This window comes from Vreelandella sp. 21 (genome assembly GCF_050995515.1).
In the GTDB taxonomy this organism is placed as follows: domain Bacteria; phylum Pseudomonadota; class Gammaproteobacteria; order Pseudomonadales; family Halomonadaceae; genus Vreelandella; species Vreelandella alkaliphila.
This window is the reverse complement of the sequence record NZ_CP194673.1, coordinates 2128119-2185789: the sequence shown is the minus strand read 5'-3', so window position 1 is coordinate 2185789 and position 57671 is coordinate 2128119. Positions and strand designations below refer to the sequence as shown.

The window sequence follows — 57671 nt, the reverse complement described above, 5'->3', positions numbered from 1 at the left end:
CAATATGTTCAACCCCCAACGTTACCCGCCGCAAGTGATTTTTATGACGAATTCAAACATGGGTACAACGAAGCATGTACAGCGTTGGAAAAAGCAATAAAAGCCCTGAACGAAGAAATAACGGTCTGGCACACTGTATTGAAGGAAAAGATAGCCAATCCGCTTGAAACTGGTCTTACTGTTGAAGTTATCAGTGAATCATCCGTGAAGTCGTTTAACGATGCTATGTATGCTATTGGAGCGGCTGTTGATAAGCACAATCATAAGTCAGGAAATTTCAAAGAAGAAACTGATAAAGCTAAAAAGAAACTTGAACTTCATTATGCAACTACTGAAGTCAAATCATTCGGGTATCACGATAAGAAAAAAGAAGTCGTTGATCGAATAGCCGCAAATGGAACGCTAAAAACAACAATCAACACTAGAAGCACAGAAATCCGAACGCTTGAAGATTCACTATCAAATGAAGGCGTGGGCGCTGACCAGTTCAATGAATCACTTCATAAGTTCCTTGGACGCAGTGAATTAACCCTTCGGTTCAATCCTGTAAAAAAAGGGTATGAAATACTTAGGAACGATTCAGAACAGGTCGGCGGAAATTTAAGTGAGGGGGAGAAAACGGCTATTGCTTTCGTCTACTTCATAACCAAACTTAAAGAAAATGACAACAAAATTGAAGATACTATTGTTGTTGTGGATGATCCCATTTCAAGTTTCGATTCTAATCACCTTTTTCACGCTTATTCATTTATGAAAGTGAATTGTGAAAAAGCAAATCAACTGTTTGTTCTTACCCACAACTTTACGTTTTTCAAGTTGGTTCGTGATTGGATTTCGCGGAAGAATAAACGAGACAATCAGAATATTGCAAACTTTTATGTTGTTAAGGCAAACAACGAAGTCCCAAGGACTTCAACCTATACAGACGCCGAATCAGCATTAATTTCGTACAATTCAGAGTACCACTATATTTTTTCACGATTGCATTCGTTAAAGAATCAACAGACGCTTGAAACAGACGATCATTTTCTTGCAGCCAACTTGTCCCGAAAGCTACTTGAATCCTTTTTGTCTTTCAAATTTCCAAAGAATCGGGGGAACTTTGCCAACTTGTTTAATACGGCAGTTTCGGCAAGTCAAAATCCTGAAGACGAAGGAAAAGAAAAGATTCGAAAGTTCATTAATGAGTATTCACATAACGACCTTATTGAAACCAATGAAGACTTCGTTGAAAACTTGATTGGTGAAGGTGTTACAGTCATTTCAGATATTTTTGACTGGATAAATGAACTGGACGAAAAGCACTATCAAGAAATGATGGATGTTGTGTCATGAGTAGAGATGCGTATAACACCTATGAGCCTTCTGTCTGTCAATAGGCCGTAGTGTTTTTATTGGCCGCGTAAGCGGTCAATATCAAGTCCCTGAGCCAGTGATCCTACTTCATCTGTCATCGTTGGCTGTGAGTGGCTTACAGCAAACACCTATTGAGGCTCTCTTAACGCGGTGGTTTACCACTGCCAAACCGGGTTGCTCCTTGCAGGTTGATCTGGGGCACTAGACATTCATCGGTTAACCAGCATCTGTCCTATTCAAAAAGCGGGTTACTCTACAGTCCCAGTTAGTTTCAAGTTCAGCGCCGATGTAAGCCCACTCGCTCAGGGTGTTGATGCACGCCAGCAGGATGGATAATCAAAGCGACGGGCTTCGAGTTGGGTGTAGAAGTCGGGTTTCAGATCTCAAGATCAGTCAGCAGACACCCTGTTTCAGCACACTCCATGATGATCCAGTTAGACGTTGATCATCATCCTGCTCCGTGACTAACTCGTTAAAAAGCGTTGTTCATCAAATACCTTTTCGTTCTTTAACATGAAATAGACTGCACGCCCCAACTTGTGGGCCAGGGCCGATAAGGCTTTGGCTTTACTCATGCGTTTCTGGAAGCGTTGCAACAGCTTTTGTGCATCTGGATTACCGCGTAGATAAAGCACCGCAGCCTCAGAAAAAGCCCACTTTAGATGGGCATTACCAATCTTGTTGCCCTGGGTGCCATAGGTCTTACCGGCCGATTCGGCTTTGCACTTGATCAGTCGGGAATAGGAGGCAAACTTCTGAACAGATTCAAAACGTCGAATATCACCCACTTCATATAGAATGGTGAGGGCCAGAATACGGCCAACGCCGGGAATGGTTGTTAATAAGTGGTAGTAGGTCGGCTGATGCTTTTTAGCCTGCTTTTCCAATAGCCATTCCACCTGGCTTAGTTCCCGGTGGTAGCACTCTAAAACGGCTATATCTAGATCGATATTGCGCTGAACAAGCGGGTCATCAAAGGTTCTGCCCAATTGTTCTCTGGCACTGACATTTTTTAAATTGACCTTGTTGGGTGGCAGGTTGTACTGACTCGTTGTGTTGACAACATGAGCTTTGAGATCAGCGCCGTGGCGAACGAGCCCAGTTCGGCGGCGAAGCAGGTCACGGGTAGCTCGCATGTTGCGTGGGTAGACATAAGCGAGGGGGAAGTTGCCACCGCGAATAAGCGCGGCAATTTTGTAAGAATCCACGCGATCATTCTTGGTTTTACCGCCATGAATGGCCTTCATATAAAGGGCATGACCGAGAATGAAAGCAATGCCGTGGTCTTCACAGAAATCAGCGACCCAGTACCAGCAGTGCATGCATTCGACGCCGATCACTAGATCATCCAGGTAGGTGTCGATTAGCCGAAGTAGAGGTTCTGGGCTAGCGGGAATCTCTTTATGCAACAGGGTTTCTCCCTGTTGATTGAGGATACAGACATAAAGGCTTCTGGCGTGTAGATCAATGCCACAGTAGTGACGATGAGTGCTATTGTAAAAGTTCATTGAGTCTTCTCCTGTTAGGTTTGGTCGCCTTTTCAGCTTAGCCAAACGGGCTGAGCTGGGGGAGAAGGCTCAATGAGTATCAAAGTGCTGCTATCGGACAAATTTTCCGCTGCGCTCCAAATTTTCCGCAGAGCGCGGCGTTATATCAGTGTCTCTTCAAAGACCGCTTTTGGCCGATAGCGGCCAAGCCAACTTTGGTGATGCAGAGTTGCATATCCGAGAATCATGGCACTGAATGCATCTGTTGCCAGGGAGAGAATTGCTTAGCCTTTGCTGTTTAGGTGCGTTGTTATTATCTGTATCAACCTGATGGTCGAGAGGAAATTGAACTGACGCCTGATAGCGCCATCGAAGGAAATATCAGATAAAGATCGGCTTTTGCTGACAAGCTATTACTACCCGTTCTTGCAGGATGGGGTCTTCGCGGAGAACTTTATGGACTACGAACATGCAATTGTGAAATTCGAAGACGGGATTGGCACCCTGTTCTGCAACGGCTGCGGCATTATCATCGCTGAGAGTACCCAGCATGAGGATAGAGAGCACTACTGTACCATGTGCATGAGCGGCAATTGTAAAGCAAAATTTAAGGACGGAAACTGACATTTCCAGACCGCCACGCTCCGCGTTTTAGGGAAGGGGGCGTGGAATAGATGTTGTGAACATCATTAATCTGAAAACTCTTTAACATCCGCTCCTGGCCAATTTCAGGCCTTCGATCAATCTGGTGAAGTTCATTATGTGCGTTAATCTTAAAACGTTACGTTTCTAAGCTAGGTGGGCATGATGTTTTACCACCTTCTGAGCCTGGCCAGTCGGCTCTCGTTTTAAAGCTGTTTAGATTGCTAGGGGGGAAGTGTGGTCGAATCATTACGCGAGTTGCTAACCGAGTTAGAGCAATTTGGCCAGGAAAACGATGCTGCCATTGCTGATCGCCCGCATCGTATGCTGAATATCACCCGTGATACGGGGGAGTTTCTTTCAGTACTTACCCAAGCCACGAACGCAACACGAGTACTGGAGATTGGTACCTCTAATGGCTATTCCACCTTGTGGTTTGCCCAGGCAGCTCAGAAGATTTCCGGGCACGTCACGACAGTAGAGCTTTCCGAATACAAGTTCGATCTGGCCGCCACGAATTTTGAGCGCTCGGGGCTTTCTGACTACATTACCCTGCTGCAATGTAATGCTGGCAAGTTGCTGGAAAGCGTAGACGATTCTTCATTCGATCTGCTCTTTCTCGATTCTAACCGTTCTGAGTATGTGCAGTGGTGGCCGAATATTAAGCGGGTCTTGAGAGAAGGTGGGCTTCTTGTGGTGGATAACGCCACTTCTCATGCCGATGAAATGGCTAGTTTTATGGCGCTGGTGTTGGCAGACCCAGAATTCACCACATGTACCGTCCCTGTTGGTAAGGGGGAGTTTCTGGCAACGCGCTGTTTTGGTTTTTCCGCCTGACGAAGTGGTGCTGGCGCTCAATGATCGCAATGAGTGAGAAGTGCCCGCTAGGCGTATTGAGATAATTAGGGCAGTTAATTCAAGTGCTAAATTGGTATGTGTTGAATGGTCGCTCCTAGCCGAACCATGAACTTTCCTTCATATTAACAATGGATCAGTTAAAGACCCGCTAGCGTTCATATGTTAGCCATCATAGTAGCGATAGCCCTTAAGCGAGAGGAATGCACTAATGACAGGGACTACTAAACCATCAACGATTGAACTGTTGAGCGACAACCGTGTAAAGGTGATCTTAGCCATCGCCATTATTGCGGTGGTCTGGGCTATCGTTGCGCACACTATCGCAGGGTCGCGACAAGACAGTAAGGAAGCGCTCGAAGCGCGGTTGGCCGAAACTGAGCGAGAGCATCAGCAGATTCAGGCGCAGATGTCTGAGGTCGAAGCCGCAGAGCTTGATCTAGCAACCTTACAGCAGAGAATGAACGCGCTAGAGGTTGAGCAAGCCGAAGCTGAAGCCGAGCTTGCTTCAACGCGAGCGGATATTGCCAATGCTGAAGACGATTTGACCACTTTACGGGGTGAGCGTGAATCTCGCGAAGAAGAGGTTGCCACCCTAAATGAGCAAGTAGACGAAAAGCAGGGCCGCTTAGAAGAATTGAATAAAACATACGCCGAGGTAGATGCGGATAAAAAAGAGGCTGAAGCAGCCCGCGATGCCGCTCAACAGTCGCAAGAAGATGCAGAAGAGGCTCGGAGGCAGGCTGAAGAAGACCTTGAGACGCTCAACACTGAACTTGAAGAGGCCAATGCCCAGCTTGCCGCGGTCGGTGAGCAGGTAAGTGACTTAGAAAAAACGCGTGATGCGCTTACCATTGAAATCACTTCGCTCAGAGTGATGCGCGACGAAGCGCAAACGCCCTAACAATTAGACGCTATAACAATGCCTCCTCGCCGCGCATCAGTGAAACGATCTCCCCACTTATTAAGCGGGGAGATCGTCGACGGTATCCACCACTGCGGCATACAGATCTCGCGTTGACGCTAACGCCCCCTCATGAACCGCTTTAGCTGACAACGTCTTGCCTTGGTCAGCCTGAAGCGAGCGGGTAGCGGTCGCACTGGCAACTACTGTCACTTCAAACCCAAGGTTGAATGCACCGTGTGCAGTGGAGTTGACACACATATGGGTCATGAAACCAGCTAGCACCAGTTTGTTGCAGCCGGCCTTTTTCAACTGTGCTTCAAGATCGGTCTGAACGAAGGAGTTGGGAAACGATTTAATGATAACTGGCTCGCCGTCTATCGGCTTTACTATATCCGCGATCTGCCCTATGGGTGCTTTGATATCGTAAGGCGATCCTTCACCACTATCATGCTGAATATGAATGATCGGAATGCCTGCTCCGCGCGCTTTTTCGAGGAGCTTTTTGGCTTCTAGCAGGGCTTCTTCTACGCCTTCTAACTGCATGACGCCTTCCCGGTAGGTGTTTTGGCAATCGATAAGGATTAATGCAGACTCAGAAAGTTTGCTAGGGGTGAGCTCAAGCCCTGAAAGTTCGCGTAGTGTGACAGGTGTGGTCATTAATAACTCCTTGATGCTATTGATTGTTGTTTAAAAGAGAGCGGCGTCAGTGTAATAACGACAGGCTTATGGCCACAGTCGATGATACAGATCACAGCGTACATGGGTTCGTTATTCAATATCGGCTAATTTAATTAGCCATTTGTCGATAGGGAGGTTGATCACTTTTTGAGGATGACGTAGATGACTATGACTCAACAAACGTTACTCTTGCTTCTGGCGGATTCGGTACTGGTTCTCCATGTGCTGTTTGTGGCTTTTGTTGTCGTCGGCTTGTTAGCCATCTACGCAGGGTATTTCCTGCAATGGCGGTGGGTGCGACATCGGACATTCCGGATCATTCATCTGTGTGCCATTGGTTATGTGGTCGTGCAGGCGTGGTTTGGCATCGTTTGCCCATTAACTACGTGGGAAATGGCGCTACGGGCCAAGGCTGGGGCGGACACTTATGCGGGCTCTTTTGTTCAATATTGGTTGCAGAGCTTGCTTTATTTCACTTTGCCGGAATGGGTATTTATCGTGGTTTATACCCTGTTTGGTAGTTTGGTGCTGGCCAGTTGGTTTGTAGTGCGGCCAAATGCGCGCTTTCGTTAATACGCATCTGAAGCTCAAATGCTATTATTTTTCCGCTAGCACTTTTCCGCTAACTCTAAGGATGGACCCAAATGCTGACACTCATCATTGTTTTGGTAGTCGTTGCCGTTATCGCGTTTTACGTTATCGGAATCTACAACCGTCTTGTTTCGTTGAAAAATCGCTTTGAGAATGCCTTTGCCCAGATTGAAGTACAACTTAAGCGGCGGCATGACCTAATTCCTAACCTGGTAGAGACCGCCAAAGGCTATCTGAACCATGAGCGGGAAACGCTGCAGTCGGTCATTGAGGCTCGTAACACGGCAGTGGCCGGACTTAAAGCGGCGGCGGCGAACCCTGGTAGCGCCAAAGCGATTGCTGATCTTGGTGGTGCTGAAGGTGCGCTAACTCAAGCGATGGGACGGCTCAATGTCGTCATGGAAGCTTACCCAGACCTAAAAGCTTCGCAAAATATGATGCAGTTGTCAGAAGAGCTCACCAGCACGGAAAACAAGGTGGCTTTTGCGCGTCAGTCATTCAACGATGCGGTAATGCACTACAACACTTATCGGCAGAGCTTCCCTCCAGTGGCGGTGGCTGGCATGTTTGGGCATGGCCAAGATGCCTCATTGCTAGAATTTGAAGACAGCGCCCAGATCCAGGTGGCACCCAAAGTGTCGTTCTAAGCTACTGCGCAGGAGCCAGGATTAGATGGATTTTTTCACTGCTCAGGAACACGCTCGGCGCAAAACTTGGCATCTGGTTGTCTTGCTGGTACTAGCAGTGCTGGCGTTGATTGCCGTGACGACATTGGTGGTTGCCATTGCCTTGCAGCTGATGAGTGGCGCAGAACAAACCAGCCTTTCGGCGCAGGGAGTATGGTCCGCGTTTTCATTCCAGCTAGTGGCTGGTGTGGCTGCCGGGGTGCTGGCTGTTGTGGTGCTGGGCGGCCTATTCAAACAACGTCAGCTAAGTGGTGGTGGCCGGGCAGTCGCAGAAGCGCTCGGTGGGCGCGAGATTAATCTAATGACCCAGGACCCCGATGAACGCCGCATTCTCAATGTCGTTGAAGAAATGGCCATTGCATCGGGCACGCCGGTGCCTTCCGTTTATATCGTAGAGGAAGAGGGTATTAATGCTTTTGCGGCAGGGTACCAAACCACCGATGCGGTGATCGGTATTACCCGTGGCACCATCCGCAACCTGACACGGGAAGAGTTGCAGGGGGTCGTCGCGCATGAGTTTAGCCATATTCTGTACGGCGATATGCGGCTAAACATACGCTTGGTCAGCATCCTCCACGGTATTCTGCTGATTGGGCTATTGGGCGGTACTTTGCTACGTAGCATGCGCTATCGGCGTGCCGGGGGCAGTAAACGTAACAACTCCGCGGCGGTAATTTTGGGTTTGGGAGCGGCGCTAATGGTGGTCGGCTATGCGGGCACCTTTTTTGGCAACCTGATTAAGTCAGCGGTCAGTCGTCAGCGCGAATATCTGGCGGATGCTTCCGCAGTACAGTTCACCCGTAACCCTTATGGTATTGGTAATGCGCTGGTCAAGATTGGCTCGCATAGCCAGGGTTCCTACCTGAAAGCGCCACAGGCAGCCGAATTCAGCCACCTGTTTTTCGGCCAGGGCATCAAGCAGGGGTTCACTCGTATGATGGCGACCCACCCGCCACTAAAAGAGCGTATTCAGCGGGTAATGCCAGACTGGGATGGCCGCTTCGAGGTTCGCTGGCCCCCGCAGCAAACTGACCATGACGCCCCTGGCTCAGTAGATAATGAAGATGATAGTAAAGATGGCAGTGAAGACCGTTCTGATGCGAAGCTAAGCAGAGGGACATTGGCTGCTGTATTAACAGCAGCTTCTGCTCAAACGGCCATTAACGCCATCGGCCAGCCCAGTCAACGCCACCTGGCGCAGGCCAGGGCAACGCTAAATGCGCTGCCAGAACGAATCAAAACCGCGGCCCAGGAACCCTATACCGCCCGAGCGTTAATTTATGCACTACTGCTAAGCGATGAACCATCAGTTCGTGAGCAGCAGTTAGATGCATTACAACAAATTGCCTTGCCAGATATTTATCAAGCGCTGATGGACATTGGCCCCGAGGTATTGAGGCTGAATATCGAGTTACGTCTACCGCTGGTTGAGTTGGCACTACCAGCCTTAAAGTCGCTTTCCGTTGATCAGGCTCAGCACTTTCGCCTCTGTATGGAGCAATTGATCAACGCGGATGGCCACGTCAGCTTGTTTGAATGGGCGCTGTATCAGCTGCTGTTGAACAATCTGGGCGAAAAGTACAGCGGGCTCTCTCATCTTAAACTCAGTGATTTACAGCGAGAGTGTCAGCGCCTACTCAGTGTGTTGGCAGCTGCTGGCCAGGATAATCCTGACGAGATTAGCGCAGCGCTGAATGCAGCGGAAAGCGAGCTGCCGTTTGCCTTGTCTGCCACTGACGAAGTAAGTGATATGCGGGCATTAAGCTTGGCCTTGGAACGTTTACGGCGCTTGAAGCCGTTGCAAAAGCCCGTTCTTCTGCAAGCCATGGCGCGCTGCATTGAGCATAGCGGACATATTCGCCCAGCCGAAGCTGAGTTATTTCGGGTAATGGCAGATATCCTCGACTGCCCGATGCCGCCACTGCTGTCAGATGAGCTATCAAGTGCTGTAAAGTAGAGAGAGTATTGTTTGAAGATTAAGGTCTATAAGAAAAGTGATACCCAATATCGATGACTGAAATTACCTATATCTTATTATTATCATTGCTGGCTGGCGCGGCAATGCCCACGGGGGCATTGCTCGCTCGGCTTGATCTTGTGCACCCCTATTTCTTGGGTGCTTCTTGGCGGCATTTCATCATTGCTTTTGGCGGGGGTGCGCTTATATCGGCAGTCGCTTTGGTGCTAGTTCCTGAGGGAGCGAGCAAGCTGTCTCCTTTATTGGCCGCGTTGTGCTTTGCCGCGGGAGGGGTGTGCTTTTATCTTTTGGATACTTTCTTGAGTAGGCTGAACAGCTCTGTTGGTCAACTGGTTGCGATGCTTTCTGATTTTGTTCCAGAAGCCATTGCTTTAGGCGCAGCCTTCGCCGCTGGAGGAAGCGCTGGCTTATTGCTGGCGCTGCTAATGGTTTTGCAAAACTTACCGGAAGGGTTTAATGCCTTTGAGGAGTTAAGTAGTAACTCTCAACTCTCACCAAATAAAATCGTGCTAGCTTTTAGCGGTTTAGCGTTAGTAGGTCCTGCCTCTGCCGCCACAGGGTATTATTTGCTGTCCCAGTATGACGAGTTGATGGGCGCTTTAATGCTGTTCGCCAGTGCGGGAATTCTTTACTTAGTTTTCCAGGATATTGCACCAGAATCTAAGCTTGTACATCAAAGCATGCCCGCAGTGGGAGCAGTTACTGGCTTCTTGCTCGGTTTAGTCGGCAATATGATGATTGCTGGTGGCTAATAAAGTCAGCTATGAGTTGTGATCAATTGGGATGATCTCAAGCCGTCTCCTGCCACTCATCTATCAGCGTCAAGTAAGCAATGTGCGCTTATAAGCTTTCTTTTAGCTCGTCTTCTTTCTGGCCCCGGCACTTTTCCTTTTTGGATAACTTTTTCTTGGCTTAGTTGCACGTTTTGCTGGGCCTCCGGCCTCACCTTGGGCAGTTTGTAGGCTGTGTCTCAGCTTGGCCGCATCGCTGTGGGTGAGTAGGCCACGTAGATCATCCAGGAGTGCTTGCTGAAATGCGCTGGGGTCATCCTGCTGTTCTGAGATCGCCCTAAGCCGCTGTTCCCAAAGCGCAGTGCGTTCTGGCGTGCTTACGGCGCTTGGCAAGGCGGCAATCAGCGCGCAGCCGAGTTTAGTGGCACGCAGGGCTTTTTGCTGCCGCACTAAGTAGCCACGCTGCACCAGCGTTTCAATAATACCTGCACGGGTTGCTTCGGTGCCAAGGCCATCGGTGTCACGCAGCGTGCGGCGCACGTTAGGGTCATCTACGTAGCGGCCAATGTTCATCATCGCTTTAATCAAGCTGGCATCAGTGAATGGTTCCGGCGGGCGAGTTTCTTTCTCCTCAACGCCTGCGCCAAGCGCTTGGCAGGCTTCCCCCTGAGTGAGCGGCGGTAGCGGCGGAGTTTCGTCGCGGGTGGTGAAGAGTGGCTTCCAACCGTGATCAAGAATGCTCTGGCCGCGGGCACGGAAAGCTTCATCTAGCAGGGTGAACTCTGCTTTCACCTCAAAGGTGCGCAGCGGCCGATAAAACTGCGCCATCACATTGCGCACAATTAACCGAAATACATGGCCTTCAGTGGCGGAAAGTTGGCTAAAGTCTGCAGGCTTGCCGGTGGGCGCTAGGGCATGGTGCGCGCCTACCTGTTTGTCGTTCCAGGCTTTTGAGCGCAGGGTAAAGTCAGCACCACCCAGCCACTGACGCAGCGTGTCATCGTTTTGGCAGGCGCTGCTCAAGCTACGCTGGGCCAGCGCTAGATGCTCTTCGGGCAGGTAGCGGCAGTCGGAGCGGGGGTAGGTGACTAACTTGTGCTGTTCATAAAGCCGCTGGCAAATATCCAGCACCATCTGTGCGGAGAGCCCGTGGCGGCGCGCGGCGTCTACTTGTAACGCGGAAAGCGAATAGGGTAGCGGCGGCGCTTGGCGTTTTTCCTGTTGATCGAGGGTGGTTAGGGTGCCTCGTGCGCCGGGAAGCTGTGCTGCTAAGGCATCGGCGGGAGTGCGATCAATCAGCCGTCCTTGCTCATCTAAGGGCTGGTGCTCTTTAGGTGCCCACCAGGCGCGCAGCTGGCCTTGGGCCACTTGTAAATCCACCCATAGCGGGTAGAACGGGTGAGGCTTGAAATCACGAATGGCATTGTCGCGGCGCACGATCAACCCGAGTACTGGTGTTTGCACACGGCCAACGGAAAGCACGCCGTCATGTCCCGCTTGGCGGCCGGTTAGCGTCCAGGCGCGGGTTAAATTAATGCCGTAAAGCCAGTCAGCACGCGAGCGCGCCTGGGCCGCTTGAAACAGCGGCTGGTATTCTATATTGGAGCGCAGCTTGGCAAGTGCACGGCTCACGGCGGGTTTGTTAAGGTCACTGATCAGCAGCCTCTGAACGGGGCCGCGATACTTCATGTACTCAATTACTTCCTGCACCAGTAGCTGGCCTTCGCGATCTGGATCGCCAGCGTGCACCACGCTGGTGGCCTGCTTAATCAGCTTGCGAATCACTGCCAGTTGCCCTCGCGCCTTGGGGCGCGGCATCAGTTTCCACTGCTGCGGCACAATGGGTAGCCGGTCTAGTCGCCACTGTTTATCGGCAGGATCGTAGGCTTCGGGCGGGGCTTGTTCTAACAAGTGGCCTAGGCACCAAGTGACGGTGGTGTCGCCGCAGACCATAGCGCCATCCTGGCGTTTTGCGCTGCCGGGCAGCGCGTCGGCTATGGCCCGTGCAAGGCTGGGTTTCTCGGCGATAATCAAGCGCATACAGTGTCTGACCCTGGCGTCTGGAAACAACAAGTTGCCATCTTAGCAGAACCCGCAACAGGTTAGCGTCTAGCTCGTGTGATAGATGGCTAGTAGGTTGTTTTGTAGATGGATGAATTTATTTCTGTGTATAGTTTTTGTATAAAATTAACAAATTGAGTAAGCTGTCAAAAAGCAATTAATGAGGCGATTTCCATGCGCGAGCGCGGCAGAACACGACGTTTATTGGGTCTGGGTGCCCGCACTGGCGGGGCGCTGCTGAAAACTCGTCTAGGTGGTCAAGCTGATTGGCGGGCGCTTGGTGAAGCGCTGTTTGAAGGGCTTTCGGAGCTGAAAGGTCCGGCCATGAAGCTAGCGCAAATTATGTCCCAGTGGGATGACCTGCTGCCCCCAGACCTAGCTAATGAGCTTGCTCGCTTGCAGCGTCAAGCAGAGCCAATGCCTTGGCCGCGTATCCATGAAGCGTTGCTACTGCAGTACGGCGATATTGATCAGTACTTTAGCGATATAGAAGAGCGTCCGTTTGCCAGTGCTTCCATGGGGCAGGTGCATAAAGCAGTAACTCATGCAGGTGAAACCGTGGTGCTGAAAGTGCAGTACCCTGGACTTGCGGATGTGTTGGAAAGCGATCTTAAGCAGGTCAAACGGATCATGAGCTTGGGCCGCTGGTTCAAAGTGCCTCAAGCGCGCTTGGATGCGCTGTTTGAAGAGATGGCGGCGGGGCTGCGTGAAGAGCTGGATTATCACGCCGAAGCACGGGCGCTGGCTCGCTATCGCGAGCGGTATCAGGATAACCCTCAGTTGGTCATACCCGAACCACTTTTTGAGCTATCTGGCCAGCATGTCCTTGCTATGCGCTTTGTAGACGGTACACCGCTGCGGGATTTAGAAAGCACCGATGATGGCACTCGTCAGAAAGTGGCCGTGGCGTTGGCTGATTGGATTACCGAGGAGCTGTTTACCTACGGTGAGCTGCATGCCGACCCCCACGCCGGTAACTTTGCGGCGGATGCTGAAGGGCGCTTGGTCATCTACGATTTTGGTGCGGTCATACCTGTGCCCGAAGCGCGTCTAAAAGCCATGATGCAGCTATTAGACGCCACCTTGGCGCAAGACCCGATGGCAATGGATGATGCGTTAATGAAAATGGGCGGCCGCCAGGGGCAGGGTGCGCCGCTGGCACTTTATCGAGAGTCCGCTGAGTGCGTGTCGCCACTATTTTTCCCTGGTGAGCAGGATTTCAGCGATGTGCGGGTACACCGCCGCCTGCGCGAGCTAACGCCCAAAGTGTGGGCTGCCATGGATCGGCTGCAACCGCCTGCGGATACCTTGCTGCTCTCCCGGGCGCTGAATGGGCACTATTGGAACTTGGTACGTCTGAAAGCGCGTCTGGATATGCATACGCGCACCGAGCCGCTGCTAGCCTGGGCGCGTAGACCCTAACTAATTGCCGCTGCGGGAGAGCTGCCTGTCATGCTAGACTATTGCGCTTTTCAATCGCGTTTTGAAGACAGTGGAGACGGCAATGCTGGCGGTATGGGTCGATCAACTGCTGGGATTTGCCTCTGGGGCACTCTCGGCAATTAGGAAACAGGAACACTACCCCGATTTTATGACCTGGGTACGTGCCGAAGGCGCAGATTCGTTTAATGGCGATGTGGCAACTGCCCAGGCGCTTGCGCCTATTTTATGGTCGCAAACGCCGCTAGAGCGGCTTAATTTTGCGAACGAACCATTGGCCACACCAGGGCGTAACGAGCCTTGCTGGTGTGATTCAGGGCGTAAATTCAAACAGTGCTGCTACCGCGTTGACTTCCCCACGGATATTCCTGAGCAGATGATGTGGATGCTTTCCCTGCGTGAGTGGAAAGGTGCTACGTTGAAAGCAGCGCTGGAAAGTCAGCAAGCACCTGCCCAGGCGTTATTAGAAGCCGGGCTAATTGCTGCTGAAAGCGGTCAAACCGGTCGTTCAATGCAGATTCTTGAGTCACTGTTCGACGGTAGTGATTGGTCGCGCTTGCCGGAGCAGGCCGAGCCTGCGTTTGAAATTCTGTTAGATATCTATCAAGAGCGTGGGTTTACCCGCAAGCGTGCTGACCTGCTTGATGATGTTATGGAGCGCGGCCCACTGTTTTTGCGCGGCGTGGCGCTTGAGCGGTTGTGCCTCATGCACCTGGATAACGACGACTTGGACAGCGCCCGCGCTGCGTTCGTAAAAGCCCAGCAGGCACTACCGGATTCACCGACGCTAGCCTACATTGAAGCCATGTTGCTGCTGCATGAAGGTCATGAGGAAGAGGCCAAAGAGCGAGCTAACTTCTGGTACCGCCGCTTGGTTCGCCAGGGCGACTTGGATGAAGAGCAGCTCGAATTCCTGGCAGCGCTGGCTGAAAATCCTGGTGCCACTTTGGCCGATCAGTTGTTGAGCGCCGAAGAAGATATGGCGACGCCGCTAGTATCGCTACAGGCGCTGTTGGCTGCACTCCCAATCGCACCGAAGCTGACCATTGAACAAGATGCCGATTCCGGTAGGTTGCACTACACCACCACTGCTCGTGAAGAAACCCTGTTTGCGGCTTGGCACGAACAGTTTCAGGTCATGGTCGATGAAGAGGTCGCCTTGGGCTTTCGCGATGATCCGTGGGGCAACGCGATAGAGTGGATGTCTGAGCTATGTGCTCACCCAGAATGGTTAGATGCCCCCCAGGTAGTGCAAGATGTAACGTTAGCACTGACCAGCCGCTTTGGTAGCCTGCCATGGATGGCGCCGAGCCTGCTGGAACCGCTGGCACTGCGCCTTTCTCGCTGGCTTGAGCAGGCCCGTGCAGCTGGTGACGGCAGCTTGTGTTGGGACGACGCCGATAACGCCATGCTGCTGCGCACCGGCCTTGCGCTGGTGGTGGGCATGGAGCGCGGAGCGCGCCAGCACTCCCGCGAGTTGGCTGAAGAGCTGCTAGCCATAGACCAGGAAGATAGCCTTGGCTTAAGAGAGTTAGTACTTGATCAATTGCTGCGTGATGACCGCAATGAAGAAGCGCTAGCGCTTACTGATGAGCCCCAAAAAGATGATGGCTCTTTAGAGTTGGGTTTATTAATGGGCCGTACGCTGGCGCTGTATCGATTGGAAAAGCACGATGCCGCTGAAGCAGCGTTGGCGGATGTGGTCGCTCATAATCGCTATGCGATTGAGCTGTTATGTGCCGAGAACCCGCGGCCTTCAATGCCTCACGCGGATGGGCAAGTCGATCCTGGCTCCCGTGCGGAAGCGTGGCAGTATCGTACCTTGATGCGTGACCAGTGGCGTACCACACCAGGCGCGCTGGCGTGGTTAGCGGATCACCGCTAACTTTATTTTGCCTCTGCGATCACTGGGGTAGGCACCAACTGCTTATCTCGGCTGATCCAGATGGCTAGCAGAATGGCGGGTAAACCGAGCAGAGTGGCCACTACGAAGAAAGTGGCGTATCCCTGAGCCGTGACAACCAGCCCGCCAAAACCGCTCAGAAACTTCCCTGGTAACGTCATTAGCGACGAAAACAGTGCGTATTGGGTGGCGGTATAAGCCCGCGACGTTAAGCTGGAAAGAAACGCGATAAAGACAGCGCTGGCTAAGCCATTGGCAAGATTATCGCCAATAATGGTGACGACCAGCATGGGGAGTTGGTTGCCTATCAACGCTAACGCGGCAAACAGCAGGTTGGTCACCATGACAAAGCCTGCGCCAATGACCAGCAGTGGCCCAATGCCGTAGCGAGCAACCAGCAAGCCGCCAAGAATGCCCCCCGTTATACTCATGGCAATACCAAAAATATTGGTGACGTTGGCGATGGTGGCCAGTGAAAAGCCTAAATCGATATACAGCGGATTTGCCATAGAGGCCATGGCAAGGTCGCTAATTCGGAACACCGCGATAAACACTAAAATGCCCAACGCCTTCACCCCGTAGCGGCGGAAGAAGTCGGTAAAAGGGCACACAATGGCACCAATCACCCAAGCACCTAGACGTCGCAAAACTTTTGGCTGGCCACGGCTGGCACGAATGAATGCGCGTACCTTGGGTTCGTGAATGAGCTGAACCGTCAACGATGCGCGCTTTGGTTCAGGTCGAATCAGCACGGTGAGCACGCCAATGCCCACAAGCGCAGCCATGCAGAGATACGCTGCGTTCCAGGAAATCGCTGATGCCACATACAGCGCCCCGGCACCTGCCGCTAATAGCCCACCGCGGTAACCGATAATGTAAGTAGAGGCCATCGCTGCTTGTACATCGTCATCTGCGGATTCGATGCGATACGCGTCAATGGCGATATCTTGGGTGGCCGAACCAAAGGCTATCAGCAGCGCAAAGGCTGCTACCCAGCCTAAGTTGCCTACGGGACTGACTCCCGCTAAGCCAATTAGCCCTGCCGCAATCATCCCCTGGGCAAGCAGCATCCAGCCACGTCGCTGGCCAAGCGTGCGGGTCAGGATTGGCAGGGCAAGCCGGTCAACGATAGGCGCCCAAAAAAACTTGATTGAGTAGAGCATGCCAATCCAGGCGAAGAAGCCAATAGCGGCTACTTCAACGCCGTCACTGCGTAGCCATGCAGAGAGAGTGGAAAACACCAGCAAAAAAGGTAAGCCTGCTGAAAAACCTAGAAACAGCATGGTGATGACAGGTGCACGACAGTAAATACCTAGCGCATCCAGCCAGCTGCGCTGGGGAGTAGGGGTGGGCATGTTGGTTAACACTCCAGGAAAGAAAACGTCTGCATCGAGGCCCGCTAAAAACCGCTCAGTGGTAGACTAGGCCTGATATCCATGACAAAGCCGATAGCTTACCGGAGAGGAGTTTTCAATGTCGATTACAGCCCATCAAGTAGTCACTTTACACTACGTGTTAAGCGATGTGCTTAGCGATGGCAGTACCCGCGTGCTAGATGACTCCAACGCGCGTGATAAGCCCTTAGAGTACCTTCATGGACACGATAATATTTTGCCCGGTTTAGAGAGTGCTCTGGAAGATAAAGCCGCTGGAGATGAGCTGCGTGTCACGCTTGCGCCTGCTGATGCCTACGGCATCCGTAATGAAGACTTGGTGCAACAAGTGAGTCGTGCCTCATTTGGCAGCGCAGCACTTGAACCAGGTAGCCGTTTCCAAACAGAAGGTGAAGCAGGCCCGCAAATTGTCACGGTGATGAGTATTGATGGGGACATGGTAACGGTCGATACAAATCATCCGCTGGCAGGCCACACGCTTCGCTATCAAGTCAACGTGCTGGATGTGCGTGATGCAACCCGTGCAGAGCTGGCGAAAGGCCACCCTCTACCGCCGGGAACCGAACACAGCAAAGTAGAAGATCGAAAAGTCCTTTAGCTGTCAGTTTTGAGCGCTAAAAAATGACCCATATCAAGTTCCTGACAGGCCGCAAATAACCCCGCTGAAAAGCTTGACCCAGGTCAGCTTCCTGCCGCGATTAACGCACTAGGATGGTGTCATACATCACGGCAGGAGGGGATCACCATGTACTGGGATGATGCTGTTATTTTCGGTCTAGTTACTGTCGCGTTAATGATTGCTTTTATGATTGGTTGGGTAGGTTTTATTGTACGCGACCACCTCCGTAAGGATGAACGTAAAAAGCATTAACGCCGTTGTGGTGACCGTCGTCAGGGGAGGGAGCTTGCTTTTAACAACGAGCTTCCTGTTGCCGGCCCATTTGGGCCGGCTTTTTTTGTTGATTAAAAACTGTTTCCGAGTATTCGCATTAACCGTCTGGTAAAGTATCTGGCAGCACAATAAGGCATTGTACCGCTAGGAAGCCATTTGCCATGAATGCTGTTAATTTAATCGTTGTCATACGCTGTTGCGCTTATCATTATCCCAAAGCCATTGTTGCCTGCATCCTACTATTACTTAGCTGGCTATCAATGCCGGTCTATGCTCAGGCATTAAGCGTAATTAATGGTGAGAAAACCACAGCGCTCTCTCTTAACGAGTTGCGTCAACAGTCTACGATTACCTTGTCAATATTTGATCCTTTTCAAGGGCGAGAAGTAGATATGCACGGACTTGAGTTCCGTCGCTTTCTAATTAATCAGTTTGGCGAAGTTCCCCCCGCATTGCACTTTACGACATGGGATGATTACGAAGTGACGTTAGGTGGCTGGGATGATCCCAAGTGGTTAATGGTTACGGAAGAGGATGGAGAGCTACTCACATTGCGTTCGCGAGGGCCATTGCGGCTGGTTGATCAGGCTTATAATGATCAGCGTGATATCAAAAATTTACGTGAATTCAATGACTGGATATGGATGATTCGAAGTATTGAGGCCCGTTGGTGATCACTAAGCCGCCCCCTTCTCCACCTGCCGTACCACTGCCACCACCCGCTCCTTTAGCGAGGAAGCGCCGCTATGTAACGTGGTTATCATTGAGCCTCATGAGTTTTATGGCATTGATGGTGGTTATTGTTTATGAGGCGCGCTGGGTATATCCCGAAATACAGGCTTACTTCAGCCAAACAGGCAATTTGACAGGGCAGCAATTGGCCACCAGGTCACGGGGATATTTACAGCTTGCCCAGCAACATTTGTTAGGCAAACAGCCCTTTGATGATGAACAACGACAAATGGTTAGGCTTAATCTCGATCTTGCCTATGGGCTAATTGATGTCGAGGTATATCGTCAAAGGTACAGCTGTACCCAGCCGAGTTTACAAACCCTCAATTTACTAACAGAGCGCCTTAAAGAAAATGCCGTGACGCCGTTTGATGCCGCAGCTGAATTGTTGGGTCCAATTGATTGTTTAACAAACATTGAGATGAACCAGCTCGACCTGCGTGGTATGGCAATTAATGAGTTTTCTGAAAACACCCGGCGGCATAATCAGATTCTCACCTATTCGAGTATGGTGATTTTTGCACTAGGGTTGCTGTTTTGGGGAATGCATGAGCGTCAGTTGCGGCGTACAGAGCGCGCTACTAAGCAAACCCTAGCCTGGATGCAGCATGCGATGCGCGATCCGCTGACGGGGATAGGTAACCGCAGTGCGCTTCATCAGGATGTCGCTGCCAAAAAAGGGGCTGCGCTTGCTTTGATCTTGGTCGATATCGACTTCTTTAAGCAGTACAACGATTCATTGGGGCATCCAGAGGGTGATCAACTGTTACGGCGCCTAGCCAGTCTATTGAAATATGTACTTGGAGCAAAAGCAAAACTGTACCGATTAGGCGGGGATGAGTTTGCCGCAGTATTGCCTTGTGATAATGACGCGTTATTGATTGGCTACTGTGATCAATTGACGTCTGTTTTAGAGCAGGCTGATTTCAAACACCCTGCGCATCCGCATAATGAAAGGGTCACCTTGAGTATTGGGGCAGTGCGCTTTACCGCAGGGGAAGCCACCTTTCCAGATGCCTACAAAGCTGCTGATAAGGCGCTTTACCGAGTAAAGAGCGCAGGCCGTAATGATTGGCAAATTACTGCAGCTGCATAATGTTTTCACAAAACGCTGAAGTATAGTTAAAAAAAGTAAACAATGGGAAAGTGACGCTCAGTCAGTGGTTTGATGTGTACTTCGGGGCTAGGATTGTTTTTAAAACAGTGTTTCATAACCTTTCTAGCGATTAATCCGGAGTGCTGATATGAGCAATGAAGCCGATTCCCTGCTGAATAAACGGCGTTCACGCCGACAAGTGTTAGCAAGTTTAGGCCTTGGCGCCGCTGCACTTTACGTTGCCCCTACGCTGTTTTCCATGGGGCAAGCTGAAGCGCGCGAACATCACCATTCCCGTTCACGTTACTCGCGGCCCAGCTATTCAAGACCCAGCTATTCAAGACCCCGTTATTCTAAACCCAGTCATTCACGTCCCCATTATTCACGTCCTTCCTACGCTCGCCCACAGCGCTCCCGTTGGGATGGAGACGCTGTGATTGAGATTCGCATAAGCCGCTTATTACCTCGCTGGTAGGGGTAGGTGCCATGTCTACTACATCGATTGCTGTCGATTATGCGTTGGAAAATGTTGGCCCTTGCATACGCTTGAATGATGCACAGGACCTGCTACCAGTAATTCATCAAGCCATGCCTGGGTGGCGGCTAACGCCCTGTGAGGTTCAGCAGCCCGCACCTTCTATTTGTGTTTGGCGGCATCCTAATGGTTACTGGCAGGAAGCGCCGGCCCTGCCAGGAGGCATGCTATTAGATACACCAGCAGGAACCGCATGCAGCGTGATTGCTGATTTAGCGGGTGCTTATCTTCGACATCATCCTGAGCATATTGGGCTTCACTGTGGGGCGGTAGAGGTTAATCAACAGCTAGTAATATTTCCGGATAGTCATCGAGCGGGAAAAAGTACTCTCACGGCGGCGTTCGCCGCGGCGGGTTATCGGGTGTTTGGCGATGATGTGCTGGCACTCACTAGCTGTGGTGAAGGGGTCGCGCTGGGCGTTGCACCTAGGCTGCGCTTGCCGTTGCCAGAGACTCTTGCGTCTGAGTTCCATCAGTTTGTTGCCAACCACCTAGGGCCTCATGATGATCGCTATGGCTATCTGGCGTTAAATGAGCAGCAGTTGGCATCGCATGGGATGCGTTGTCCGCTAGGCGCCGTACTGCTTATTGAACGCGATGAATCGATCAGTGAGCCACAGCTGGTTCGTCTGCAGCCGGGAGATGGGTTATGGCAGTTGTTGCAGCAGAATTTCGCCGAGCATGAGTCGGATCAAACGTTGATTGAGCGCTTTTTGCCACTCTTAAAAGATTTACCGTGTTTTTTAATGCGTTACCGAGATGCTTACGAAGCGGCAACGTGGCTGGCAACTGAGATAGATAGCGATGGGTTTCTTGACGGTGCTGTGGCGACGAATCCGTGTCGTCGTCAAACTGAGCCGGAGGCGTTCAAACAGAGTCAGGTGCTGGCAGCAAACGACGCGCGCAGGTGGCAAATCAGTCCGGTGGCTCACGAGTTTCCACTGGGTGAAGAGCTGTTCGTCATTGCTAAAGAGGGCGGCGAAATTCATCGTTTGAATGTGACGAGTAGAGCCTTGTGGGTACTGCTGCAGCATGAGGCTCTATGCCAAGATGAAATTATTGATACCTTGATGGCTTTTTTTGTTGGCGCTAGCAGGCAAAGTGTCAAGCGAGATATCTGCCAGTTATTGGGCCAATTAGTCAGCTTGGGATTAGTGCAGCCTGTCGCCGATTAGCGCTGGCACTGGCGAGGCAACCTAACTGATGATGCCTGCCAGTGTCTCTTTTATTGGCCACGATGCAGTTCTAGTCGTGGCCGTTATAAACGGTTATGCGCTGATCAGTCCTGCTTTTTCGCGTAGGAAATCAACAATTGTGTCAGCAGGAACCATGGTGGCTTCGCTGTCCCTGCGGCCTTTGTATTCCAGTTCGCCGTTATCCAAGCCACGATCACCAATCACTAAACGGTGAGGCACTCCCATAAGCTCCAGGTCAGCAAACTTGACGCCGGGACGCGTGTCGCGGTCATCAAGCAGTACATCTAAGCCTGCGGCTGTTAGCGCTTGATAGAGACGTTCGGACTCTTCACGCACACGTTGTGATTTGTGGGCATTCATCGGCACCAATGCCACTTGGAACGGTGCGATAGCGTTTGGCCAGGTAATGCCTGAATCATCGTGGTTTTGCTCAATGGCGGCAGCGACCACGCGGGTAACACCGATACCATAGCAGCCCATCCACGGATGGCTGGTTTTGCCGTTGTCGCCCAGCACCGTCGCGTTCATTGCTTCGGAGTACTTTTGTCCAAGCTGGAAGACATGGCCCACTTCAATGCCGCGCTTGATAGACAGCGTGCCTTTGCCGTCTGGCGAAGGGTCACCTTCGACAACGTTACGTAGATCGGCAACTTGGGGCAGCGCCACGTCACGCTCCCAGTTAATACCGAAATAGTGCTTGCCATCGATGTTTGCACCCGCACTAAAGTCACTCATAAGCGCCACGCTGTGATCAATAATGATCGGCATGTTTAGGCCAACTGGACCAAGTGAGCCTGGGCCAGCGCCAACCACGGCGCGAATTTCTTCTTCGTTTGCCATGGTAAGCGGGGCGGCTACCTGGGGCAGGTTTTCAGCTTTGACTTCATTAAGCTCATGGTCACCACGGATTAGCAGGGCAATCAAACCACCTTCAGCGGCATGCACCATCAGTGTCTTGATGGTTTTCTCAATCGGCAGGCCATGCTGCTCTACCAGGGCGGCAATTGTCTTAGCGTTGGGCGTATCGACCAGGTGCATCTCTTCGCTGGGGGCTGCACGCTCGGCGTTGCTGCCTAGCGGCGCGGGCAGAGCCTCAGCTTTTTCCATATTAGCGGCGTAATCGGAGGCGTTGGAGAACACGATATCATCTTCGCCGGATTCTGCTAGCACGTGGAATTCGTGAGAACCAGTGCCGCCAATTGAGCCGTTATCAGCAATCACAGGACGGAAATCGAGACCCAGGCGGGTGAAGATGCGTGTATAGGCATCATACATCGTCTGGTAAGTCTCTTTGAGGGAGGCTTCGTCCAGGTGGAAGGAGTAAGCATCCTTCATAATGAATTCGCGAGAACGCATCACCCCAAAGCGCGGGCGAATCTCGTCACGGAACTTGGTTTGGATTTGGTAAAAATTAACCGGCAACTGCTTGTAGCTGGCAATCTCTTTGCGCACCAAATCGGTAATGACTTCTTCATGGGTCGGGCCTACGCAGTAGTCACGCTCGTGGCGATCTTTCAGGCGTAGTAGCTCCGGACCGTACTGCTCCCAACGGCCAGACTCTTGCCATAGGTCAGCAGGTTGCACGGCGGGCATTAATACTTCCTGAGCGCCGGCACGGTTCATCTCTTCGCGGACAATGGCTTCAACCTTACGCAGCGTGCGTAGGCCAAGCGGCAGCCACGTATAGAGGCCGGAGGTAAGACGACGGATCATACCGGCGCGCAGCATTAACTGGTGGCTGATGACTTCAGCGTCGGCCGGGGTTTCTTTTAATGTCGCAATCAATAATTGGCTGGCGCGCATGGGCGTGAGCATTCCTTGTTGGTAGGGGTGATGCTTAATCGTTTAGTAACGTAGCGCTTAAACTAGCGTTGAATGCGGCATTGTACGGCTAAGCGGGTATGGCGGCAAAATCCTACGTTAACAGCTTGGCGTGTGCTGGTAATCAAATGTGTTAAACTTGCCCAGTTTTGTGGCTCGATAGCAGTGGGCAAACAAGCGCATCTTCTTCAGCTATCGGTACGTTAGGACTTTGAGGGAACCTTCATGCAGCAAGCAGTACGCCGTTGGTTAACGGGGGCCGTTGTTGGTGTCTCCATTGTAACGTTAAGTGGTTGTGGGACGCTTTTTCATCCTGAACGTAAAGGACAAATGAGCGGTAATGTTGACCCCGTGGTGGCGATCGCCAATGGTGTCGGCTTACTGTTTTTTATTGTGCCAGGCGTTATCGCTTATGCCGTGGATTTCTCTAATGGCACTATCTACTTACCAAGTGCGAGCAGTGCGTCGGTAGATATTCACCACTTAGACGACGCTATGGATGTAGCTTCGCTGGAAAAGCTGCTGTCAGATAAAGCGGGACAGCCTGTTAGCTTGGAAAACGAATTATTGATGATGGAAGAAGTGGCCAGCCTGGATGAAGCGTTAGCCATGGTGCGGATGTCGGGCGTACTGGATGAAGAACGCCTCGCTACGATGTAATGCGTAATGGCCTCATATGTAGAGGCAGATAGTGCTGAACAGAAATAATAAAATGCCCCCAGTAGTGAACACTCTGGGGGCATTTTTTATCGTATTGTTATTAAATAAATAGTTATTGCATGAATAACATACCGCTAATGATTTGGAGCCTTTGTCAGCTTTAGTACCACCAAGCCCGCCACAAGCCCCCAGAATGCACCGCCGATACCTAACAACGTGATGCCTGAGCCGGTTAGTAAAAAGGTAACAATGGCAGCATCTCGTTGCCCGCTATTTTCAAATGCATTCGCTAACCCACCGCTTAATGTGCCAAGTAACGCTATACCTGCCAGCGACATGACCAGGACGCTGGGAAGCGCATTGAAAACACCGGTAACTGTGCCCCCAAATATGCCCATCGCGATATAGAACACGCCCGCTGCAACGCCTGCGGTATAGCGTTTAAGAGGATTCGCATGGGCATCAGGCCCTATGCATACCGCGGCGCTAATGGCCGCCATATTGAGTGCATAGCCACCGAAGGGCGCAAGTAACAGCGTTGCGCCCCCTGTCCAACTAATGAGCGGCGAACTGTTTGGCTGATAACCTGCTGCCCGTAGCACGGCTACGCCAGGTAAATTTTGAGTCGCCATGGTAATGACAAACAGGGGGATTCCTATACTGATCAGCGTTGTCAGCGAAAAGGTAGGCGCAGTGAAAACAGGTACGGTAGGTGCTAACGGGATGCTGTGTACGTTAAGTTGACCCTGCCAAAGGGCAATAGCAATGCCGGTTAACAGTACGCCAGGCACTGCGAGCGTTGGCCATAGGCGCCGACCTGCTACCCAAGCGGCCAACATGGCCAGTGGTAGCAGCCATTGGCTTTCCATCACGTTAAACAGCTCTAAACCGAAGCGCAGCAGAATACCTGCCAGTAGAGCCGAGGCGATTGCGCTGGGGATATAGCGCATTAAGCGCTCGAATAAACCTGTTACGCCGCAGAGCGTAATGAGCAGCGCGGAGAAGAGGAAGGCACCGATGGCTTCATCAAGTGGAATGCCAGGAAGATTCGTCGCCAAAAACGCCGCGCCTGGCGTTGACCACGCTGTCAATAAAGGCATGCGGTAGCGCAGCGATAGTCCTATCGAGGTAATGCCCATGCCAATGCCCAACGCCCACAGCCAAGAGCTGATTTGCTCAGTGCTGGCGCCCGCCGCGGCTGCCGCCTGGAAAATGATTGCCGCTGAGCTTGTATAGCCGATAGTGACAGCAACGAAACCTGCTGTGACGGCCGAGAGGCTAATGTCTCGCCAGAAAGGAGTTCTATGGCTTCCTGTGGGCTGTAGGGTAGGTGGTGCCTCCATAGTGTTGCCTCGTTTACGTTGGGTAGCGTGCGCTATAGCGCACAATGCTGCAAGACTATCACTGTGCGTTATAGCGCACAATATTGGCATCGCCGGTGTTCATCGCTGTTCGGATAGGTAAACTACGACACTAAATTCTATGGAGAACCACATAGTGAGTGACCCTCATACCATTGCCGAACACATTGCGGGAACCGTTAAAAAGCTACGTAAAGATCGTGGTTGGAGCCTAGATCGCGCGGCGGGTGAAACGGGTGTGAGTAAAGCCATGTTGGGACAGATAGAGCGTGGTGAGTCTAGCCCTACCATCTCAACGCTGTGGAAGATCGCGAGTGGTTTTCGGGTGTCGTTTTCAACCCTGTTTGATGGTGACAAGCCTGCGTTAGGCGAACTACACAGAGATGGCTGGGAGTCCGTTTGGGGCGATGATAGCGCTGGGATGCAAGCGCGGCTGCTTTTCCCTTACGACCCGCTGCTGGGCTTTGAAATGTTTATGATTGAGCTAGCGCCAGGGGCGATCAGTGAGTCGTCTCCCCACGCCAGCGGTGTGGTAGAACATATCGTCGTTGTTGAAGGCGAGATGGAGCTGCGCATTGACGAGCGCTGGCAAACGCTACGAGTAGGCGAGGGGCTGCGTTTTTTTGCCGATCGTCCCCACGCCATGCGTAACAGCGCTACGACGCGGCTACGTTTTCACGATGTGATTCACTATTTGCCAGGCGCTGCTTCAGGCACTTGAGCACCGGGTACTTGAGCACCTGGTACTTGAGCACGTAGCCAGTTGATTTCATCAGCCCAAATGCCGGGTTCGACGGTTTCCAGAATCATCGGTATGTCATGAATGCGTTCGTCTCGCATGATCGTTGTGAACGCATCCAGGCCGATATTGCCTTTACCCAGGCTGTGGTGGCGGTCTACACGGCTGGCGAAGGCACTCTTGGCATCGTTTAAATGCATACCGCGTAAATACTCAAAACCGACTACCTTGCCTAGCTCGTCCAACGTTGCTTTGGTGGCCTCGGCGGTACGTAGGTCATACCCTGCGGCGAAGGCGTGGCAGGTATCAATACAAACGCCAACACGGGTTTTATCATCGACGTGGGCAATAATTTCCGCTAAGTGCTCGAAGCGCCAACCGAGGTTGGTGCCTTGCCCGGCAGTGTTTTCAATCACTGCCGTAACACCTTGTGAGGCTAGTAATGCTTCGTTGATGGAGTCTGCAATGCGTTTCAGGCAATCGGCTTCGCTGATTTTGTTCAGATGACTGCCTGGGTGGAAGTTCAATAACGTGAGACCTAGTTGCTCGCAGCGCTGCATTTCGTCTAAAAACGCAGCGCGTGATTTTTCAAGCCCAGCGGTTTCCGGGTGGCCTAAGTTAATCAGGTAACTGTCGTGGGGTAAAATTTGTTCCGGGCCAAACCCGTGGGTTTGGCAGGCTCGTTTAAATGCAGCAATAGCCTCATCGGTCAGCGGTTTACCTTTCCACTGTCGCTGGTTTTTGGTGAACAGAGCAAAGCCATTTGCGCCGATTTCTACCGCACGGAACACTGCTTGATCCGCGCCACCCGCGGCGCTTACGTGGGCACCAAGATAGTGCATAGTCTTCCTTAGGTAGAATATTGATATTGACGAATTTAACCGTGTCGACGTCGATTATTCAAATAGCGTTGAAATGCTTCAGGCTCATCAGTGATCGCGCTGGCTATTCCCCAGCCCCAGCGGCTTTCAAAAGCGCTGGGGTCATTGGCGGTATAGCATAAAATTTCATAACCATCTCGGCGCATGGCAGCGGCCTGTGTGTGTTTTAAGCGCGGCCAATGAGGGTGAATACTAAAGGCGTCGATGGCTTCACACTGGTCACGCCAGGTTGGTGGTGTGCTGCCAAATAGTACGCCCAGCGCGAGGGCTTCTTTGGGTGCGAAGCGGCGGCATCGAGCTAACGCTCGGGCATCAAACGAGGACACAATCAGCCGTTCAGGGGGCAATGTTGCTAATACGATTGGTAATACGGTATCCACCAAGGCGATGGGGTCACGGCCTTTGTTTACCTTGATCTCTAAATTCACCCCCATATTGAGTTCGTTCAACAGCGCTAGCATGGCCTCTAGACTGGCCATTTTTTCACCTGCAAACAAATCTCCAAACCAACTGCCGACGTCAAGCTGTTGTGCATGCTGCCACGTCAGGCTAGCAAGGTCGCCACGGCTATCGGAGCAGCGGCTAATATCGCTATCGTGCCAGATGACAGGGGTACCATCGCCCAGTAGTTGAACGTCTAATTCCACCCAAGTAGTGCCCACTTGATGAGCGGCGCGCACTGCCGTTAGGGTGTTTTCAGGTGCGGCGGCTGAGTATCCGCGATGGGCTATAAGCGTAGGCAAACAGATTGCTGGGTGCGTCATAGTCTGTCCGTTTTAGAGTAATCGATAAGCATTGTTATCAACATTTTCAGATAGTCTAGCATGAGTGCATGACAGCAATATGTCCTGTATGGCTGGCTAATCGCTTGATTTGATACGCACAACGCGGTTGGATAGCCTGCTAATGTGTGTCCAGTAATTAATAATGGGAGTATGCCCAGATGTCTAAACGTATTCAGTTTTCAAAAACGGGCGATTCAGGTGTATTGGAGTGGGTCGACACAGAGCCTAAGGCACCCGGCAGCGGTGAAGTGCGTATTGCTAATAAAGCGGTGGGCCTGAATTTTATCGATATCTACTTTCGTACAGGGCTCTATCCTGCGCCATCTATGCCTTCTGGATTAGGCACTGAAGGTGCAGGGGTTGTCGACGCTGTGGGTGAAGGCGTTACCCATCTAAAAGAGGGTGACCGGGTAGCGTATGCACAAGGGCCATTGGGTGCCTATGCAGAGATGCATACATTGCCAGCGACCAAGGTGATTAAGCTGCCGGACTTTATTGATTTTGAAACCGCTGCGGCCAGTATGCTGAAAGGGCTAACCGTGCAGTATCTGCTGCGTCAAACTTATGCGCTAAAGGGCGGTGAGACCATTCTTTTTCATGCCGCTGCTGGAGGCGTTGGCTCGATTGCCTGCCAGTGGGCCAAAGCGCTAGGCGTTAAACTGATTGGAACGGTTAGCTCAAAAGAGAAAGCCGACCTGGCGATGGCCAACGGTGCATGGGCAACAATCAACTACAGCGAAGAGAATGTGGTAGAGCGGGTACGTGAGCTAACCAATGGCGAAATGTGCGATGTGGTTTATGACTCCGTAGGAAAAGATACCTGGGAAATGTCGTTAGACTGCCTAAAGCCTCGTTCGCTAATGGTCAGCTTTGGTAATGCGTCTGGCCCAGTAGACGGGGTGAATATAGGTATTCTGAACCAAAAAGGCGCGCTCTTTGTAACCCGCCCAAGTTTGAACGGCTATGCGGATACCCGTGAACGCTTTGAAATGATGTGCGATGACTTTTTTGGCATGATCAAAAGCGGCAAGCTTCATATTGACGTAGCAAATCGCTACCCGCTTAAGGACGCTGGAAAGGCTCAAGATGCCCTGCAAAGCCGCAAAACAACTGGATCGACCGTGCTACTGCCTTAATACGTTTACGCGCCTGGTTAAACGGCCACGCTTTGCCGCCATTTTTGGCAACATGGAGTGAGCTGTGTGGCTTAGTGGTCCTTTAACCACTTTTTATGAATGCCTGGCGTGGCCAGGCATTTTATTGGCCTAACGTTCTTTTGTTGCTCTGCTCTTCTAGGGCTATACGGCCGTATAGTCATCATCTAATGTGTTGCTAGTTATTTGGCACATCAGCCGAGCGTACCCAACACAAGGAGATGGACATCGCATGACAATGGAAAGCATCGGGCTTGCGCCCAGTACGCTGGTCTTTATCGTTTTGGGATTAACGCTTGCCGCTTTTATGTGGGGTCGATTTCGCTATGATCTCGTTGCGCTTGCGGCATTGCTTGGCTCGGTAATGCTTGGGCTTGTGCCTAGCGATGAGGCTTTTAAAGGCTTTGGGCATCCAGCCGTGATTACGGTGGCCGCGGTATTGGTCATTAGCCGAGGGTTTGAGCGCTCGGGTGTTGTCGATATTATCGCCAATCAAGTGCTCAAAGTAGGTGAACGGCTGCTACTACAATTACTCGTGTTGGTCGGCACGGTCGTGGTGCTTTCTGGGGTTATGAATAACGTAGGGGCACTGGCGTTACTGTTGCCCGTTGCCATGCGGCTTGCTCGAGAGCACAACACATCCCCGTCGCTGTTATTAATGCCGTTGGCGTTTGGTTCATTGCTGGGAGGCTTAACCACGCTGATTGGCACGCCACCCAACATCATTATTGCCACATACCGGGGTAATATCACCGGTGAAAACTTCGGTATGTTCAGCTTTACCCCGGTGGGGATTGCTGTTGCGTTAGCCGGTCTGGTGTTTATTGTGCTTGTGGGCTGGCGCTTAACGCCTAAGCGCAGTGGGCAGGCTTCAACCGAAGAAATGTTTGATACTGCTAATTATTTGGTTGAGCTAAAGGTCTCAGAAGAGTCAAAGGCTAATGGTCTGACACTCCAGCAACTACATGATGAGCTAGAAGAGACCATCCCAGTACTTGCCGTGGTACGGGAAGATAATCGCCGCGCAGGGTACTCATTTCATGGGGTGCTTCGAGAGGGGGACATTTTGCTGCTGGAAGCAGGGCCTGATGAGCTTAAGCTGCTGGAAGATAAAGTAGGGTTGAGCGCCATTGCGGAACCAGAAGAAGATGAAAAAGATAGCGATGAGGCCGATAGTGAGAATGGGGCTTCACAACCGTCGGATGAGCGCCAGCCTGTCGATACGGAAGGTCTGCAACTGATTGAAGCGGTGGTGCGTAACGATTCAATGATGGTCAATCGAAGCGTACGCCAGCTGCGGTTAAATCAGCAGTTCGGCCTGCATTTAGTGGCGGTAGCTCGGGATGGGGGGCGTTTAAAGCAGCGTCTTCGAGATATTCGTTTTCAAACCGGTGATGTACTGCTGTTACAAGGTAGTGAAAATGAAATCGCCGATAGCTTAGCGACCCTTGGTTGTTTGCCGCTGGCTAATCGTGAGCTTCACTTAGGTCAACCGCGAAAATTGGCGTTGTCGATTGGTATTTTTGCCCTCGCCATTATTGCAATGCTGTTTGATCTTCTGCCTGCCGCTGTTGCCATGAGTAGCGCGGCGTTGATATCACTACTGATTGGTGTACTGCCGCTGAGAGAAGGTTACCAAGCCATTGATGGTCCCGTTATTGTTCTCTTGGCGGCTATGCTGCCGGTGGGAGAAGCGCTTGAAACGAGCGGTGGCGCTGAAATTATTGCTGATGCATTACTACGATTCGGCGTTGAGTGGCCCATTATTGTTTCATTGGCAGGGCTGTTTATGCTCTCGATGTTACTTTCCAACGTGGTCAATAACGCCGCAGCCGCGCTGTTGATGGCGCCTATTGCCGCCAGTCTTGCGAGTGGTTTTGATGTATCACTCGATCCCTTTTTAATGATAGTGGCCGTCAGTGCCTCATGTGCTTTTCTAACGCCGATAGGACACCAGTCCAATACGCTAGTGTTAGGCCCGGGCGGCTATCAATTTGGTGATTATTGGAAGCTCGGCCTTCCACTTTCGTTAGTAGTGATGGTAGTCGCTATTCCTGCCATTTTATGGGCCTGGCCGCTCTAATGGAGCAGGTACTTAGCGAGAAAATGGGGAAGGCCCAATGTTCGTATTATTGAATTTCGAAAATTTGCTACTCTATAGCCCATAGAGAACAGCACTTATACACCAATAAATAACGAACAGGCCGGGCTTATGAACCAACAGTTTCGCCAAGATGCTATCGTCGAGTTAGTACGCCAGCATGGCTATATGAGCATTGAGCAGCTGACCGATCACTTTGCAGTGACGCCACAAACCATTCGGCGTGATTTAAATACGCTAGCAAACGAAGGGCGGGTTCGTCGTGTGCATGGCGGTGTAGGAATAGAGTCGAGCACTGTTAATACCGCCTACAGCACGCGTAAAACGCTACATTTAGAAGAGAAAGAGCGGATTGCTCACTGCTTGGCGCAGCAAATTCCTCATCACTCCTCACTGTTTATTAATATCGGTACCAGTAACGAGGTGATCGCCCAGGCGTTGCTTGAACACCAGGGCTTAGAAATCATTACCAATAATCTGAACGTGGCCGCCATTCTTCAGCACAAAGAGGACTTCACGGTGATTATTGCTGGCGGGCAAGTTCGCTCTCGCGATGGCGGTATTATCGGCGAAGCCACTATCGATTTTATCAATCAATTTAAAGTGGATTACGGAATCATCGGGATCAGCGGTATTGATGAGGATGGCTCGCTCCTTGAATTTGATTACCAGGAAGTACGCGTTGCTCAAGCGATTATTGCCAATTCGCGACGCATTTATCTCGCCGCAGATTACTCAAAATTTCATCGTAATCCGGTAGTGCGCCAAGGGAATATTTCCCAGCTTGATGCTCTGTTCACTGATCGGAAGCCTCCTGAATCGATTCTGCAGCTGTTATCGCAGCACGGTGTCGCATTGCATATAGCTTAAGCATGATGCGTAAGCTACGGCAGAAGATGGCCACCGACGAGTTTAAGAGCGAAGGAGAGTAGTTTCATACTTGAGCATTTGGGGCGTCTAGAGTAGCCTTGGATGATAATAAAGCGAAACAAAACACACAAAACCGAAAGAACCTACAACAAAGTGAACGTGATATGTCCTCCTTTATTCTCGCCATCGATCAAGGTACGACCAGCTCGCGCGCCATTTTATTTGACCGCCAAGGCCAAATAGAGGCGGTTGCCCAACAGGAATTTCCCCAGCACTTCCCTCAAGATGGGTGGATAGAGCATGATCCCGAAAATATTTGGGAGACTGTCCTCGCCACCTGTCGTGAGGTATTAGATAAGGCGAATATTTCGCCAGAGCAGATTGATGGAATTGGCATTACTAACCAACGTGAAACCACGGTAGTGTGGGATAGAGTGACGGGTAAGCCGCTCTATAATGCGATTGTCTGGCAGGATCGGCGGACCTCTGAACTTTGTCAAACACTCCGTGACCAAGGGCATACAGAGGCAGTACAAGCGAAGACAGGCCTCTTAATAGACCCCTATTTTTCTGCCACCAAGCTCGCCTGGATACTCGATAATGTAGCAGGGGCCCGCGAGCGTGCGCAGCGTGGTGAGCTACTCTTTGGCACTATCGATACCTTTTTGATTTGGCGATTAACGAATGGCAAGCAACACGTCACTGATGCTACCAACGCATCGCGAACAGCCATTTTTAATATCCATAATCAAACATGGGACGATGAGCTGTTAGCGTTGTTTAACGTTCCTGCCAACATGCTGCCCGAGGTAAAAGATTCCAGCGATGATTTTGGCACCACTGACGCAGATTGGTTAGGGGCGTCTATCCCTATTGCGGGTGTGGCAGGGGATCAGCAGGCCGCGTTAGTGGGGCAAGCGTGCTTTCAGCCAGGAATGGGTAAAAGCACCTATGGCACCGGATGTTTTATGATCGTTAACACCGGGGATACACCCTCGGTATCACGAAATCGCCTGCTAACCACCATTGGTTACCGAATTAATGGCAAGCCGACCTATGCGATGGAAGGCAGTATTTTTGTTGCTGGAGCGACTGTGCAGTGGCTACGCGATGGGTTGAACCTGTTTGCAGATGCGTCAGAAACAGAGGCGCTTGCTAAAGAAACCCGTAGCGGACATAGCGTTTACTTGGTACCGGCCTTTACTGGCTTGGGCGCGCCCCATTGGGACCCTAAAGCGCGAGGCGCCATTTTTGGCCTCACCCGGGATACCGGTATTGCCGAAATCGTTGCGGCGGGGCTCCAGGCGGTGTGTTACCAGACCCGTGACCTTCAGCACTGTATGAACGACGATATGGAAGCCACGCCTGGTAACCTACGTGTCGATGGTGGCATGGTGAAAAACAGCTGGGTGATGCAGTTTTTAGCCGATATGCTCGATGTCCAGGTGGATAGGCCGACTATTCTTGAAACGACAGCGCTTGGAGCTGCTTATTTGGCAGGCTTGCGTTTGGGCTGGTATGACACGCTTGAAGAAATTGAGCAACTCTGGCGTTGCGAAAAGAGCTTTACACCTAAAATGCCAGAATCGACTCGGGAGGAGTTGTACCAGGGTTGGCTAGATGCCGTGAATCGCGTGCGTTGTAATTAACAACCGTTTATTGGCTACTTCAATATGCAAAAGCCGCTATCGATGATAGCGGCTTTTTAATGTTGTTGATGGTTAATCAGTGAGTGTTCTGTGGCTCTGCTTGTGCAACGAAGGGCTGTGAGGTGTCACGATTTTCAGCAAAGTAGGTAGCAAAGCGCTCTTCCGCTTGGTCTCCGAATAGGACACGACAAGCTTCTTTCAGCCCCTTAGAGTGGCGCAGCTGTTCATGGTGAACCACCAGTGACACTTTGGCTCTTCGGCGCAGGAAGTCCTCCAGTTGCGTAATCATTTCGTGGTCTCGGGCATGCTCTAGTTCGCAGCGAATATATTCGGTACCTTCAATGAGAATATCGGCTTCCGCAGGATCCTGACGAATTTTTTCCAGCATTTGCATGGCCTGTTCTGCATAACGCCGCCACAGCCGGGAAGAGAGCGGCTCGGTAGACGTCGGTGCGGTCATCGCATCTAGATTCATCCGTTTAGCTTGGTCCATAAACTGCTGTTTAACAGGCTCTGGTGGCTCACCGTACCAGCGATAGTTGATATCGCTGAGATTGACACCTAGGCGGACCACTTCTTCTGCGATTTCATCACCTACATTCAAGCAGTCGGTTAATTTACCGCCAAAAATACTAATGTGGGCGCTATCCGCATTGGTATCGATGACATGTTTACGCGACAGCTGGAGAAAATCGCGATCGTTACCTTGATCCGCTTTGATAGCCAGCGGCCGAACACCACAGCGTGTTGAAATAATATCGTCTTGGGTAAGCGGCTTTTCTAACGTTAGGCGCTTATTGATATTTTCCAATACAAATTCAATATCTTCAGCGGTGACATCTACCTCTGGATGTTCCATATGTGTATCAGTCGTGCCGATGCAGGTGCGATTCCCCATGGGAATAACAAAAAACAGTCGTCCATCGTCGGCAAAAAACGCCAGTACCCGTTTAGTTTCCGTCAATTGCGGAACAATCAGATGAATGCCTTTTGAGTAAAGATGTTGATGGGTGGTTTTCTCGCCGGTAAGTGCGTTGTGCTGATCTACCCAGGGGCCAGCAGCATTAATTAATACTTTGGAACGGATATTAAACGTGCTGCCATCCATGACATTGCGCGCTTTCGTTACCCAGTGCTGTCCTTCACGTTCAGCACCAAGCGACTCAACATAATTGGCTGCAATCGCCCCATAGTTAAGCGAATGGCGAACAAAGTTAAATACAAATCGGGCATCGTTATCGTGTAAGTAGGCATCTGAGTATTCAAACCCACCGACTGAGCCTTCGATATCAATGATGGGTTCTTCTTGCTTAATGTTCTTGGGAGATAGTAAGCGGGGCAGCTTAGTAAACCCGTTTCCCATCAGCCAGTAGAGCCAGGTGCCTGCCCACAAATACCAGGGTGAATGGCGGAAACCTTTACTGATGGTAGTAAGAAAGCGAATTTCCTGAACGGTAGATGGGTAACTTTTAATCAAGTGATTACGGCTTTTGCACAACTTGCGTACTAATGCGAAATCCTTGCTTTCCATATACTTAATGCCTCCCCAAACTAAGTTGGAGGAGTGCATACTGGTGCTTCCCGCAAAATCACCGCGGTCTATTAAGGCGACTTTAGCGCCTTTGCCTGCAAGCGCGGCTGCAGTTGCTGCGCCGTTAATGCCGCCACCGATGATTAGTGCGTCAAAGTCGTCAGTGTGCAATTTCTCGATATTCCGGTTACGCAGTTTCATAGCGGTTCCAATTAACAAAGAAAAAGCCCCGTGTTTAGGTAGCGGTTTCAACATGACAACAAAGCAATAAGCCTATGTAGACCAGCGAGCCCTGCTGTTATTTGCTCGCCGCTGATGAAACCTAGTTTTTGAGCCTTAATAGGGCGGGCCGAAGCCCGCCCTAACTGGATTAGCGGGTGCCCGCTTCCATCCAGGCTTCCATCATTTCATCGTAAGGAACGGTCGTTCCTTGCGGCATTTCATCATCAAGCTTTTGCTTAGGAGAGCCTTCTTGATCCAGCCAGTATTGCGGGTCGCGCTCTTCGTTAAGCACTGGGGCGTAGCTATCGAAGACGTTCGCGCGAGCTAAGCGGTGCATGGTGTTATCCATATCTGCCGCCAGCTTATCCAAGCCCTCTTGAGGGGTAACTTCGCCACTCATTACCGGCGCTAGGTTTTGCCACCACAACGGTGCCATGCGCGGATAATCGGGTACGTTGGTACCTGTAGGCGTCCAGTTGGATTCGTTGGGGCTGCGGTAGAACTCAACCAAACCACCAAGCTTGGGTGCCATTTCGGTCATCTGCTCAGAGAAAATGTCAGATTCACGTATCGGCGTTAGGCCAGCCATCAGTTTTTCAAGAGAGGTCGTTTTGGCTACCGTAAACTGGGCAAATAGCCAAGCAGCGGTTCGACGGTCTTCGGGTGTGGAGTCAAAGAACGTCCATGCACCTACATCCTGATAACCCACTTTCATGCCTTCTTCCCAGTAAGGGCCGGTAGGGGAAGGTGCCATGCGCCAAAGTGGGTTGCCTTCATCGTCGGTCACTGCTACAGCAGGATCGGTCATGTCTGCTGTGAAGGCGGTGTACCAGAAAATTTGCTGAGCAATATGACCTTGAGCAGGCACAGGACCCGCTTCACCAAAGGTCATGCCCTGTGCTTCAGGCGGAGCGAAGTCACGTAGCCAATCAACGGCTTTTTGCATGGCAAAGACAGACGCTGGCGAGTTGGTTGCACCGCCACGACTAACGCTGGCACCTACCGGCTGGCTATCTTCGTTAACGCGAATACCCCAGTCATCGACTGGATTACCTGATGGTACGCCCGGGCTACCCATACCGGCCATTGAGAGCCAGGAGTCGTGGAAGCGCCAGCCAAGCGACGGATCACGACGGCCGTAGTCCATGTGGCCATAGACGGTAGTGCCGTCGATTTCACCAACATGTTCGGTAAAGAACTCGGCAATATCTTGATAAGCCGTCCAGTTGGTGGGTACCCCAAGATCATAGCCATAGATTTCACGGAACTGATCTTGCAGGTCTTCGCGCTGGAACCAGTCATAACGGAACCAGTAAAGGTTGGCGAACTGCTGAGTGGGTAGTTGGTATAGGCTGCCATCGGGGCCAGTGCCGTACTGCAAGCCAATGAAGTCGTCTAGGTCCAGCGTTGGAAGTGTGTAGTCAGCCCATTCGTTTTCCATCGCCTCGGTGAGGTTGATGGTGGTGCCGTAACGAATGTGCGTGCCGATAGCGTCGGTGTCATTAACAAAACCGTCGTAGATGCTGTTACCTGATTGCATCTGATTTTGCATCGTATCAACGACGTCGCCTTCGCCGATAATATTGTGAGTAAGGTTGATACCGGTTAACTCACTGAATGCTTCTGCCAGTACTTCACTTTCATAGACGTGAGTGGTCAAGCCTTCTGCGACAGTTTGAATATCCATACCGCGGAAAGGCTCAGCAGCTTTTGCAAACCAAAGAAGCTCTTCGATTTGCTCTTCACGACTCAATGTAGAGTTTTGGAAGTGTTCGTCGACCAAGCGCTCCGCGATTGCCCGCGCATCGTGATCGTCTGCCATCAGTGTCCCCGATGCGAGCATGAGGCTGGCGGCGAGGGTAGTAAGTTTGAACTTGTTGTTGCGCATGTTGACCTCGTTTTGTTGTGCTCTTCCCTGATATCTTGAGCGTCCTTGATACTGCCGTACTTAACGCCAGGGTTTTCCTGGAATTGCTGATTGGCTAACCCCAGCGCATTAACACCAGCAGCCATACCGCTGAAAGTGCTAGTGCAATCCAAATTGAAAGCGACGTGAACCCAATGAAGCCCAAGTGAATAAACGCGGCAGACAGCAAGCCGATAAACAGCCGATCACCGCGGGTGGTGCTAATGGGTAAAAATCCCTTTCTTTCAATGCTTGGCGAGCGTAGTTCCCAGATCGTCATGCCAGCTAGCATGGCCGCAATGGAAGAAAAGAAAATAGCCGTCGGTAAAGTCCATACCATCCAGGACATAAGGTTTCCTCCTACTCAGGTGCGGCCCAGGGCAAAGCCCTTGGCGATATGGTTGCGTACGAAGTAAACCACCAGAATGCCGGGAACAATGGTCAACATACCGGCGGCAGCAAGGGTGCCCCAGTCGATACCTGATGCCGTCGAGGTTCTGGTCATGATCATGCCGATTGGCTGAGCGTCTGTAGACGTCAGTGTGCGTGCCAGCAGCAGTTCAACCCAGGAAAACATGAACAGGAAGAAAAGCACCACACCAATGCCAGAACTGATCATGGGAATGAAGATCTTGATGAAGAACTTGGGAAAGCTGTAGCCGTCGATATAGGCGGTTTCGTCGATTTCCTTAGGCACGCTGCTCATAAAGCCTTCTAGAATCCAGATGGCCAGCGGAATATTGAATAGGCAGTGAGCTAGCGCTACGGCGATGTGCGTATCGAATAAGCCGACCGAGTAATAAAGCTGGAAGTAGGGCAGCAAAAATACTGCGGGTGGCGCCATCAAGTTGGTTAATAGCCAGAAGAACAGGTGCTTATCACCGATGAACTTGTAACGGCTGAAGGCATAGGCGGCCGGAAGTGCCACTAACATGGTGATGACCATATTCATCACCACATACATGATGGAGTTGACGTACCCCATGTACCAGCTTGGGTTAGTGAAGATGCCGATGTAGTTGTCAAAGGTCAGGTTTTGCGGCCACAGCGTCATCGACCCGAGGATCTCGCTGTTAGTCTGCAGCGACATATTGAGCAGCCAATAAAGGGGCAGTATCAGCAGCACGATATAGGTGCCAAGCAGAAGCCGCTTTCTCAGCCGAGAGCGTGAGTGGCGCTTGCGTCGCTCAGCTGCTGGCACCTTACTGAAAATAGTGTTGTATTTTTCACCCTGCTGGGTATTTTCAAGTTGGTAAGACATTTTACACGCCTCCCTGTGAATTCTTGTCTTTCTGCAGATGCATGATGGTGGTATAGAACACCCAGCTGACTAACAGAATGACGAGGAAGTAGATGATCGAGAAGGCGGCGGAAGGCCCCAGATCCTGCTGGCCGATAGCCATGGTGGCAAGCGATTGGGTTAGGAACGTGGTTGAACTACCAGGTCCACCTCCGGTTAACACAAAGGGCTCGGCGTAGATCATGAAGGAGTGCATGAAGCGCAGCAGTACGGCGATGACCAGAACGTTAGTTAGCTTCGGTAGCTGAATATAGCGAAACACTGCCCACTTAGAAGCACGGTCAATCCTTGCCGCTTGATAGTAGGCTTCAGGAATAGAGCGCAGCCCGCTATAGCAGAGCATTGCGACAAGCGGCGTCCAGTGCCAAACATCCATTAAAATAATGGTCGCCCAGGCGTCACCAGCATTACGGGTAATATTGTAATTAATGCCTAGCTCGCGCAGCCCCCAGCCCATTAGCCCAATATCGCCACGGGTAAAGATTTGCCAGATACTGCCAACGACGTTCCAAGGAATTAGCAGGGGCAGGGTAATCAGAATTAGTACGGCGGACGCCTGCCAGCCCTGTTTTGGCATAATCAGCGCTATTCCTATTCCCAGTGGGATCTGGATAGCCAGAATGATCAATGAAAACAGTATCTGCCGACCAAATGCAGCTTGCAGCGCTGAATCGTTGAGCATAGTGCGAAACCACTCGGTGCCGGTAAAGAAGCTAGCGTTGGGGCCTAGCACGTCCTGTACCGAGTAGTTGACCACTGTCATCAAGGGGATAATGGCGGAAAACGCCACGAGCACTAACATTGGTAGAACTAATAGCCAAGCGCGGTTGTTATAGACTTTATTATTCATGAGGTAACCTCCACCCGGTATTCGTCCACAAACAGCCCTAACTGATCATGGTCAAAGGTGAGATAAATATCGTCTCCGAATTCAGGGTGACCTTCCGGCAAGCGTGCCTTGAACGCCTGACCACCCAACTCAAAGGTAACAATTGAGTAGGTGCCTAGATCTTGCACTTGCCGTTTACGAGCGGGCAGGGCACCTTCACGTTTGCTGGCATGCACGGTTACAAACTCGGGGCGAATGCCGATTTTTATATTCGAACTTTTGGTATTGGCAATGGCGTCAACAAACGCCTGCGGTATGGGGAGCGGTATATCAGCAAAGATGACTTCCCCCGCATGGTGGTGTACATCCAGAATGTTCATACCGGGGCTGCCAATAAAGTAGCCAACAAAGGTATGCGCAGGGGTTTCAAAGAGTTCTTGAGGAGTGCCGAACTGAACCACCTGACCTTCATACATCACAGCGATTTTGTCGGCAAAAGTTGCCGCTTCCAGCTGGTCATGGGTGACGTAAATCATGGTGATATTGAAGCGCTGGTGTATCTCCTTCAGCTTACGGCGTAATTTCCACTTGAGCTGAGGGTCGATAACCGTTAACGGCTCGTCAAATAGAATTGCCGAGACATCATCGCGCACCAAGCCGCGACCCATTGAAACCTTCTGCTTCTCATCGGCGGTCAGCCCTTTGGCTTTACGCTTGAGCAGTGGGGTTAACTCCAGAATCTCGGCGACTTCCTCTACCTTTGGCGTGATGCGGTGACCTGGAATGTTGATGTTACGCAATGGAAAGGCGAGGTTATCAAACACCGTCATGGTGTCGTAGATCACCGGGAACTGAAAAACCTGAGCGATATTACGTTCCTCAGGCGGCAACTCGTTAACTCGCTGGCCATCAAACAGCACATCCCCTTCGGAAGGTTCGAGCAGCCCGGAAATAATGTTCAGCAGGGTGGATTTGCCACACCCCGATGGCCCCAGCAGGGCATAAGCGCCGCCTTGGTGCCAGATATGTTCCATCTGGCGAATCGCGTAATCTTCAGGTGATTTCGGGTTAGCGCTATAAGTATGCGCGAGAGCCTTTAGTATGATCTCAGCCATGTTGATGCACTCCCCGTGTTTCCGGCGTATGAACAATAGAACCCTGCTGATCGAAGACAAACAGCTTGTGGGTAGGGAAGTAGATCTTTATGCGCTGATTGACTTTAGGTGTATGAATACCAAGCAAATGGAGTACTAAAGAAAATAGGTTGTGCCGCACGTGGAGGAAGGTTTCCGAACCGCTGATTTCAGCCACTTCAACTTCAACTTCAAGCTCTAGATCATCTGCTGCATTCGGCTGTAGGCTGACATGAGAGGCACGGACTCCAAATCGGTATGCTCCCGCGGGTAGGTTACGTAGCGCGACATCGCAGGGGAAATGGATATCCTGGTCGAAGGTGATTTCATTGGCAGTAAGATGCCCAGGCACAATATTGATAGGCGGTTCTGAAAACATCTCAGCGCTTAGGATGCCGTTAGGCTCGCGATAAATTTGCTCGGTTGAGCCATATTGCAGCAGCTTGCCTTCATGCAATACGGCAGTGTTGCCCCCTAACGCTAGCGCTTCGTTGGGCTCGGTGGTGGCATAAACGGCAATGCAGTTACGTGCCTTGAATAGCCCGCGAAGTTCATCGCGCAACGCTTCACGCAGTTTGTAGTCAAGATTGACTAACGGTTCATCAAACAGGATCAGGTCCGCATCCTTAACCAAAGCGCGGCCCATGGCGGTACGCTGCTGTTGCCCACCAGAAAGCTCAAGCGGCAAGCGGTCCAGCAAGTGGTCAATCCCCAGCATGGCGGCAGTTTCACGCACACGCTTGTCGATTTCCTGCTTGGATGCCTTAGCCAGCTTAAGTGGTGACGCTATATTGTCGTAAACGTTAAGGCTTGGGTAATTGATGAATTGCTGATACACCATGGAGACATTGCGCTTGCGGACGGATACGCCCGTGACATCCTTGCCATCCATGTAGATTCGCCCCCGGGTAGGTTGCTCCAAACCCGCCATTAATCGCATGAGCGTTGTTTTACCTGCCAGGGTTCGCCCTAGCAGCACATTGAAAGAACCCGGCTCCAGCTCGAGGTCCACCCCACTTATATGGGATTCACCACCGACGATGTGGTCGATATTTTGCAGATGTAAGGACATGCCGATCTCGCTAACGTCATTGTTATAGATAAATGTTATTGGTAGAGGTCTTGCGTTGATCGCTATTGATGAAAGTGAAGCAATACTCGCTTATTCGAGATGTTAGCCTTGGCTGTTTGCACTTTATTGTCAGCCAACCATCAAGCGGACTTCCATTCACTTTATTTTCAATAACGAAAGGCTAGTTGATCATTTGCGAACTTGCAACGACTTTTGTAGCTGTTTGTATTCGCTTTTAGGCGTATATCGCTGCTGCTCCGGCGGTGGGGAGTGCTGAATGACGGTTGTTTTGGTGAGAAATTGGCATTAAAACGAGGTGTTTAGAGAAGGAAAGCAGCCGCTGAGTGAGATAAGCGAATGTTCGTTTGTTTCGTTTTTGAAAATATACGTAAAAAAACCGGCCTGGAGAGGCCGGTTAGGATCGCTAGTTAAAGCGAGAAAGGACTACTTAACGCTGGTTTCTGCTTGCTGCGGCGTGGCCACAGGCGCTGCATTGTGATTAATCAACGTCGATTTATCATTAGCAAACGCGTCATAGGCGAAATCATCAACCGTCAGCATCTCGAGTACTTCCGCCTCGAAAGTGCGCATAAACTGTGCGTCGTCTTCTTTGATAATCCCTTTGTCCAGTGCGGCTTCAATGCGTGCTTCAGGATGTAGTGCCGTTTGTGGCAGCTCACCTTTGGCATAGGCTTTGTTCACCGTGCGGTAGAGGGTTTCGGCACGGTCATAATCCACCAGCAGCGCGTTGTAGCGCGCAAGCGGGTTAGACTCTGCGCCATCATCTTTATCCCATGTATTGGAAAGTAGCTTGCTGCGCAGGGCGCTATGTGTGGATACGCGCTGTGCGATATCGCGAGCCAAGTCGTCATGCGGTTTATTCCAACGGCGGCCGGTCGGCATTATGATAACTTTCAATGCCTTGCCTAACGCGCGGTTCGGTAGGTTATCGAAAATTTCAACGAACGCCTGTTCGGCACGGTTTAGCAAGAACCGCAGGCTATAGTGTAGCAGCGCTTCTTCACCCTCTACTTGGTCACCGGTGTGCCACTGCTTCAGTACCATGGAAGCTAGATACAGATTAGACAGAACATCACCCAAGCGTGCTGACAGCATTTCGCGCTTCTTGAGTTCAGAGCCAAGGCTGGCCATGGCGGCGTCGGCACACAAGCCAAAGCCTGCTGAAATGCGTGCAATATCCTGGGCGTAGGTAGCCGCAGGGCCACTAAAAGGTACATTTGCTTTGCCCAAGCCAAACCCAAGCGTAAAGGCACGGGCAGCGTTGCCGAAAATCAGTCCTGCGTGGCCAAAGAAGGCTTTGTCGAAGGCTTTAACGTCGTTGGCATCTTTAGCGGCTAGCTCGTCCAGTACATAGGGATGGCAGCGAATCGCACCTTGACCAAAGATCATCAGGTTGCGGGTCATAATGTTGGCGCCTTCCACGGTGATGGCCACCGGGTTAGCACTGTAGCCAATGCCTAGGTAGTTGCGTGGACCAAGGGTAACGGCTTTACCGCCGTGAACATCCATTGCGTCACTAAGCAGCACGCGCTGGAACTCGGTCAATTGGCTCTTCAAGATGGCTGAAGGAACAGCGGGTTTTTCGCCATGGTCGATCAGGTTGGCGGTCTGGTAAACCGTAGCAGCAGAGATGTAAGCCAGCGAGGCCATGCGTGCTAACGGCTCTTGTACGCCTTCCATTTCAGCGACGGGTACGTTGAACTGGCGACGTACGCGGGTAAAACCACCGCTCCAGCCTAGCGCGTAGCGGGCGGTGCCGGTCGCACCAGAAGGCAAGGTAATACAGCGACCAATCGAGAGGCACTCGACCAGCATGCGCCAGCCTTGGCCGATCATGTCTGGGCCACCAATAATGGTATCCAGCGGCACAAACACGTCCTTACCTTTAATCGGGCCGTTCATAAACGGGCTGCCGATAGGGTGGTGACGGCGACCGATGTCCATGCCCTGAGTATCCCGGGGAACGAGTGCAAGGGTAATACCGCGGTCTTCTTCGTCACCGAGCAATTTTTCTGGATCGAAAAGACGGAAGGCTAGGCCTACCACGGTGGCGATGGGAGCCAGGGTAATCCAGCGTTTTTCGAAGTTAAGGCGTAAGCCAAGCACTTCTTCGCCATTGATAACTTGCTTGCAGACGACGCCCGTATCCGGTAACGACGTGGCATCAGAGCCAGCACGCGGGCCAGTTAGGCCGAAGCAGGGGATTTCGCGGCCATCAGCAAGACGGGGCAAGTAGTGATCTTTCTGTTGTTGAGTACCGTATTTAAGCAGCAGTTCGCCTGGGCCGAGTGAGTTCGGTACGCCAACGGTGACCATCAGCGTCTCATTAGCTGAGAGCTTCTGCAGTACCATGGATTGTGCCTTAGCTGAGAATCCGAGGCCGCCGTACTCCTTCGGAATAATCATGCCGAAGAAGCCTTCTTTCTTTAGATAATCCCAAAGCTGTTGGGGTAGGTCAGCGCGTTCTTGGGCGATATCCCAGGCGTTACACATGCCAGCTGCTTTCGCACACTGATTGTCCAAAAACGCTTGTTCTGCCTCGCTCAGGCCGTCGTCTTTATAGCTAAGTAACGACTCCCATTGAGGTTTGCCAGAGAAGAGCTCGCCATCCCAGGAGACGCTGCCCGCTTCTAATGCCGTGCGCTCCGTATCGGACACTTTCGGCGCTACCTTTTTGAAGGTGGCGAAAATGCGCGGCGTCAGCCACTTGCTGCGTAATACTGGTAGACCAGCAATTGCAACGGCGGCAGCCGCAATCAATAGCAGCGTGCCAATAACGCTTGCGCCAAGCACTAAGCCTACTAAGCCCAGTACGCCAAGCAGGGCGAGTGCTGGCGTAGCGCCTGCTTCGCGGCGCATCACCACGAGCAAGCCTGCAACGGCAAGCACAATGAGTAGTAAGGTGAGCATGGATGTTTCTCCGTGGGTGGTTAATTGTGGACGTATTTAAACGTATGTTTGAATATTGTCAGAGTCACCTATATCAGTGCAAGCATTTCACTCTTATACATTCGCTATAGTCTCTTTACTGTAGCGTAAATAGGCCATAAAAAAACGCCATGGCGAGTGGCCATGGCGTTTAGCGTGTTGCATGCAGGTGTGAGTGAGTTACGAAGCCTGTTTAGCGGGTGCGCCGTGAGCGACGTAATAATCCACGTTGGCGCGTGGCAAAGGTTCACGTCCACGGATGTGGTCAGCAATTTTCTCCGCCAGCATAATAGTAGGCGCGTTTAGGTTGCCGGTAGGGATCACTGGGAACAGCGAAGCATCGACAACGCGCAGGCCTTCGAGCCCATGTACGCGGCCTTGGCTATCGGTCACTGCCATCTCACCTTCGCCCATGCGGCAACTGCCACACGGGTGATAAGCCGTTTCAGCGTGTTGCTTGACAAAGTTATCGAGTTCTTCATCACTTTGTACGCTAGGGCCAGGGGAAATTTCACGGCCACGGTACTTATCAAACGCTGGTTGCGCGATGATGTCGCGGGTTAAGCGAATCGCATCGCGGAACTCTTGCCAATCTTTCTCTTTGGCCATGTAGTTAAACAAGATGCTGGGTGCCGCGTGTGGGTCTTTCGAGGTTAAGCGAATTCGTCCACGGCTTTCCGAGCGCATCGAGCCAACGTGGGCCTGGAAGCCATGTGCCTGAACGGCGCTTTTACCGTTGTAACTGATCGCGATGGGCAGGAAGTGGTACTGCAGGTTTGGCCACTCTTCCTCATCATTGCTACGAATAAAACCGCAGGATTCAAACTGGTTGCTGGCGCCAACGCCAGTACCTTTAAATAACCACTCGGCACCAATTTTTGGCTGGTTGTACCATTTCAGCGCTGGATACAGCGAAATAGGCTCTTTGCATTCGTACTGAATGTACATCTCAAGGTGGTCCTGGAGATTTTCGCCTACGCCGGGTAGCTCATGGACAACTGAAATGCCTAATTCCCGAAGCCATTCGGGGTTGCCTACGCCAGAGCGCTGAAGAATCTGTGGTGAGGCAATGGCACCGCCACACAGCAGTACTTCTCGGCGAGCGCGGGCCTTGTGCGGCTGACCTTTCTGCTCGTAACGCACGCCAACAGCACGTTTGCCATCAAATTCAATTACATCAGTGACTGCGTGGGTTTCAATGGTCAGGTTACTGCGCTGCTTGGCAGTGTCCAGGTAGCCGCGTGCAGTCGATGCACGGCGCCCCTTGGGCGTGACGAAACGGTCCATAGGGCCAAAGCCCTCTTGCTGGTAGCCGTTAACATCCTCGGTTTCTGGATAGCCCGCTTGCTTCCCCGCTTCGATAAACGTGCGGTAAAGCGGATTATTGCCAGCTTTCGGCGTGGTCACGCTGACCGGGCCGTCGCCGCCGTGGTAATCATTAGGGCCAATGTCGCGGGTTTCGCACTTTTTGAAATAGGGCAGGCAACTGAGGTAATCCCACTCTTCCAAGCCGGGTTGCTTGGCCCAGTTATCGTAATCCAGGGCGTTGCCGCGGATATAGCACATGCCATTGATCAGTGAAGAGCCGCCCAGGCCTTTGCCTCGGCCACACTCCATACGGCGGCCATCCATATAGGGTTCGGGATCGGTTTCAAATGCCCAGTTGTAGCGTTTGCCTTGTAGCGGGTAGGCCAGTGCGGCAGGCATTTGGGTGCGAAAATCGAAACGGTAATCGGGGCCGCCTGCTTCAAGCAGCAAAATGCTGACGTCACTGTCTTCGGTGAGGCGGGTAGCTAGTACATTGCCGGCCGAGCCTGCACCGATAATGATGTAATCAAATTCGCGTGATTGAGACATGCTTTTACCTTGGAGGAGCCGAATGATGGGTAATGAGCCGGTAGGCATAAAAGAGATACTTCTCTTCGATATACCTACCGGGAGCGTCCATTACTTCGCTTAGAACACCGACTCAAACGGCCCCATCTCGATCTGTACTGACTTGGTCTGGGTGTAGTGATTGAGCGTCTCGACGCCGTTCTCGCGGCCAATGCCCGACTCTTTGTAACCACCTACCGGCATCTCAGAAGGAGACTCGCCCCAGGTGTTGATCCAGCAAATGCCGGCTTCCAACTGGTGAATAACCCGGTGAGCACGGTTTAAGCTTTCGCTAAACACACCCGCTGCTAGACCGTATTTGGTGTCATTGGCGCGGCGAATAACGTCTTCTTCGTCATCAAAGAAGAGTACGGACATTACTGGGCCAAAGATCTCCTCTTTTACGATGCGCATATCGTCAGTGCAATCGGTGAAAATGGTGGGCGCAGCCCAAGCGCCATTCGTCCAGTCACCGCTATTCCACTCATCGCCGCCAGCCAATACTCGCGCGCCTTGCTCTTTACCCAGGGCAATATAGGAAAGCACTTTTTGCTGATGTTCAAAGCTTACTAGCGGGCCGAAGTTAACGCTTGGGTCCATCGGGTTACCCGCTTTGATACGCTGAACGCGCTCAACCAGCTTCGCCTCAAAGGCGTCTTTGACGCTGCGCTCCACGAACACGCGAGTGCCGTTAGTGCAAATCTGGCCGCTGGAGTAGAAGTTGGCCATCATGGCGGCATCGGCAGCACGATCTAAATCAGCATCGGCAAACACGATCAGCGGAGACTTACCACCTAGTTCCATAGTGACGTCTTTCAGCGTAGAGCCACCCGCAGCGGCCATCACTTTTTTGCCCGTGCCGACTTCGCCAGTAAACGATACCTTGGCGATACCAGGGTGCTCAGTCAGCATCGCGCCAACACGGCCATCGCCTTGAACGACATTGAAAACACCGTTAGGCAGGCCTGCTTCAGTGAAAATTTCAGCCAGTTTGATAGCGGTTAGCGGCGTTACTTCACTGGGCTTGAAGACAATGGCGTTGCCCGCCGCCAGCGCAGGTGCGGCTTTCCAGCAGGCAATTTGAATGGGGTAGTTCCAGGCTCCAATGGCGCCAATGACGCCGAGTGGCTCGCGACGGGTATACACAAAGGAGCTATCACGCAGCGGAATCTGGCTGCCTTCTATAGCGGGGGCAAGGCCTGCGTAGTACTCCAGGGCATCGGCACCCGTCACAATATCGACACTGGCGGTTTCACTAATAGGCTTGCCGGTATTTTGAGTTTCCAACTCGGCAAGCTCATCGTTTCGTTCTCTTAATAGTGCAACAGCGCGCAGCAGAACACGTGAGCGCTCCATGCCCGTCATCGAAGCCCATTGACGCTGCCCGCGTTGAGCGGCCTTTACAGCGCTATCAACATCAGCTTGGCTTGCCTGGCCAATCGTGGCAAGCAGGCTGCCATCGTAGGGGTTTGAAACGGTAAATGTCTCGCCTGAAGTGGCGTCTACCGGACGACCATCAATATAAAGTGGCTGAATATCTTGAGCGGCCATGTTGGTCTCCTTACTGTGTTTCTGCAGTGGATGCACGTTGCTGGCATCCATGATGAATAAGCAGTTGGTCGAGATAGGTGTGCGCAAGATGTCGCGCTTCAGCGGCGTCGAGCCCTTCTGGTGTAAGTGCACCACGCAGCCATAGACCATCAATCATCGCGGCCAGCCCGCGGGCGGCATTGCGAGCGTCTGCGCGGGGCATGACGCGCTGGAATTGATGGCATAAATTGGCGTACAAACGGCGATCGTTGACATTCTGAAGCCGCTGAAGCACGGGCTTATGCATGCTGCTAGCCCAAAAGGCGAGCCATGTTTTAGCGGCGGGGCCGGTCACCTGGGTGCGATCAAAGTTACCTTCGATGATGGCGCCAATATGCGCCCGAGGGGAGTCGTCTTCTAACGCACGGCGGCGTGCTGCAACGGCGTCGCTAAGATCGGTCAAGATCTGCCGCATCGTTGCTTCCAGCAGGCCATCCTTGCCGCCAAAGTAGTGACTAATAATGCCCGCCGAAACGCCAGCATGACGGGCAATTCGCATGACGGTTGCTTCTGCTAAACCAACTTCGTCAATGGCCGCCATGGTAGCCTTAATTAACTGCTGGCGGCGTATCGGTTCCATTCCCACCTTAGGCACAGCTATCTCCTACTGACGTTGAATGCCCATTGGCTCCTGTCCTTGAAAACCAGGAGTAGGCATGATTACCTGAGTATGATGACATTTTTTTATTGAACGTTCAATCAATAAAAGCCTGCGTTGTTTTCTCGTCTCTACGACTGTTGCGTATAGGGCGTGTTCATATAAAACCGATAATGGGGAAGGTCAACATGAAACGGACATACACACGAAGCCTAAGTACATTACTGCTGACTGCCTGTTTACCGGCAGCTGCCTATGCTAATGAGTGTAGTAGTGTTCGCTTTGCAGAAGTGGGTTGGACTGATATTACAGCAACGACAGCATTGGCTAGTGAAGTACTGGAAGCACTTGGTTATGAAACGCGTGTCGATACTGTCTCGGTGCCGATTGCTTATGCGGGCATGGGTAATAATGATTTTGACGTCTTTTTAGGTAACTGGATGCCATCGATGGCTTCTATCAGCGACCCCTATGTGGAGCGTGGCGAGGTTGAGCGCTTAGTGGTCAACCTTGAGGGAGCTAAGTACACCCTGGCGGTGCCCCAATATGTCTATGATGCGGGCGTGACCTCCGTTAATGATCTGGCAGAGCATGCTGATCAGTTTGAGCAGCGTTTACACGGCATTGAAGCTGGCAATGATGGTAACGAGCTGATTGAGCAAATGATTGATGATAACGCCTATGGGCTAGGTGATTGGCAAGTCATCGATTCGAGCGAGGCGGGTATGCTGGCTGAGCTTCGCGCGAGGGTACCCAATGAAAAATGGATGGTGTTTTTGGGTTGGGAACCGCATCCAATGAACACTAATTTTGATATGGCGTATTTATCTGATGCTGGCGACTATTTTGGTCCCAACCTGGGGGGCGCAACCGTGCATACCAATACCCGGGCAGGGTTTGTTGAAGCGTGCCCTAATGTTGGTGAACTGCTGAAAAATATGACGTTCACCCTGGAAATGGAAAACCAATTGATGAGCGCCATTATGGACGATGGGGTGGATCCGCGAGAGGCAGCGCGTAGTTACCTTAATGAAAACGATGATGTGTTAGCAGCATGGCTCGAAGGGGTGACTACTCGAGCTGGCGAAGAAGCGCTGCCAGCAGTCCAAGCAGCTTTATAAGTACACTATTCACTTAACAGGGTAGTTGAATGAAAGGTAGGTCGTTTTTGGCTTGCCTTTCATAGTTAAGATAGGCATAATCTGCACCCGTTGATGAGGGAAAGGCTACGTAGCTCAGCTGGTTAGAGCACATCACTCATAATGATGGGGTCCCCTGTTCAAATCAGGGCGTAGCCACCACATCAGCATTAGTACACTCACTTAGAAATATCAGAGTGTACCGTTATGGTGGCCCCTTAGGTCCTCCCGCAACGCTAAACTGCAAACCCCGCCAGGCCCGGAAGGGAGCAACGGTAGTGGTGGCTGCGTGTGCCGGGATGTGGCTTTTGGGGCCGCCTCCATTTCTAGTGCCTTTCTTACCTAAAACCACTGGTATAGATTATTTCTTGGTAACATTGCTATAGAAATAGTGATGCCATTCATAGAAGTAATGCCCATCGCTCCCGCGTCAAAAATTGCTGCAAATTTGTTAGCGCAAAAAGGCTATTAGCGTACTAATTGTTGTCGTCGTAGTTTGATACTGTTTTTCATTCTAAGTATTCAGATGCTGTTGTATCTTCGAAGCGCAGCCTGGACGCTCTCTATATCGCATCGCTACAAAGCGATATCCCTGATTTTCTGTTAGTTAATTTGTCGGGCATCTCTGCTGTACTATATTTATATGAATGACTCGCTGAAGCCATGGGCTCGCCGGCAGAGGTATATAGCCGATGTCTTATGAAATCATGCTCAAGCAAATATATGCGCCGATAGAGGCTTGTGACGGTACTCGTATATTGGCTGATTTATGGCCTGGAAGCCTATCACGCCGCTTGCTTGCTCTAGATGAATGGTACCCGGAGATAGCACCTGCATCTCAACTATGCCGTCAGTATCGTCAGCAAAAAATCAGTAAACCACTCTTTCTTGAGCGATACAGGAGTGAGCTGAAGGCGTGCCCTGATAAGCTACTGCCTTTAATGAGATTCGCACGCGCGGGTCGGGTGACCCTACTCACTGCCGCTCGTCAAATTGACGATTCCCATCTTTCGGTAATAAAAGAACTGACGCTATTAGCGCTTGCAGAGGAAGACGCGAGTGATCGTGAATTTTGCTCCTCTCCCTGCCTAGCGCACACGTTAGCCACTTCCCAGCGTTAGGCCGTTTGCTTAACGCGTCATCATTTGGCTTGATGATGACTGGTTTAGCGCCCCTGTAGGCCAGTGCGCCTAATGTTAATGGCTTAATAAGCCCAGATAACCGCAAACAAAATACCCCATCCCAGAGCACTGGCAGCCATAATTGTGTAAGTGGCTGAGATAGTAGCAACATCAACTTCTTGCTGAGTACAGAGTGCTTGTAAGCCGTGGTAAATCAAGCTGCAAGAGATGCCCAGCCCGCTGAGTATAATCACGACATTAAAAAATAAGTTGGGTACCAGGAGTGCCAACGACGAAGCAAATAAAGGCAGTGGTGCAAGCCCGGCAAGTAAATAGGCATCTTGATAGCTAATAGATAGCTCTTCAGTGCCATTGACTACAGCGTAGATTACCCACCCGATAACGAAAAAACTCAATATTTCTGCAAGGAAAATAATGGTGGTGATAAAACGCCACTCTCGGTCAGCAAAGCCCACCATAAATGTATCGCCGTAATGGTTGCCTGCATAATAGAGCATTACTGGCGGTAAGAGCGACATGGGTAAAACCACCAGCCACGCTAGTAAAGGAATGGAGGGGCAGGAAGTCTGTAACTCTTTCCAGCCTTCACGATGATTAAATGGTAATTTGAGAAAAGTGAGTGCTCTCATTCCAGGTCTCCTTGAAGGTGTAATTTCTATGATTATTTATATCATGATGTGATATTATGTTTTTTTAAAGACGCTATAAATTAGTGAGTCAGCCATAGTTGAGTATGTGGTAAACAGAGTTGGAAAATGACTAAAAAACAAGCCCTTGATAAAAATGACTTTGAGCGGTTATCGCAATTTCGTTATCGATTACGTTGTTTTCTTCGCCAGAGTGAAGATATCTGTCGCCGCTATGGGCTGACGCCATTGCAGTATCAATTACTGCTACATCTTCGTGGCTTCCATGGAAGAGATTGGGCAACGGTGGGGGAACTTGCTGAGCGGCTTCAATCAAAACATCATGGAGTAGTGGCGCTAGTCGACCGCTGTGAGCAACTATCGCTGGTTGTGCGGCGGCAAGGGCGTGAGGATCGCCGCCAAATAGAAGTGCATTTATTGGAAGAGGGCGTGAATCGGGTGACGCAGATTGCTGAAGCTCATCAACCTGAATTGCGTCATTTGCAGGAAGAGACGCCATTTCCTGGCTGGAATAAGCCCACTTAATGCAGCACTTAGAAGGTTTAATATAGTCAGTATACATTCCGTACCCTTGTCAGAAATGATAGGGGCGATTGCCGTGTATAGCTCTTAAGTGTGCTGTATGGCATTTCAGTTAGTTGCTGAACAATAGAGGCACTGTCCGAATCCAATCGACGCGAACAGTGCGGTGATGCTACAGATGATTCTAACGTTTAGTGCTTGGCACTCTGTAAAGCCTGTTCTTCGATGTCTCTATCAACAGAAGAGACGTAGTACTCGTCATCGAAAGCGCCTTCTGGCTCCTTGAGCCACACCAAGCAGATAACCCAACTGATGAAAGCGCCGGTCGCGATGATGTAGAAGAACTGCGATGGAGTGACAAACGTAAAGATGGTTAGGTAAACCACCGCGCCAACATTGCCGTAAGCGCCGGCCATTCCGGATATCTGCCCAGTGATGCGGCGCTTGATGGAGGGAATGATACCGAAGGTTGCTCCCTCGGCCCCTTGCACGAAAATCGAGGTGCCGATGGTCACCGCAATGGCCAGAATCAGTGGCCAACTTGAATTGAGCAAAGCCATCAGTAAGAACCCAACGCTAATGCCAAACATGTAGCACAGCATTACAAAACGCCGGTTGCCCATGCGGTCGGAAACCATGCCGCCCATGGGGCGCGCCACCAGATTGACGAACGCGAATGACGCAGCAATCAGGCCAGCGGTAGCCGCATTCAGGCCCCAGGTCTCCTCAAAGAACATGGGCAGCATCGATACCACCGCGAGTTCAGCGCCGAAGTTGGCAAAATAGGTGCTGTTAAGCGCCGCCACACTGTTGAACGAGTACTTATCATCCTCCGGTACACCCTTACGCAGGATCGGAAGGTTGACTCGCAGGATCTGGACAATTTGATAGATGACGATCGCGATAATGGCTAGGTAAGCGATAGTCGCACCGGTAACAGATAAGTAGCCCATATACTGAATACGCCAGACCAGAATGGCGAGTACGCCGACCAGTGGGATCGTCCAGATGATCAGCTTGATCATATCGCCCCAGGAGCTCACTTCCATGGCAGCGGATTTGCGTGGCTTACGGTGAGCCTGAGCATCCGGGCCATCGGTAATCGCGAACCAGTAGTAAATGCCGTAAGCAGCCATAACAATAGCGCTCTGGGCGATTGCCCAGCGCCAGCCATCGGGGCCGCCGTACATGCTCAGGGCGATGGTTGGCAGCGACATGGCCGCGACGGCGGAGCCGAAGTTACCCCAGCCAGCGTAGAAGCCTTCGGCGAAGCCGATGTCCTTGGGCTTGAACCACAACGCCGTCATGTGGATACCGACCACGAAGCTGGCGCCAATCGAGCTCAGTACCAGGCGTGCCACTAGTAGCTGCGTCATGCTGTTACCGAAAGCAAACGCCAGCGCCGGTAGCGACATAGTGACCATGAGCACCGAGAACACCCGTCGCGGGCCGAATCGATCCAGTGCCATACCAACGATGATACGCGCGGGAATCGTTAAGGCGACGTTGCAGATGGCGAACAGCTTGAGATCATCCGTGGTTAGCCAGTCGACGCTCTTGAGCATGCTCGACGCGAGCGGCGCCATGTTGAACCACACGTAAAAGGTAATAAAGAAGGCAATCCAGGTCAGGTGCAAGGCCCGAATTTCGGGGCTGCGAAACTTGAATACAGCGGAAACTTTCATGGTCGTATCGTCCTGTGTCCCAAATGTGGTCTATGCCAAAGGGAGGGAAAGGCTACTCAAGGGCTGGGTAGGATCAATAAGGGACACTCGGCGCGCCGGGCCAGGAACGAGCTGACGCTGCCAAAAGTCATGTAGTCGAGTTCATCAACAAAATAAGTCAACGACTTGGCGATGATGCCGCCGTCCGGCTGATGGCTATGGCGGGCAATCACCAGTAGGTCAGGAGAGAGTTTGCGAGTGGCCTGAAGCAGCATCTTGCGTGCGTCACCCTCGGCGAGAAGCTGCTCGGCTTGGAAGCCCTCGCCGATGGCGAATGCCACACCCTCATGAAGGTGCTGTTTAACCTCATCGTGCTCTTGCTGAAAAAGCGCCTCGTTGTTATCGGTAGCGTCGAGTGGGTTTTCCACCACGCCGACCAGTATCAGCAGTGGTTGGTTACAGCGGAACATATTGACGACCTGAGCAAGAGCCAGCTTGGCGTTTCGCGAACCGTCATAGGCGATCATGATTTTCATGGTGTCCTCCCGCAGTGGGGTAGGGGGTAAAGACCCGGAGCTTGGCTCCGGGCGTAAAGAAGCAAGCCCTATTAAGGGGTTCTAAACGTCTCTCAGGGGTTCTTAACGTAGGCACTTTTGCGTAGATAGAACCACCAGTTGATGACCAGGCAGATGGTGTAGAAGACCGCAAAGCCATACATGGCAAGTTCTGGTGTGCCGGCCTGGATTTGCTCACCCATTACTCGCGGGGCGATGAAGGCGCCATAGGCAGCGACGGCAGAGGTCCAGCCAAGTACTGGGCCTTTCTGCTGCTGGTCGAAAATCACGCCGATGCTGCGGAAGGTAGAGCCGTTGCCGATACCACTGGCAGCGAATAACACGATGAAAAGCAGCAGGAATAGCCAAAAGAATTGATTAGGATCAGTGGCGTTATAGGCCTGCATCATCACGTAGCCAGTGGCGACAGAGGCGACCACCATGATCGCAGAGATTATTTGGGTAACGATGGAGCCGCCCACTTTGTCGGAGATCCATCCGCCCAGCGGACGGATCAGAGCGCCCACGAAGGGGCCTATCCAGGCCCAGGTTAAAGCGCTGGGCGCCTCTGGGTTGGCCACGCGAATCAGCGTGCCATCGGCAGTGGCTTCCATCATGTTGCCGAAGATGACGTTGATAGAGAGCGGCAGGGCCGCAGAGAAGCCGATAAAGGAGCCGAAGGTCAGAATATAGAGGATGGTCATTGACCAGGTGTGCTTATTGGAAAATATCGCGAATTGCTTCTGGATATTGGGCTTGATATCGCCAGGAATCAGGCGCAACAACACCAGGGTTAGAACAATGGTTAGCGGCAAGGCAATCCACATATTAAGCCAGCTGAGAGCCAACATACCGATGATCGCGGTAACCATGCCGACGCCATAGAGGCCTAATATTTTGCTGAAAGCCGCCAGCGGCGAACCAGGATTGGGCGTAATGGTGCGGAGATTGTTCATGCCGAACCAACCGGCGAACGCTAATGGGATCAGGAATACGAGCCAAATAAAGCCAGCATTCTGGATCCAGGTGTCGGTCCCTGCTTCGATCCGACCAATCAACGTACCGCTAGCGCTTTGCAATTCCATTGGCGAACCGGCCATAGCGCCAAAAATGCCGACGGTCATTACCAGTGGGATGACAATCTGCATGGTAGTGACGCCGAAATTACCAAGGCCTGCATTCATGCCCAGGGCGTAACCTTGCTGTTTGCTGGGATAAAAAGTGGAAATGTTGCTCATTGAACAAGCGAAGTTACCGCCACCGATACCGGAAAGTAGCGCCAACGCCTGGAATACCCAAAACGGCGTGCCTGGGTTCATCAAGGCGATACCAGTGCCGGCAGCAGGGATCATCAATAGCGCGGTGGTCAGGAAGATAGTGTTACGCCCGCCAGCGATGCGGATCATGAACGATGCTGGGATGCGCAGTGTGGCACCTGCTAGACCGGCAAGCGCTGTTAGTGAAAATAGCTGGTTAACCGTGAACGAAAAACCCAGGTTCTGCATCTGGGTGGTAATCATTCCCCACATCATCCAGACAGCGAATCCCATCAGCAGGCTGGGAATGGATATCCATAGGTTGCGGTTGGCAATGTGCTTGCCTTCCTGTTCCCAGAATTGGGCGTCTTCGACATTCCATTTCTCAATGTCGGCATTTCTCTTGCTCATGGCGATTTCCCCTTGGCATCGAACCTTTCTGCATCTAGCAGTTAGAAAGCAAGATACGCTGGAGGAAGATATTGGGAAATAGGTGAAAATGACATGAAAAACAGCGACATACCTCTTGAGAGGTAGTCGCTGAAAAGCCTCGATTCGTTGATTTTAAAGAGAAAAAATCGAGAGGGGGTAAAGGCGGGTCAGGGCAGAAGTACTCTGTGAGTCTTTGGAGGTAACCACACAGAATCGACTAGTGATCGATACCTTCCTGGACTGCCCAGACGGCGGCTTCGACACGGGAGCGTAAGTTGAGCTTTTTGAGCAGATGCTTGACGTGAACCTTGACCGTGCCTTCGGTAATATCCAGCTTGCGCGCGATGAGCTTGTTGGAGAGTCCGCCAGCAAGCTGTTGTAGAATTTCGCGTTCACGCTGCGTCAGACTATGAATATCCGGAGTGGTGGGGGCATTGCGCTGATTACGCAGCGCTTCAGCGAGTAGGGCGGTTAGGCTTTCGCTGATGACCATGCGTCCCAAAGCAGCTTGACGCAGCTGGCGCACCATGTCTTCAGGCTCCATATCCTTTAGCAGATAACCGTCGGCACCGTTGCGTAGCGCCGCGACCACATCATCCTCATGGTCGGAAACAGTGAACATCACCACACGGCCGCTATAGTTGGCTTCCCGTAGGCGGCGCAAGGCTTCTAAACCATTGACGCCCGGCATGTTTAAATCCAGTAAAACCAAGTCAGGCTCCAGTTTGAGAGCCAGTGCAATGCCCTCTTCAGGGTCGCCCGTCTCGCCAACCAGTTCAAGATCGTCCTCTAGTTCAAGCAACTGGGCGACGCCACGCCTCAGTAGCGGGTGGTCATCAATAATCATTAGCGTGGCGGGTGTATCGTTGGCAGTGGTCAGCGTCATTAAGAAGCCCCTGTACCTAAGTGAGAGTCTGAGGCAGCCGTAACAGGCTGCTGCTGAATTAAGCGAGCGGTCAACGGGGTGAAGGCTATCTCAATGCTGGCTCCTCCAGCGGGGCGATTGGTGATACTCAGCTCCCCGTTCAGGGTAGTGGTTCGGTCGCGAATGATCACCAAACCGTAGTGCATAGGCGGCGAGCTATTGTCTTCCAGGCCGATACCATCATCCTCAATACGCACTAACAGGCGAGCATCGGCGAAATGCACAGTGACCCCAGCCCAGTGGGCTTGGGCGTGCTTGTGGGTATTAGCCAGCGCCTCGCGAATGATCTGCAGCACGTGAATTTCTTCATTGGGATTAAGTAGGTAAGGCGGCACATCATAGTTAAGCTCGACCGTTACCTCCATGCGCTGGCTAAATTCTTCGACGGTCTGGCGTAAGGCAAATTGCAGCCCTGGCCCCTCTAGTTTGAGCCGAAAGGTAGTAAGCAGTTCACGCAGTTGACGATAGGCGCTGTTTAAACCGGTACGCAGCTCGTCGAATACCGCAGACTGCATCTCTCGAGAGGCGTCTTTTTGCTGCATACGTTCGAGTCGCGCAACCTGCATCTTTAGATAAGAGAGCGATTGGGCTAGCGAGTCGTGAAGTTCGCGGGCAATGATGGTCCGCTCGTTGATCAGCGTGACGTGCTGCTGCTCCTCGATACGCCGCTGCAGGTACACCGCCGTGGCCAACTGGTCGGCTAACATGGTGAGCAACCGACGGGTGCTATCGTTGAGCCGCTCCTGGTGATACCACACTTCCAGGGTGCCAAGCAGCGTGTCGCCGACGCTGATAGGTAGCAGTAAACATTGGGACTGGTTATTGGACACCATCTCCAAGGGGCGGGGATCAATCAGGCAGGCGTGGCACTCCTGGTCACGGCAATACTCTGGCCGGGTACGTGAGTGGGTTTCCAAAACCGGCATTTCCCGTTGGTCGAAAGGATCGTTGAGGGAAAGCCGAATCGGCCCGATATCCAGCAGGTTTTCCAGTTCGCGCAGCATAGGTGCTGCGCTAGAGCAAAGGTCGTTACCGCCGCCATACAGTGAACGGCTGGCATCATGCATTACTCGCAGCGCCTGATTGCTGCGCTCAAGCTCCTGTTTCTTGCGCGATACCTTGTCTTCCAATGCGGCGTAGCTGGTTGCCAGCTCGGCAGACATCTTATTAAAGGTGTGGCCCAGCAAAGCCAGCTCATCACTGC

Annotated in this window: 48 protein-coding genes, 1 tRNA gene and 1 other RNA gene (2 of these 50 cut by a window edge); 25 read left to right on the top strand and 25 right to left on the bottom strand. The window is 51.7% G+C overall.

Features of this window, described 5'->3' with window-relative positions:
• On the top strand, positions 1-1335 hold the 3' portion of the coding sequence (locus tag ACN06F_RS10290) for an AAA family ATPase (RefSeq protein WP_433923862.1). 957 nt of this gene lie to the left of the window's left edge; 1335 of the gene's 2292 nt are visible here — the last part of the coding sequence; its start codon lies beyond the left edge, outside the window; it ends in the stop codon at positions 1333-1335.
• 485 nt (positions 1336-1820) lie between these two features.
• On the opposite strand, the gene ACN06F_RS10285 is transcribed toward ACN06F_RS10290, so the two are convergent.
• Positions 1821-2864 carry an IS110 family transposase gene (locus tag ACN06F_RS10285; RefSeq protein WP_433923861.1) on the bottom strand — a complete coding sequence of 348 codons (1044 nt, stop codon included), beginning with the start codon at positions 2862-2864 and terminating at the stop codon, positions 1821-1823.
• An 858-nt stretch (positions 2865-3722) separates the two neighbouring features.
• Here ACN06F_RS10285 and ACN06F_RS10280 point away from each other — a divergent pair.
• Positions 3723-4322, top strand: coding sequence for an O-methyltransferase (locus ACN06F_RS10280; RefSeq protein ID WP_433923860.1), 600 nt, complete (start codon positions 3723-3725; stop codon positions 4320-4322).
• Between the two features lie 229 nt (positions 4323-4551).
• On the top strand, positions 4552-5244 hold the full coding sequence (locus tag ACN06F_RS10275; RefSeq protein ID WP_433923859.1) for a hypothetical protein: 693 nt from the start codon (positions 4552-4554) through the stop codon (positions 5242-5244).
• Positions 5245-5304: 60 nt separating this feature from the next.
• On the opposite strand, the gene ACN06F_RS10270 is transcribed toward ACN06F_RS10275, so the two are convergent.
• A complete protein-coding gene (locus tag ACN06F_RS10270; RefSeq protein ID WP_433923858.1) occupies positions 5305-5904 on the bottom strand; it encodes a cysteine hydrolase family protein in 600 nt (199 codons plus the stop codon).
• Between the two features lie 183 nt (positions 5905-6087).
• On the opposite strand from ACN06F_RS10270, the gene ACN06F_RS10265 reads away from it, so the two are divergent.
• The 4 genes from ACN06F_RS10265 to ACN06F_RS10250 all read left to right on the top strand — a co-directional run bounded on the left by ACN06F_RS10265 (position 6088) and on the right by ACN06F_RS10250 (position 9932).
• Positions 6088-6498 carry a DUF2784 domain-containing protein gene (locus ACN06F_RS10265; RefSeq protein WP_433923857.1) on the top strand — a complete coding sequence of 137 codons (411 nt, stop codon included), beginning with the start codon at positions 6088-6090 and terminating at the stop codon, positions 6496-6498.
• A gap of 71 nt (positions 6499-6569) precedes the next feature.
• Positions 6570-7163: a LemA family protein gene (locus ACN06F_RS10260; protein ID WP_433923856.1), complete on the top strand. Its 594-nt coding sequence runs from the start codon at positions 6570-6572 to the stop codon at positions 7161-7163.
• Between the two features lie 25 nt (positions 7164-7188).
• The gene (locus tag ACN06F_RS10255) at positions 7189-9159 is read left to right on the top strand and encodes a M48 family metallopeptidase (RefSeq protein WP_433923855.1); all 1971 of its coding nucleotides are present in this window, start codon (positions 7189-7191) and stop codon (positions 9157-9159) included.
• A gap of 53 nt (positions 9160-9212) precedes the next feature.
• Positions 9213-9932, top strand: a complete 720-nt coding sequence (locus ACN06F_RS10250; RefSeq protein ID WP_433923854.1) for a ZIP family metal transporter — start codon at positions 9213-9215, stop codon at positions 9930-9932.
• A gap of 102 nt (positions 9933-10034) precedes the next feature.
• On the opposite strand, the gene ACN06F_RS10245 is transcribed toward ACN06F_RS10250, so the two are convergent.
• Positions 10035-11951, bottom strand: a complete 1917-nt coding sequence (locus ACN06F_RS10245; protein ID WP_433923853.1) for a DNA topoisomerase III — start codon at positions 11949-11951, stop codon at positions 10035-10037.
• A 195-nt stretch (positions 11952-12146) separates the two neighbouring features.
• On the opposite strand from ACN06F_RS10245, the gene ACN06F_RS10240 reads away from it, so the two are divergent.
• The gene (locus tag ACN06F_RS10240; protein WP_433923852.1) at positions 12147-13394 is read left to right on the top strand and encodes an ABC1 kinase family protein; all 1248 of its coding nucleotides are present in this window, start codon (positions 12147-12149) and stop codon (positions 13392-13394) included.
• Between the two features lie 82 nt (positions 13395-13476).
• Positions 13477-15297, top strand: coding sequence for an SEC-C domain-containing protein (locus tag ACN06F_RS10235; protein ID WP_038485004.1), 1821 nt, complete (start codon positions 13477-13479; stop codon positions 15295-15297).
• 2 nt (positions 15298-15299) lie between these two features.
• Here ACN06F_RS10235 and ACN06F_RS10230 read toward each other — a convergent pair whose 3' ends face one another.
• A complete protein-coding gene (locus ACN06F_RS10230; protein WP_120386846.1) occupies positions 15300-16670 on the bottom strand; it encodes an AmpG family muropeptide MFS transporter in 1371 nt (456 codons plus the stop codon).
• A gap of 118 nt (positions 16671-16788) precedes the next feature.
• On the opposite strand from ACN06F_RS10230, the gene ACN06F_RS10225 reads away from it, so the two are divergent.
• From ACN06F_RS10225 to ACN06F_RS10205, 5 genes are all read left to right on the top strand, one after another.
• On the top strand, positions 16789-17307 hold the full coding sequence (locus ACN06F_RS10225; RefSeq protein WP_095603078.1) for an FKBP-type peptidyl-prolyl cis-trans isomerase: 519 nt from the start codon (positions 16789-16791) through the stop codon (positions 17305-17307).
• 147 nt (positions 17308-17454) lie between these two features.
• On the top strand, positions 17455-17580 hold the full coding sequence (gene ccoM, locus ACN06F_RS10220; protein WP_267900570.1) for a cytochrome c oxidase subunit CcoM: 126 nt from the start codon (positions 17455-17457) through the stop codon (positions 17578-17580).
• Between the two features lie 182 nt (positions 17581-17762).
• Positions 17763-18275 (top strand): hypothetical protein, encoded by a 513-nt coding sequence (locus ACN06F_RS10215; RefSeq protein ID WP_120386848.1) that lies wholly within the window; start codon positions 17763-17765, stop codon positions 18273-18275.
• A 98-nt stretch (positions 18276-18373) separates the two neighbouring features.
• Positions 18374-19429, top strand: a complete 1056-nt coding sequence (locus ACN06F_RS10210) for a GGDEF domain-containing protein (RefSeq protein WP_095603076.1) — start codon at positions 18374-18376, stop codon at positions 19427-19429.
• 486 nt (positions 19430-19915) lie between these two features.
• Entirely contained in the window at positions 19916-21139 is a 1224-nt protein-coding gene (locus ACN06F_RS10205) for a PqqD family protein (protein WP_433923851.1), read from the top strand.
• Positions 21140-21232: 93 nt separating this feature from the next.
• Here the strand turns inward: ACN06F_RS10205 and ACN06F_RS10200 are convergent, their stop codons facing one another.
• The gene (locus tag ACN06F_RS10200; protein ID WP_433923850.1) at positions 21233-22963 is read right to left on the bottom strand and encodes a proline--tRNA ligase; all 1731 of its coding nucleotides are present in this window, start codon (positions 22961-22963) and stop codon (positions 21233-21235) included.
• Positions 22964-23206: 243 nt separating this feature from the next.
• Between ACN06F_RS10200 and ACN06F_RS10195 the strand changes: the two genes are divergently transcribed.
• The gene (locus tag ACN06F_RS10195; protein WP_038484981.1) at positions 23207-23641 is read left to right on the top strand and encodes a hypothetical protein; all 435 of its coding nucleotides are present in this window, start codon (positions 23207-23209) and stop codon (positions 23639-23641) included.
• Positions 23642-23775: 134 nt separating this feature from the next.
• On the opposite strand, the gene ACN06F_RS10190 is transcribed toward ACN06F_RS10195, so the two are convergent.
• Positions 23776-24984 carry a benzoate/H(+) symporter BenE family transporter gene (locus tag ACN06F_RS10190; RefSeq protein WP_433923849.1) on the bottom strand — a complete coding sequence of 403 codons (1209 nt, stop codon included), beginning with the start codon at positions 24982-24984 and terminating at the stop codon, positions 23776-23778.
• A gap of 151 nt (positions 24985-25135) precedes the next feature.
• Between ACN06F_RS10190 and ACN06F_RS10185 the strand changes: the two genes are divergently transcribed.
• Positions 25136-25723, top strand: coding sequence for a helix-turn-helix domain-containing protein (locus ACN06F_RS10185; protein ID WP_084183794.1), 588 nt, complete (start codon positions 25136-25138; stop codon positions 25721-25723).
• Here the strand turns inward: ACN06F_RS10185 and nfo are convergent.
• Together nfo and ACN06F_RS10175 are read right to left on the bottom strand one after the other, a co-directional pair.
• Positions 25693-26583: a deoxyribonuclease IV gene (nfo, locus tag ACN06F_RS10180; protein WP_231657048.1), complete on the bottom strand. Its 891-nt coding sequence runs from the start codon at positions 26581-26583 to the stop codon at positions 25693-25695. The genes ACN06F_RS10185 and nfo overlap by 31 nt on opposite strands.
• Before the next feature lie 35 nt (positions 26584-26618).
• Positions 26619-27386: a glycerophosphodiester phosphodiesterase family protein gene (locus tag ACN06F_RS10175; protein WP_095603069.1), complete on the bottom strand. Its 768-nt coding sequence runs from the start codon at positions 27384-27386 to the stop codon at positions 26619-26621.
• Positions 27387-27565: 179 nt separating this feature from the next.
• Between ACN06F_RS10175 and ACN06F_RS10170 the strand changes: the two genes are divergently transcribed.
• The 4 genes from ACN06F_RS10170 (at position 27566) to glpK (ending at position 33181) form a co-directional block, all read left to right on the top strand.
• On the top strand, positions 27566-28543 hold the full coding sequence (locus tag ACN06F_RS10170) for an NADPH:quinone reductase (protein WP_038484965.1): 978 nt from the start codon (positions 27566-27568) through the stop codon (positions 28541-28543).
• A 250-nt stretch (positions 28544-28793) separates the two neighbouring features.
• Complete coding sequence (locus ACN06F_RS10165) at positions 28794-30644, top strand: SLC13 family permease (protein ID WP_038484962.1); 1851 nt, start codon at positions 28794-28796, stop codon at positions 30642-30644.
• A gap of 129 nt (positions 30645-30773) precedes the next feature.
• Positions 30774-31532, top strand: coding sequence for a DeoR/GlpR family transcriptional regulator (locus ACN06F_RS10160; protein WP_038484959.1), 759 nt, complete (start codon positions 30774-30776; stop codon positions 31530-31532).
• 164 nt (positions 31533-31696) lie between these two features.
• Positions 31697-33181, top strand: coding sequence for a glycerol kinase GlpK (glpK, locus tag ACN06F_RS10155; RefSeq protein WP_095603067.1), 1485 nt, complete (start codon positions 31697-31699; stop codon positions 33179-33181).
• 76 nt (positions 33182-33257) lie between these two features.
• On the opposite strand, the gene ACN06F_RS10150 is transcribed toward glpK, so the two are convergent.
• The 11 genes from ACN06F_RS10150 to betI all read right to left on the bottom strand — a co-directional run bounded on the left by ACN06F_RS10150 (position 33258) and on the right by betI (position 48183).
• Positions 33258-34913 carry a glycerol-3-phosphate dehydrogenase/oxidase gene (locus tag ACN06F_RS10150; protein WP_038484953.1) on the bottom strand — a complete coding sequence of 552 codons (1656 nt, stop codon included), beginning with the start codon at positions 34911-34913 and terminating at the stop codon, positions 33258-33260.
• Between the two features lie 169 nt (positions 34914-35082).
• Entirely contained in the window at positions 35083-36822 is a 1740-nt protein-coding gene (locus tag ACN06F_RS10145) for an ABC transporter substrate-binding protein (RefSeq protein ID WP_038484950.1), read from the bottom strand.
• 94 nt (positions 36823-36916) lie between these two features.
• Positions 36917-37189, bottom strand: a complete 273-nt coding sequence (locus tag ACN06F_RS10140) for a DUF2160 domain-containing protein (RefSeq protein WP_038484947.1) — start codon at positions 37187-37189, stop codon at positions 36917-36919.
• Positions 37190-37204: 15 nt separating this feature from the next.
• Positions 37205-38101: a carbohydrate ABC transporter permease gene (locus ACN06F_RS10135; protein WP_038484944.1), complete on the bottom strand. Its 897-nt coding sequence runs from the start codon at positions 38099-38101 to the stop codon at positions 37205-37207.
• Between the two features lies 1 nt (position 38102).
• Positions 38103-38990, bottom strand: coding sequence for a carbohydrate ABC transporter permease (locus ACN06F_RS10130; protein ID WP_009724638.1), 888 nt, complete (start codon positions 38988-38990; stop codon positions 38103-38105).
• Positions 38987-40084 carry an ABC transporter ATP-binding protein gene (locus tag ACN06F_RS10125; RefSeq protein WP_038484941.1) on the bottom strand — a complete coding sequence of 366 codons (1098 nt, stop codon included), beginning with the start codon at positions 40082-40084 and terminating at the stop codon, positions 38987-38989. Before ACN06F_RS10125 ends, ACN06F_RS10130 begins: the two co-directional genes overlap by 4 nt.
• Positions 40077-41174, bottom strand: coding sequence for an ABC transporter ATP-binding protein (locus ACN06F_RS10120; RefSeq protein WP_433923848.1), 1098 nt, complete (start codon positions 41172-41174; stop codon positions 40077-40079). Before ACN06F_RS10120 ends, ACN06F_RS10125 begins: the two co-directional genes overlap by 8 nt.
• A 444-nt stretch (positions 41175-41618) precedes the next feature.
• On the bottom strand, positions 41619-44105 hold the full coding sequence (locus tag ACN06F_RS10115) for an acyl-CoA dehydrogenase (RefSeq protein ID WP_433923847.1): 2487 nt from the start codon (positions 44103-44105) through the stop codon (positions 41619-41621).
• Positions 44106-44303: 198 nt separating this feature from the next.
• A complete protein-coding gene (gene betA, locus ACN06F_RS10110; RefSeq protein WP_433923846.1) occupies positions 44304-45980 on the bottom strand; it encodes a choline dehydrogenase in 1677 nt (558 codons plus the stop codon).
• Between the two features lie 99 nt (positions 45981-46079).
• Complete coding sequence (gene betB / locus ACN06F_RS10105) at positions 46080-47549, bottom strand: betaine-aldehyde dehydrogenase (protein ID WP_433923845.1); 1470 nt, start codon at positions 47547-47549, stop codon at positions 46080-46082.
• A 10-nt stretch (positions 47550-47559) separates the two neighbouring features.
• Positions 47560-48183 carry a transcriptional regulator BetI gene (betI, locus tag ACN06F_RS10100; RefSeq protein WP_176472079.1) on the bottom strand — a complete coding sequence of 208 codons (624 nt, stop codon included), beginning with the start codon at positions 48181-48183 and terminating at the stop codon, positions 47560-47562.
• A gap of 191 nt (positions 48184-48374) precedes the next feature.
• Here betI and ACN06F_RS10095 point away from each other — a divergent pair, with 191 nt between their 5' ends.
• The 4 genes from ACN06F_RS10095 to ACN06F_RS10080 all read left to right on the top strand — a co-directional run bounded on the left by ACN06F_RS10095 (position 48375) and on the right by ACN06F_RS10080 (position 50446).
• Positions 48375-49307, top strand: a complete 933-nt coding sequence (locus tag ACN06F_RS10095; protein ID WP_198349614.1) for a choline ABC transporter substrate-binding protein — start codon at positions 48375-48377, stop codon at positions 49305-49307.
• Positions 49308-49410: 103 nt separating this feature from the next.
• Positions 49411-49487: transfer RNA gene (locus tag ACN06F_RS10090), tRNA-Met, on the top strand.
• A 55-nt stretch (positions 49488-49542) separates the two neighbouring features.
• An RNA gene (ffs, locus tag ACN06F_RS10085) (signal recognition particle sRNA small type) lies at positions 49543-49639 on the top strand.
• Positions 49640-50017: 378 nt separating this feature from the next.
• The gene (locus tag ACN06F_RS10080) at positions 50018-50446 is read left to right on the top strand and encodes a DUF488 domain-containing protein (protein WP_120386863.1); all 429 of its coding nucleotides are present in this window, start codon (positions 50018-50020) and stop codon (positions 50444-50446) included.
• 83 nt (positions 50447-50529) lie between these two features.
• Here ACN06F_RS10080 and ACN06F_RS10075 read toward each other — a convergent pair whose 3' ends face one another.
• A complete protein-coding gene (locus ACN06F_RS10075) occupies positions 50530-51096 on the bottom strand; it encodes a YIP1 family protein (protein ID WP_038484915.1) in 567 nt (188 codons plus the stop codon).
• Between the two features lie 126 nt (positions 51097-51222).
• On the opposite strand from ACN06F_RS10075, the gene ACN06F_RS10070 reads away from it, so the two are divergent.
• Complete coding sequence (locus ACN06F_RS10070) at positions 51223-51639, top strand: MarR family winged helix-turn-helix transcriptional regulator (RefSeq protein ID WP_433923844.1); 417 nt, start codon at positions 51223-51225, stop codon at positions 51637-51639.
• 188 nt (positions 51640-51827) lie between these two features.
• On the opposite strand, the gene ACN06F_RS10065 is transcribed toward ACN06F_RS10070, so the two are convergent.
• From ACN06F_RS10065 to ACN06F_RS10045, 5 genes are all read right to left on the bottom strand, one after another.
• The gene (locus ACN06F_RS10065) at positions 51828-53321 is read right to left on the bottom strand and encodes an MFS transporter (protein ID WP_433923843.1); all 1494 of its coding nucleotides are present in this window, start codon (positions 53319-53321) and stop codon (positions 51828-51830) included.
• Between the two features lie 56 nt (positions 53322-53377).
• Positions 53378-53836: a universal stress protein gene (locus ACN06F_RS10060; RefSeq protein WP_433923842.1), complete on the bottom strand. Its 459-nt coding sequence runs from the start codon at positions 53834-53836 to the stop codon at positions 53378-53380.
• A gap of 92 nt (positions 53837-53928) precedes the next feature.
• Complete coding sequence (locus tag ACN06F_RS10055) at positions 53929-55521, bottom strand: antiporter (RefSeq protein WP_120386864.1); 1593 nt, start codon at positions 55519-55521, stop codon at positions 53929-53931.
• A 238-nt stretch (positions 55522-55759) separates the two neighbouring features.
• Complete coding sequence (gene narL, locus ACN06F_RS10050) at positions 55760-56428, bottom strand: two-component system response regulator NarL (RefSeq protein WP_415965601.1); 669 nt, start codon at positions 56426-56428, stop codon at positions 55760-55762.
• On the bottom strand, positions 56428-57671 hold the 3' portion of the coding sequence (locus ACN06F_RS10045) for a type IV pili methyl-accepting chemotaxis transducer N-terminal domain-containing protein (RefSeq protein WP_433923841.1). It continues 655 nt past the right edge of the window; 1244 of the gene's 1899 nt are visible here — the last part of the coding sequence; the start codon falls outside the window, past its right edge; the stop codon is at positions 56428-56430. Before ACN06F_RS10045 ends, narL begins: the two co-directional genes overlap by 1 nt.

What these genes read in the sequence shown, in the direction of transcription:
- ACN06F_RS10260 (WP_433923856.1), top strand. Translation starts at nt 6,570, where the DNA reads ATGCTGACACTCATCATTGTTTTGGTAGTCGTTGCCGTTATCGCGTTT.
- ACN06F_RS10195 (WP_038484981.1), top strand. Translation starts at nt 23,207, where the DNA reads ATGCAGCAAGCAGTACGCCGTTGGTTAACGGGGGCCGTTGTTGGTGTC.
- ACN06F_RS10165 (WP_038484962.1), top strand. Translation starts at nt 28,794, where the DNA reads ATGACAATGGAAAGCATCGGGCTTGCGCCCAGTACGCTGGTCTTTATC.
- glpK (WP_095603067.1), top strand. Translation starts at nt 31,697, where the DNA reads ATGTCCTCCTTTATTCTCGCCATCGATCAAGGTACGACCAGCTCGCGC.
- ACN06F_RS10160 (WP_038484959.1), top strand. Translation starts at nt 30,774, where the DNA reads ATGAACCAACAGTTTCGCCAAGATGCTATCGTCGAGTTAGTACGCCAG.
- ACN06F_RS10200 (WP_433923850.1), bottom strand. Translation starts at nt 22,963, where the DNA reads ATGCGCGCCAGCCAATTATTGATTGCGACATTAAAAGAAACCCCGGCC.
- ACN06F_RS10205 (WP_433923851.1), top strand. Translation starts at nt 19,916, where the DNA reads ATGTCTACTACATCGATTGCTGTCGATTATGCGTTGGAAAATGTTGGC.
- ACN06F_RS10115 (WP_433923847.1), bottom strand. Translation starts at nt 44,105, where the DNA reads ATGCTCACCTTACTACTCATTGTGCTTGCCGTTGCAGGCTTGCTCGTG.
- ACN06F_RS10135 (WP_038484944.1), bottom strand. Translation starts at nt 38,101, where the DNA reads ATGTCTTACCAACTTGAAAATACCCAGCAGGGTGAAAAATACAACACT.
- ACN06F_RS10230 (WP_120386846.1), bottom strand. Translation starts at nt 16,670, where the DNA reads ATGCCCACCCCTACTCCCCAGCGCAGCTGGCTGGATGCGCTAGGTATT.
- narL (WP_415965601.1), bottom strand. Translation starts at nt 56,428, where the DNA reads ATGACGCTGACCACTGCCAACGATACACCCGCCACGCTAATGATTATT.
- ACN06F_RS10270 (WP_433923858.1), bottom strand. Translation starts at nt 5,904, where the DNA reads ATGACCACACCTGTCACACTACGCGAACTTTCAGGGCTTGAGCTCACC.
- ACN06F_RS10140 (WP_038484947.1), bottom strand. Translation starts at nt 37,189, where the DNA reads ATGTCCTGGATGGTATGGACTTTACCGACGGCTATTTTCTTTTCTTCC.
- ACN06F_RS10130 (WP_009724638.1), bottom strand. Translation starts at nt 38,990, where the DNA reads ATGAATAATAAAGTCTATAACAACCGCGCTTGGCTATTAGTTCTACCA.
- betA (WP_433923846.1), bottom strand. Translation starts at nt 45,980, where the DNA reads ATGTCTCAATCACGCGAATTTGATTACATCATTATCGGTGCAGGCTCG.
- ACN06F_RS10175 (WP_095603069.1), bottom strand. Translation starts at nt 27,386, where the DNA reads ATGACGCACCCAGCAATCTGTTTGCCTACGCTTATAGCCCATCGCGGA.
- ACN06F_RS10125 (WP_038484941.1), bottom strand. Translation starts at nt 40,084, where the DNA reads ATGGCTGAGATCATACTAAAGGCTCTCGCGCATACTTATAGCGCTAAC.
- ACN06F_RS10245 (WP_433923853.1), bottom strand. Translation starts at nt 11,951, where the DNA reads ATGCGCTTGATTATCGCCGAGAAACCCAGCCTTGCACGGGCCATAGCC.
- ACN06F_RS10285 (WP_433923861.1), bottom strand. Translation starts at nt 2,864, where the DNA reads ATGAACTTTTACAATAGCACTCATCGTCACTACTGTGGCATTGATCTA.
- ACN06F_RS10255 (WP_433923855.1), top strand. Translation starts at nt 7,189, where the DNA reads ATGGATTTTTTCACTGCTCAGGAACACGCTCGGCGCAAAACTTGGCAT.
- betB (WP_433923845.1), bottom strand. Translation starts at nt 47,549, where the DNA reads ATGGCCGCTCAAGATATTCAGCCACTTTATATTGATGGTCGTCCGGTA.
- ACN06F_RS10235 (WP_038485004.1), top strand. Translation starts at nt 13,477, where the DNA reads ATGCTGGCGGTATGGGTCGATCAACTGCTGGGATTTGCCTCTGGGGCA.
- ACN06F_RS10225 (WP_095603078.1), top strand. Translation starts at nt 16,789, where the DNA reads ATGTCGATTACAGCCCATCAAGTAGTCACTTTACACTACGTGTTAAGC.
- ACN06F_RS10075 (WP_038484915.1), bottom strand. Translation starts at nt 51,096, where the DNA reads ATGAGAGCACTCACTTTTCTCAAATTACCATTTAATCATCGTGAAGGC.
- ACN06F_RS10060 (WP_433923842.1), bottom strand. Translation starts at nt 53,836, where the DNA reads ATGAAAATCATGATCGCCTATGACGGTTCGCGAAACGCCAAGCTGGCT.
- ACN06F_RS10145 (WP_038484950.1), bottom strand. Translation starts at nt 36,822, where the DNA reads ATGCGCAACAACAAGTTCAAACTTACTACCCTCGCCGCCAGCCTCATG.
- ACN06F_RS10170 (WP_038484965.1), top strand. Translation starts at nt 27,566, where the DNA reads ATGTCTAAACGTATTCAGTTTTCAAAAACGGGCGATTCAGGTGTATTG.
- ACN06F_RS10055 (WP_120386864.1), bottom strand. Translation starts at nt 55,521, where the DNA reads ATGAGCAAGAGAAATGCCGACATTGAGAAATGGAATGTCGAAGACGCC.
- ACN06F_RS10265 (WP_433923857.1), top strand. Translation starts at nt 6,088, where the DNA reads ATGACTATGACTCAACAAACGTTACTCTTGCTTCTGGCGGATTCGGTA.
- ACN06F_RS10215 (WP_120386848.1), top strand. Translation starts at nt 17,763, where the DNA reads ATGAATGCTGTTAATTTAATCGTTGTCATACGCTGTTGCGCTTATCAT.
- ACN06F_RS10250 (WP_433923854.1), top strand. Translation starts at nt 9,213, where the DNA reads ATGACTGAAATTACCTATATCTTATTATTATCATTGCTGGCTGGCGCG.
- ACN06F_RS10120 (WP_433923848.1), bottom strand. Translation starts at nt 41,174, where the DNA reads ATGTCCTTACATCTGCAAAATATCGACCACATCGTCGGTGGTGAATCC.
- ACN06F_RS10080 (WP_120386863.1), top strand. Translation starts at nt 50,018, where the DNA reads ATGTCTTATGAAATCATGCTCAAGCAAATATATGCGCCGATAGAGGCT.
- ACN06F_RS10275 (WP_433923859.1), top strand. Translation starts at nt 4,552, where the DNA reads ATGACAGGGACTACTAAACCATCAACGATTGAACTGTTGAGCGACAAC.
- nfo (WP_231657048.1), bottom strand. Translation starts at nt 26,583, where the DNA reads ATGCACTATCTTGGTGCCCACGTAAGCGCCGCGGGTGGCGCGGATCAA.
- ACN06F_RS10210 (WP_095603076.1), top strand. Translation starts at nt 18,374, where the DNA reads ATGAGTTTTATGGCATTGATGGTGGTTATTGTTTATGAGGCGCGCTGG.
- ccoM (WP_267900570.1), top strand. Translation starts at nt 17,455, where the DNA reads ATGTACTGGGATGATGCTGTTATTTTCGGTCTAGTTACTGTCGCGTTA.
- ACN06F_RS10240 (WP_433923852.1), top strand. Translation starts at nt 12,147, where the DNA reads ATGCGCGAGCGCGGCAGAACACGACGTTTATTGGGTCTGGGTGCCCGC.
- ACN06F_RS10065 (WP_433923843.1), bottom strand. Translation starts at nt 53,321, where the DNA reads ATGAAAGTTTCCGCTGTATTCAAGTTTCGCAGCCCCGAAATTCGGGCC.
- ACN06F_RS10150 (WP_038484953.1), bottom strand. Translation starts at nt 34,913, where the DNA reads ATGAAACTGCGTAACCGGAATATCGAGAAATTGCACACTGACGACTTT.
- ACN06F_RS10070 (WP_433923844.1), top strand. Translation starts at nt 51,223, where the DNA reads ATGACTAAAAAACAAGCCCTTGATAAAAATGACTTTGAGCGGTTATCG.
- ACN06F_RS10190 (WP_433923849.1), bottom strand. Translation starts at nt 24,984, where the DNA reads ATGGAGGCACCACCTACCCTACAGCCCACAGGAAGCCATAGAACTCCT.
- ACN06F_RS10095 (WP_198349614.1), top strand. Translation starts at nt 48,375, where the DNA reads ATGAAACGGACATACACACGAAGCCTAAGTACATTACTGCTGACTGCC.